Here is a 45,095-nt window from a genome sequence, read left to right on the forward strand (position 1 = left end):
CTGCGGGAGTGGAATTCTACTCAACCGCCTTCTCGAGTCAAGCCTTATTTTCAAAGGCTTTTCGAGGTTATCGACTTAGGCGTTTGCGTTGCCGCTTGCCCTGTCGATGGAGGCGCATTATAGGGAGTTGAATCTTTCTGGCAAGCAGATAATTGCAAAAAGATGGCTTTCATCGCTCGCTTGCTCACAAAGCCACCGATACGCATATTAAGCGAACAAAATCAGCCCGCGACGGGCACTGAAATAGCGAAATCATGCAGGTTGTCATAGATGGCATCAGCCAATGCGATACCTGCATCGGTCACCGGTTTACCCGTTTTGACCAACACTTTATGCCCGACCTTGGCATTGGCAGCGGCTTTCAGATCAGAGGGCTTGTCACCCACCATATAGGAACGGCTCATGTCGATCCCCAGTTCCTGTTGCGCCAACAGCAGCATACCGGGTTCCGGTTTGCGGCAATCACAGGGGGCGCCGTGATCCGGGTGATGGGGGCAGAAGTAGATGCCATCGAGATCCACATCCCGATCAGCCAGTGACCAATCCATCCATTCCGTCAGATTCATGAAGTCATCTTCACTGAAGTAACCGCGGGCGATTCCGGACTGGTTGGTTACAACAACCAACAAATACCCTTTCTTCTTTAACAGCTGCAGGGCGTCGATCACGCCGGGCAGAAAATGGAAATCATCAACCTGACTCACGTAGCCGGTGTCTTCATTGATGACACCGTCACGATCCAGAAAAATGGCGGCTTTGCTCACGGAAACTACCTCTATCAATGGTTTCGCCCAGTATCTCACAGGGCATAAATAGCCCCAAAAATAAAAGGGGTGGCCGAAGCCACCCCTTTTCATGTTTGTATATAACGAATCGATTAGGCGATTACGCTAGCTACAACACCAGCACCTACGGTACGGCCACCTTCACGGATAGCGAAACGCAGGCCGTCATCCATTGCGATCGGGGCAATCAGGGTAACAACCATTTTGATGTTGTCGCCTGGCATTACCATTTCAACGCCTTCCGGCAGTTCGATGGTACCGGTCACGTCGGTAGTACGGAAGTAGAACTGCGGACGGTAGCCTTTGAAGAACGGGGTATGACGACCACCTTCTTCTTTGGACAGGACGTACACTTCAGATTCAAACTTGGTGTGCGGCTTGATTGAACCCGGCTTGGCCAGTACTTGACCACGTTCTACGTCTTCACGCTTCACGCCACGCAGCAGTGCGCCGATGTTCTCGCCTGCACGACCTTCGTCCAGCAGCTTACGGAACATTTCAACACCAGTACAGGTGGTAGAAACGGTATCTTTGATACCAACGATTTCTACAGTCTCACCTACTTTAACGATACCGCGCTCTACACGACCGGTAACTACGGTACCACGGCCAGCGATAGAGAATACGTCTTCGATAGGCATCAGGAACGGCAGGTCAATTGCACGCTCCGGCTCCGGGATGTAGGTATCCAGGTGGTGAGCCAGCTCGATGATCTTCTCTTCCCATGCAGCGTCGCCTTCCAGCGCTTTCAGCGCGGAACCACGAACTACCGGCAGGTCATCACCCGGGAAGTCATATTCGGTCAGCAGTTCACGAACTTCCATCTCGACCAGTTCGAGCAGCTCTTCGTCATCAACCATGTCACACTTGTTCATGAACACGATCATGTACGGGATACCAACCTGACGACCCAGCAGGATGTGCTCACGAGTCTGCGGCATCGGGCCGTCAGTCGCTGCTACTACCAGGATCGCGCCGTCCATCTGGGCAGCACCGGTGATCATGTTTTTAACGTAGTCGGCGTGACCCGGGCAATCTACGTGAGCGTAGTGACGGGTAGCGGTGTCGTATTCTACGTGGGAGGTGTTGATGGTGATACCACGCTCACGCTCTTCCGGTGCCTTGTCGATCTGGTCGAAGGCGAAAGCTTTACCACCGAAGTGCTTGGCCAGCACGTTGGTGATAGCTGCAGTCAGGGTGGTTTTACCGTGGTCAACGTGGCCGATGGTGCCGACGTTTACGTGCGGTTTGTTACGCTCAAATTTTTCTTTAGACACGACGTAGTCCTTCTAGGTTAAACCCGCCTACCGTCGTAGGCGGGGAATCTTAAATTACTTGGATTTGCGCTCTTCGATCACGGCTTGTGCAACGTTGGTCGGTGCATCGTGATACTTGGCGAATTCCATGGCGTAGGAAGCACGACCTTGGGTAGCGGAACGCAGTGCAGTTGCATAACCGAACATTTCGGCCAGCGGCACCAGAGCACGTACGATCTTGCCGGACGGGCCATCTTCCATACCTTCGATCAGGCCACGACGACGGTTCAGGTCACCGATAACGTCGCCCATGTAATCTTCCGGAGTTTCAACTTCTACTTTCATGATCGGTTCAAGCAGAACCGGGTTGGCTTTCATGAAGCCAGCCTTAAAGGCCATGGAAGCAGCGATTTTGAACGCCAGTTCGGAAGAGTCGACATCGTGGTAAGAACCGAAGTGCAGACGCACACCCAGATCCATAACCGGGTAACCAGCCAGCGGACCAGATTTGAGCTGCTCGCGGATACCTTTATCAACACCCGGGATGAATTCACCAGGAATGACACCACCTTTGATGTCGTTGACGAATTCGTAGGCTTTGCCTTCTTCCAGCGGGTACATGTCGATCACAACGTGACCGTACTGACCACGACCACCAGACTGCTTGGCGTGCTTACCTTCGATATCCTTAACGGTGTTACGAATGGTTTCACGGTAGGCAACCTGCGGCTTACCTACGTTCGCTTCAACCTTGAACTCGCGACGCATACGGTCAACGATGATGTCCAGGTGCAGCTCACCCATACCGGCGATGATGGTTTGACCTGACTCTTCGTCAGTCCATACGCGGAAGGACGGATCTTCCTGAGCCAGACGGCCCAGAGCCAGACCCATCTTCTCTTGGTCAGCCTTGGTTTTCGGCTCAACCGCGATAGAAATTACCGGCTCCGGGAATTCCATACGCTCGAGGATGATCGGTGCGTTCTGGTCACACAGGGTGTCACCAGTGGTCACGTCTTTCAGACCGATAGCAGCAGCGATGTCACCAGCGCGTACTTCTTTGATCTCTTCGCGCTTGTTGGCGTGCATCTGAACGATACGGCCAAAACGCTCGCGCTTGTCCTTGACGGAGTTCAGCACGGTGTCACCGGAGTTAACAACACCGGAGTAGACGCGGAAGAAGGTCAGGTTACCAACGAACGGGTCGGTAGCGATCTTGAACGCCAGAGCAGAGAACGGCTCGTCATCAGAAGCGTGACGCTCGTCTTTGGTCTCGCCGTCCATTTTCAGGCCGTCGATAGCAGCTACGTCGGTCGGAGCCGGCAGATAGTCAACAACGGCATCCAGCATTGCCTGTACGCCCTTGTTCTTGAACGCGGAGCCACAGGTTACCAGGATGATTTCGTTGTTCAGCACACGCTGACGCAGAGCTTTCTTGATCTCTTCCTCGGTCAGCTCTTCGCCGCCCAGGTATTTTTCCATCAGGTCTTCAGACGCTTCAGCAGCGGCTTCAACCAGATTCATGCGCATTTCTTGCGCCTGTTCCAGCAGCTCAGCCGGGACGTCTTCGTAATCGAAGGATACGCCCTGGTCAGCTTCGCTCCAGTTGATGGCTTTCATCTTGACCAGGTCAACAACGCCCTTGAAGTTCTCTTCGGCGCCGATGTTCAGCTGAAGGGGAACCGGAACGCCTTTCAGACGGGTCTTGATGTGCTCAACGCAGCGCAGGAAGTTGGCACCGGTACGGTCCATCTTGTTGACGAACGCGATACGGGGAACCTTGTACTTGTTAGCCTGACGCCATACGGTTTCAGACTGTGGCTGTACGCCACCTACGGCACAGTACACCATCACGGCACCGTCCAGAACACGCATTGAACGCTCTACTTCGATAGTAAAGTCAACGTGGCCCGGGGTATCGATGATGTTGATACGGTGCGGTTGGAACTGTTTACCCATACCGGACCAGAAAGCGGTGGTCGCGGCGGAGGTGATGGTAATACCACGCTCTTGTTCCTGTTCCATCCAGTCCATGGTGGCAGCGCCATCGTGAACTTCACCGATTTTGTGACTTACACCGGTATAAAACAGTACGCGCTCGGTAGTAGTAGTCTTACCGGCGTCAATGTGAGCGGAAATACCGATGTTACGATAACGCTCAATGGGGGTTGTACGAGCCATTGTCATCCTCTTACTAAGGCGCTTGTCCCTAGATAATTAAAGGTGCGCAGAGCCAAAAGACCCTGCGCAAGCGGATTACCAGCGGAAGTGAGCGAAGGCTTTGTTCGCTTCAGCCATACGGTGAACGTCTTCACGTTTCTTGACAGACGAACCCTTATTGTCAGCGGCATCCAGCAGCTCGCCAGCCAGACGCTGAGCCATTGATTTTTCACCACGTTTACGAGCGGCATCAACCAACCAGCGCATTGCCAGGGCATTGCGACGTACCGGACGAACTTCTACCGGCACCTGATAGGTTGCACCACCGACGCGACGAGATTTAACCTCGACCGCCGGACGAATGTTATCCAGAGCGACTTCGAACAGGGCCAGGTGCTCTTTGCCAGATTTGGTGGCAATGATGTCCAGGGCGCCATAAACGATGGCTTCTGCAACAGATTTCTTACCGTCAACCATTACTACGTTGACAAATTTAGCCAGCAGCTCTGATCCGAACTTGGGATCTGGCAGGATTTTACGCTGACCAACAACACGACGTCTTGGCATTTCAAATTCTCCGTAACTTCAGGGATTACCCAAAACTAGAAAGCTATCTAACTAGAAACGAATTAACGTTTGGCCTTACTTAACGGAGAACCATTAAGCTTTAGGACGCTTCACGCCATACTTGGAGCGAGCCTGCTTACGGTCTTTAACACCGGCACAGTCCAACGCACCACGAACGGTGTGATAACGAACACCTGGCAAGTCTTTTACACGACCGCCACGGATCAGAACAACAGAGTGCTCTTGCAGGTTGTGACCTTCACCACCGATGTAGGAGGTGACTTCGAAGCCGTTGGTCAGACGTACACGGCATACTTTACGCAGTGCAGAGTTAGGCTTCTTCGGGGTGGTGGTATATACACGGGTGCATACGCCACGCTTCTGAGGGCACGCTTCCAGCGCCGGCACGTTGCTTTTCACAACGAGCTTGATGCGTGGCTTGCGAACCAACTGGTTAATAGTTGCCATCAAAAGGCTCCTGATAATGACTTCATAAACGTGTGGAAAATCCTCCCCGCAGATACGGGGACGCGAAATTTTATGCCCTGTTGTCTGGGGAGTCAAGATTTATACAATTTGCGTCACAAAAGGGCAATTCGGATCCGTTTAGTTTCATGACATCACCTTGAATTCTCTTGAAAATGTGCTTCTCAGCCACCCCAGGTGCGCGGGGAACCTTTTTGCGCAATCAGTGCCACCAGACCCGCCATATCGAGCACATTACCCACCCGATGATGCAAACCGCGAGCTTGCAGGTCTTCCTGCATCACATAAAGCGGGATACCCGCCAACTGCTCGCTCCACTGGGGAGCCGACGCCGCTATCACGGCATCCTGCATCAGTACCAGCTCATCCTCGGGCTGGAGGTATGAAAGCGCCTGTGCCAAAGCCTGACTCTGAAAGGGGGAGTTCAATATCAGATGCAACATGGAGACCTCAAAAGCTGATGTGAGTCGAACATTGTGCCCAGCGCCGAGCCAGCTCCTGGCGCGGCAGATTCTCGACCGGGATCAGCAGATCATCCACTGTCAGGCCACGCTCTGCCAGCGAGTCAGCACAAACATAGACCTCTTCGATGTCGTAGAGTTCCAGCATTTTGAAGGTGGGCGCGTAGTGGCGCTGCAAAATGGCGGCCGGCTGCTGCTCCTTGAGCAGTTGCAGCACACCGTCCCCAATCAGGAACAGCGCCAGCTCATCGGTCATAGCCGAGGTGGCCAACAAGGCATCGAGCCCTTCCCGACCGGCGGCATGGCCATGGGGGCCACGACTGCAGATAAATGCGATTTTCTTGCTCATGACTCCCCCTAGAACTGAACCAGTCGATCGGCGGTGAGTGCCGCCTCGGCCAACTGGCCCAGACCGCTCAGGCAAAACGGCGCTTGCAGATTGAAGTGCGCCTGCCCTGCCCCCTTGGCCTCCTGCTCATCGAGCACACCGCGCCGCATGGCGGCGGCGACACAGACGTCGATACGGATCCCCTGCTCTTCTGCCAGCTCTCGCCACAGACGCACCAGGTCGGTCTCATCGGATGCAGGCAGGTGCAGACCGTTGCCGTTGCAGACCCCATCCTGATAGAAGAACAGGTGGGACAAGGTATGCCCCTGCGCCAACAGTGTGCGGGCAAAGCGATAGGCGGTGCTGGCCGACTGGGTGCCATAAGCAGGCCCCGTGACCAGGATGGCAAAACTCAGACTCATAGCAGGACTCCTGTGCTGACCCGGTCCATTTTACGCCAAAAACAAAAAAGCCCCTGCCAGGAGGGGCTTGCTGCGATCCGTTGATCAGAGATGGGCAATCGCCTCGACCTCGACCAGCACATCTTTCGGCAGACGGGCCACTTCCACGCAGGAGCGGGCTGGCGCGGCATCGCCAAAGTAGCGGGCATAGACCTGGTTGAAGGCAACGAAGTTGTTCATGTCGCTCAGGAAGCAGGTGGTTTTAACCACGTTGCTGGCATCGGCACCGGCAGCGTGCAACACGGCAACCAGATTCTTCATCACCCGTTCGGCCTGCTCTTCGATGCCGCCAGCCACGATTTCCATGGTGGCAGGATCGAGCGGGATCTGCCCGGAGGTGAAGATCATCTCGCCAACCTTGGTAGCCTGAACATACGGACCAATCGCGGCAGGCGCCTTGTCGGTTGCAATCACTTCTTTAGCCATTCATCTATCCCCTTCTGGAATGAGTTACTCGTTTTCGTCTTCACCCTGCTTGCGCTGTCGGATGTAAAGATAAACGGTATGTTTTGAAATATTGAGTTTGTCCGCCACCAGATTGATCGAATCCTTGATGTCGAAAATGCCCTTCTCGAACAGCTGGGTCACGATGAAGCGGTTCTTGGCATTGTTGGCCACGGTGGGATCGCGGTTGATCTCGTCGATGGTGTTATCCACCGTCTGGGCAACCAGCTCTTCCACACTGTTGGCGAAGGTCTCGGGTGACTGACGCGCCGCCTGCTGGGGCGTCGGGAAAAATTCGGCCACGAACTCGTGGAAAGGCGCGTTGATGTGCAGGTTGATGCAGATAAGCCCCACTACTTGCCGCTCGCTGTTGCGAATGGCAATGGTGCTCGACTTCATCAGCGCACCGGTGCGGCTGCGAGCGAAATAGCTCTGGGTGTAATCCTGGCCAGTGCTCTCGATATCCTTGAGCATGCGCAGGGCGAGATCGGTGATGGGCGCCCCGAGGGTGCGTCCGGTATTGAATCCGTTGGCGATCTTGATCACCGACTCGTGCAGATTTTCCAGGGAGTGGAGTACCACTTCACAATGCTTGCCGAACAGCTCGGCCAAGCCATCGATGAGCCCATCGTATGAGCGCAACAATTCCCTGTCTTCATCTGTAAAAGTGCGGCCGATCAGCTGTTCTTCGGGAAGCATCGCTTCCTCGATACCGACAGTCATGTTCTACCCCTGTAATAACCATTCAACTTTCCCGAGTTTTAAATTGCAGGGGAGTAAAGTCAACTTTTTTTGATTTTTTACTCTACAACTTTGCTCTGGATCATCCTGAAACCCGCGCGGTGCCTACCTTTGCCGAGGAATTGGCCAACAAAAAGGGCTCCTTGAAGGAGCCCTTTTTAATCACGGATGACGAGTTACTCTTCGTCGAAGCTACCGGCTGCGTTCAGCAGATCCGCCAGGTTCTGTTGAGCTTCATCAGCGGTCACCTGCGGGGTACCAACAGCACGAGCTGCGGCAGCACGCTGGTTGATCCGGCTATGGTGGTAGGCAAAGCCGGTACCAGCCGGGATCAGACGACCCACAATGACGTTCTCTTTCAGACCACGCAGTTCATCACGCTTACCACCAACGGCGGCTTCGGTCAGAACGCGAGTGGTTTCCTGGAAGGAAGCCGCAGAGATGAAGGACTCGGTGCTCAGAGATGCCTTGGTAATACCCATCAGTACATGACGGAAGGTCGCAGGGGTCTTGCCCTCGGCAACCAGCTTACGGTTGGCAATCTTCACACGAGCAACTTCAACCTGTTCGCCTTCGATCAGATCGGTATCGCCAGCGCTCAGGATCTCGCACTTGCGCAGCATCTGACGAACGATGACTTCGATGTGCTTGTCGTTGATCTTAACGCCTTGCAGACGGTAAACGTCTTGCACTTCGTTGGCGATGTAGTTGGCGACCGGGCTGATACCGCGCAGACGCAGGATGTCGTGAGCAGACTCAGGACCGTCCGCCAGCACTTCACCCTTCTCAACTTTTTCACCTTCGAACACGTTCAGGTTACGCCACTTCGGAATCATCTCTTCGTAGACGTTGCCACCATCAGTCGGGGTGATGACCAGACGGCGTTTGCCCTTGGTCTCTTTCCCGAAGGAGATGGTACCGGAGATCTCGGCCAGAATTGCCGGTTCCTTCGGTTGACGTGCTTCGAACAGATCCGCAACGCGCGGCAGACCACCGGTGATGTCCTTGGTACCGCCGGACTCTTGCGGGATACGCGCTACCGCGTCACCCACGCCCACGTTGGCACCATCTTCCAGGTTCACGATCGCCTTGCCCGGCAGGAAGTACTGGGCGGCTACATCGGTACCCGGGATCATCACGTCTTTGCCGTTCAGGTCGACCAGTTTAACGGTCGGACGCATCTCTTTACCGGCACTCGGACGCTCGTTGACATCCAGTACGACGATAGAAGAGAGACCGGTCAGCTCGTCGGTCTGACGAGTGATGGTCACGCCATCGATCATGTGTTCGAACTGCAGGCGACCTGCCACTTCGGTGATGATCGGGTGGGTGTGCGGATCCCAGTTGGCAACGGTCTCGCCAGCGTTCACAGCCTGGCCGTCCTTCACTTCCAGCACGGAACCGTAAGGCAGCTTGTGGCTTTCCTTGGTACGGCCCATGTCGTCCATGATGGTCAGTTCGGTAGAACGGGAGGTGATAACCAGTTTGTCATCGCTGTTGTGAACGAACTTGGCGTTCTGCAGCTTGATGGTACCGGTGTTCTTGACCTGGATGCTGTTCTCGGCAGCAGCACGGGATGCCGCACCACCGATGTGGAACGTACGCATCGTCAGCTGGGTACCCGGCTCACCGATGGACTGGGCGGCGATAACACCGACAGCCTCACCTTTGTTAACCAGGTGACCACGGGCCAGATCACGGCCGTAGCAGTGAGCACAGTTACCGAAGTCAGTTTCACAGGTGATGGCAGAACGTACCTTCACGCGGTCAACAGAGTTTTGCTCCAGCAGGTCACACAGCTGCTCGTCGAGCAGGGTGTTACGTGCTACCAGCACCTCATCTTCAGTACCCGGCTTGATCACGTCATCGGCAACCACACGGCCCAGCACGCGCTCACGCAGCGGTTCGACAACGTCGCCACCTTCGATCAGCGGAGTCATCCACAGACCTTCGGTAGTGCCGCAATCGTCCTCGGTGATCACCATGTCTTGTGCCACGTCTACCAGACGACGAGTCAGGTAACCGGAGTTAGCCGTCTTCAGTGCGGTATCCGCCAGACCCTTACGAGCACCGTGAGTGGAGATAAAGTACTGCAATACGTTCAGACCTTCGCGGAAGTTCGCGACGATCGGCGTCTCGATGATGGAGCCATCCGGCTTGGCCATCAGGCCACGCATACCGGCCAGCTGACGGATCTGGGCGGCGGAACCACGCGCACCAGAGTCGGCCATCATAAAGATGCTGTTGAACGATGCCTGCTCTTCTTCTTCACCCAGCGAGTTGACGTTACGCTCTTTGGACAAGTTCTCCATCATGGCCTTGGAGACGCGCTCGTTGGCGCTGGCCCAGATATCGATAACCTTGTTGTAACGTTCGCCCGCAGTCACCAGACCGGACAGGAACTGGTCCTGGATCTCGGCAACTTCGGCTTCGGCTGCCGCAATGATGTCTTTCTTGGCATCCGGGATGACCATGTCATCGATACCAACGGAAGCACCGGACAGGGCCGCATAGTGGAAACCGGTATACATCAGCTGGTCAGCGAAGATAACGGTGTCCTTCAGGCCCTGCTTGCGATAGCAGGTGTTCAGCAGACGGGAGATGAGCTTTTTGCCCAGCGCCTTGTTGGATACGGATTTGATCCAGTTCTGCGGATTGGCATCCAGGTCAGCCTGCTCTGCAGCAGTCAGCACCTTCGGCTCGTCGATCAGGGCGTATTCCATGCCTTTCGGCAGGATCAGGCTCAGGATCGCACGACCAACGGTGGTGTTCTTCATCTCGGTGTGTTCACGCAGAGAACCGTCTTCCTGACGCAGGTATTCGGTAATGCGTACTTTCACACGAGCATGCAGATCGGCCAGACCGGCGCGATAAACTTTCTCGGCTTCTTTCGGGCCGGCCAGCACCATACCTTCGCCTTTGGCGTTGATACGGGCACGGGTCATGTAGTACAGACCCAAGACCACGTCCTGAGAAGGAACGATGATCGGCTCACCGGAGGCAGGCGACAGGATGTTGTTGGTAGACATCATCAGCGCACGCGCTTCCAGCTGGGCTTCCAGAGTCAGCGGTACGTGGACCGCCATCTGGTCACCATCGAAGTCCGCGTTATACGCAGCACAAACCAGCGGGTGCAGCTGGATTGCCTTGCCTTCGACCAGAGTCGGTTCGAATGCCTGGATACCCAGACGGTGCAGGGTCGGTGCACGGTTCAGCAGCACCGGGTGCTCGCGGATCACTTCGTCCAGGATATCCCAAACGACAGCTTCCTCGCGCTCCACCATCTTCTTGGCGGCCTTGATAGTGGTCGCCAGACCGCGGGTTTCCAGCTTGCCATAGATGAACGGCTTGAACAGTTCCAGCGCCATTTTCTTCGGCAGACCGCACTGATGCAGGCGCAGGGTCGGGCCTACGGTGATAACGGAACGACCGGAGTAGTCGACCCGTTTACCCAGCAGGTTTTGACGGAAACGACCTTGCTTACCCTTGATCATGTCGGCCAAGGATTTCAGCGGGCGCTTGTTGGAACCGGTGATGGCACGACCGCGACGGCCGTTATCCAGCAGCGCATCGACGGACTCTTGCAGCATACGCTTTTCGTTGCGCACGATGATGTCCGGAGCAGCCAGATCCAGCAGACGCTTCAAGCGGTTGTTACGGTTGATCACGCGACGGTACAGATCGTTCAGATCGGAAGTCGCGAAACGGCCGCCGTCCAGTGGTACCAGCGGACGCAGGTCCGGCGGCAGCACAGGCAGCACTGTCATGATCATCCACTCCGGCTTGTTGCCGGACTGCAGGAAAGCTTCCATCAGCTTCAGACGCTTGGTGGTCTTCTTGCGCTTGGTCTCGGAGTTGGTTTGATCCAGCTCCTCACGCATGGTTTTGACTTCACCTTCCAGATCGATGGCGCGCAGCAATGCCAGGATTGCTTCGGCACCCATCTTGGCGTCAAATTCGTCGCCCCACTCTTCCAGCGCATCCAGGTACTGCTCTTCAGAGAGCATCTGGCTACGTTCGAGGTTGGTCATGCCCGGCTCGATTACCACGAAAGATTCGAAGTAAAGCACGCGCTCGATGTCGCGCAGGGTCATGTCCAGCAGCAGACCGATACGGGACGGCAGGGACTTCAGGAACCAGATGTGGGCAGTCGGGCTGGCCAGCTCGATGTGGCCCATACGCTCACGACGGACCTTGGTCTGGGTCACTTCAACGCCGCACTTCTCACAGATCACACCACGGTGTTTCAGGCGCTTGTACTTGCCGCACAGACACTCGTAGTCCTTCACCGGTCCGAAGATGCGGGCGCAGAACAGACCATCACGTTCCGGCTTGAAAGTCCGGTAGTTGATGGTCTCAGGCTTTTTGACCTCACCGAATGACCAGGAGCGGATCATGTCAGGAGAGGCCAGACCGATCTTGATACTGTCAAACTCTTCGGTCTTGGTCTGAGCCTTCAAAAACTTGAGTAAGTCTTTCACGTGTTTCCCCTGTCAGGAGTCTAACCTCGGCGCCCCGGCTGCCAAAACAGCGGGGCGCCCACGTCAATTCTCGAACAATAAGAGCGAGCTCTTACTCTTCGTCCAGCTCGATGTTGATACCCAGAGAGCGGATTTCCTTCAGCAATACGTTGAAGGATTCGGGCATGCCCGGCTCCATACGGTGGTCGCCATCCACGATGTTCTTATACATCTTGGTACGGCCATTCACATCGTCAGACTTGACGGTCAGCATTTCCTGCAGGGTATATGCCGCACCGTAAGCCTCCAGGGCCCACACTTCCATCTCACCGAAACGCTGACCACCGAACTGAGCCTTACCACCCAGCGGCTGCTGGGTAACCAGGCTGTAAGAACCGGTAGAACGCGCGTGCATCTTGTCGTCGACCAAGTGGTTCAACTTCAGCATGTACATGTAACCAACGGTTACTTTACGCTCGAAGCGGTTACCGGTACGGCCATCGAACAAGTCAATCTGACCGGATTCCGGCAGGTCGGCCAGCTTCAGCAGGGCTTTGATTTCGCGCTCTTTGGCACCATCAAACACTGGAGTAGCAACCGGCAGACCCTTACGCAGGTTACCCACCAGGATACGTACGTCGTCGTCAGACAGTTCGGCGATGTTCACTTGCTGGGTGTCCTTCTCGCCCAGGTCATAGACCTGTTGCAGGAAGTTGCGCATCTCGTGCAGCTCGCGCTGCTCTTTGACCATGCGATCGATCTTCTCGCCGATACCCTTGGCCGCAAGGCCCAGGTGCACTTCGAGGATCTGACCGATGTTCATACGGGATGGTACACCCAACGGGTTCAGTACGATGTCGACCGGACGGCCGAACTCGTCATGGGGCATATCCTCGACCGGACAGATCTTGGAGATAACACCCTTGTTACCGTGACGGCCCGCCATCTTGTCACCCGGCTGGATGCGACGCTTGACTGCCAGATAAACCTTGACGATTTTCAGTACGCCCGGCGCCAGATCATCACCCTGGATAATCTTGCGACGCTTGTTCTCGAATTTCTTGTCGAACTCGGCTTTCAGCTCAACGTGCTGTTCAGCGATCTGTTCCAGTTCGGTCTGCTTGCCTTCGTCTTCGATGGCCAGTTCAAACCACTTGGAGCGATCGAGCTTGTTCAGACGATCTTCGCTGTAACCGGCGGCCAGCAGCAGGTTGCGGGAGCGGCCGAAAATGCCGTCTTCCAGGATCTTGAACTCTTCGGTCAAGTCCTTCTTCGCTTCCTTCAGCTGCATCTCTTCGATTTCTTTGGCACGCTTGTCTTTTTCCACGCCATCGCGGGTAAAGACTTGCACGTCAACCACGGTACCGTACACACCGTTCGGTACACGCAGGGAGGAGTCCTTCACATCGGAGGCCTTCTCACCGAAGATGGCGCGCAGCAGCTTCTCTTCCGGCGTCAGCTGGGTTTCACCTTTCGGCGTTACCTTACCGACCAGAATGTCGCCGCCCTTCACTTCGGCACCCACGTAGACGATACCGGACTCGTCCAGCTTGGACAGAGCGGCTTCACCCACGTTCGGGATGTCAGCAGTGATCTCTTCCGGACCCAGCTTGGTGTCACGGGAGATACAGGCCAGTTCCTGGATATGGATGGTGGTCAGGCGATCTTCCTGAACAACACGCTCGTTCACCAGGATCGAGTCTTCAAAGTTGTAACCGTTCCACGGCATGAACGCGACGCGCATGTTCTGACCCAGTGCCAGTTCACCCAGATCGGTGGACGGGCCGTCAGCCAGTACGTCGCCAGCCATCACCGGCTCACCCAACATCACGCAAGGACGCTGGTTGATACAGGTGTTCTGGTTGGAACGGGTGTATTTGGTCAGGTTGTAGATGTCGATACCGGCTTCGCCTGGCATCAGCTCATCTTCATTGACCTTCAGGACGATACGGGAGGCATCGACATAGTCGATTACGCCGCCACGCTTGGCCACTACGGTTACACCGGAGTCAACGGCCACAGCGCGTTCCATACCGGTACCTACCAGCGGCTTGTCAGCACGCAGAGTCGGTACAGCCTGACGTTGCATGTTTGAACCCATCAATGCGCGGTTCGCGTCATCGTGTTCCAGGAACGGGATCAGAGCCGCTGCCACAGATACGATCTGCTGCGGGCTCACGTCCATATACTGGATCTGGTCGGCGTTCATAAAGGTGGATTCACCTTTATGACGGCACGGGATCAATTCATCTTTCAGACGGCCATCTTCGGTGGTCGCGGCGTTAGCCTGTGCGATCACGTACTTGCCTTCTTCGATAGCAGACAGGTAGTCCACTTCGTCGGTGATCACACCGTCAATGACCTTGCGATACGGGGTCTCGAGGAAACCGTACTCGTTGGTACGAGAGTACACGGACAGCGAGTTGATCAGACCGATGTTCGGACCTTCAGGAGTCTCGATAGGGCACAGACGACCGTAGTGAGTCGGGTGTACGTCTCGGACTTCAAAGCCGGCACGCTCACGAGTCAAACCGCCCGGGCCCAGCGCGGAAATACGACGCTTGTGGGTCACTTCGGAGAGCGGGTTGTTCTGGTCCATAAACTGGGACAGCTGACTGGAACCAAAGAACTCTTTGACTGCGGCGGAGATCGGCTTGGCGTTGATCAGATCCTGCGGCATCAGGGTGTCCAGGTCGCCCAGGGAGAGACGCTCCTTGACCGCACGCTCGACACGCACCAGACCGACGCGGAACTGGTTCTCGGCCATTTCACCGACAGAACGGATACGACGGTTACCCAGGTGGTCGATATCGTCCACTTCGTCGTTGCCGTTACGGATGTCGATCAGGCGCTTCATGACTTCAACGATGTCGTCTTTGGTCAGTACGCCAGCGCCAGTCTCGTCTTCACGACCCAGACGGCGGTTGAACTTCATCCGACCTACGGTAGACAGGTCGTAACGCTCGGCGGAGAAGAACAGGTTTTCGAACAGCTGTTCTGCAGCTTCGCGAGTAGGCGGCTCGCCCGGACGCATCATGCGATAGATCTCGACCAGCGCTTCCAAACGGTTGGAGCTGGAGTCGACACGCAGGGTCTCGGACATGTAGGCACCGTGATCCAGTTCGTTGGTGAACAGAACCTCGAAGTGCTTGAAGCCGGCTTGGGACAGGTTGGCGATCGCTTCCAGGCTCAGTGCCTGGTTGGCGGTCACGACCATCTCGCCAGTTTGCGGATGTGCGTAGTCCTTGGCAGCAACTTTGCCAACAACATACTCAACCGGTACCTCAATCTGGGTAACGGCATCTTTTTCCAACTGACGGATGTGACGCGCAGTCACACGACGACCGGTCTCAACCACCACGGCGCCATTGGCCACGATGTCAAAGGTCGCAGTTTCACCACGCAGACGCTCTGGCACCAAATCCATCATCAACTTGCCATCTTTTACTTCAAAACCGATGGTCTCGAAGAAGGTGGCCAGGATCTGTTCGGAAGTGAAGTCCAGAGCGCGCAGAATAATGGATGCTGGCAGTTTGCGACGACGGTCGATACGGACAAACAGGTTGTCTTTTGCATCGAACTCGAAGTCCAGCCAGGAGCCACGGTAGGGGATAACGCGAGCGTTATACAGTACCTTACCGGATGAATGAGTTTTGCCTTTATCGTGGTCGAAGAAGACGCCCGGGCTGCGGTGCAGCTGGGAGACGATAACCCGCTCGGTACCATTGATAACAAAGGTGCCGTTCTCGGTCATGAGCGGAATTTCGCCCATGTATACTTCTTGTTCCTTGATGTCTTTGACGGTGCCGGCAGCTGCTTCACGATCGTACAGAACCATACGAAGCTTGACACGCAGCGGCGCGGAGTAGGTCACTCCACGGATCTGGCATTCTTTTACGTCAAATACCGGCTCACCCAGGCGATAGCTGACATACTGAAGCTCAGCACTACCGGAGTAACTGGTGATCGGGAAAACGCTACGGAAAGCGGCCTCTAGGCCATATTCACCTTCCGGGTCAGCCTCGATGAACTGCTTGAAGGAGTCCAGCTGAATGGACAACAGATAAGGCGTGTCCAGTACCTGGTCTCGCTTACCGAAGTCCTTACGAATGCGTTTTTTTTCGGTATAAGAGTAAACCATAGGGTTCCTCAGCTCGCTGATAAGTGACCCACTCTGTCCCGCAGGACAGCTCTGTCTCAACACCGTTTTGTGTTGGCCCGGACGAATGGAAACAGTCCGGATTGCTGGTGCACCGAGAGTCGTAAACGGTGTGAAATGCTCTCAGTCTACAGCGCAAAAAGGCTGGTGAACAAATATTCACCAGCCCTAGCCTGTTTTATCAGGCTAATCTACATAAATGCAGATTATTTGATCTCAACAGAAGCACCAGCTTCTTCAAGCTGCTTCTTCAGAGCTTCAGCTTCGTCCTTGGACACGCCTTCTTTCAGGTTAGCCGGGGCAGCTTCAACCAGATCTTTGGCTTCTTTCAGGCCCAGACCGGTAGCGCCACGAACGGCTTTGATGACGGCAACTTTGTTGGCGCCAGCAGCGGTCAGAACTACGTCGAACTCGGTTTTCTCTTCTACTGCTTCAGCAGCCGGACCGGCAGCAACAGCAACAGCGGCAGAAACACCGAACTTCTCTTCCATAGCTTCGATCAGCTCAACAACTTCCATTACAGACATGGAAGCAACGGCTTCGATGATTTGGTCTTTAGTGATAGACATGACAAAAATTCCTGATGTTGAATAAACTCAAACAGCCTAGATAGGCGAGAATCAAGCAGCAGCTTGCTTCTGATCACGCACAGCAGCGATGGTACGAACCAGCTTGCCAGCAGAGGCTTCTTTCATAGTCGCCATCAACTTCGCAATCGCTTCGTCGTAGGTCGGCAGCGTGGCCAGACGATCAATTTGTGCTGCGGCGATAAACTCACCGTTAAAAGCGCCAGCCTTGATTTCGAACTTTTGGTTCGCTTTGGCAAACTCTTTGAACAGACGAGCAGCAGCGCCCGGGTGTTCGTTAGAGAAAGCAATCAAGGTAGGACCGGTAAATGCGTTGTTCAGGCACTCGAATTCGGTACCTTCAACTGCACGACGCAGCAGGGTGTTACGCACAACGCGCATGTACACACCAGCTTCGCGAGCGGTTTTACGCAGGACGGTCATCTTATCTACAGTCACACCGCGAGAATCGGCTACAACTGCAGACAGAGCGCCTTTGGCAGCTTCGTTGACTTCAGCAACAATTGCCTTTTTGTCTTCGAGTCCCAATGCCATTGGCTTAACTCCTGGATTGAATCCGGGTCTATTGACCCAGTACAGACACATCCCCCCTACCTTTACAACAGAGGGGAACGATGCGGTAGCAGGATTCCAGAAGAGAAAGAAACTTTCTCGCTGGGTTTCCGGCACCGTCTACGCAGGAAACATTAAGGCTTTGCAGCCTCCTGCGGTCTTGGACGGAGGTCGAAACCCCCAACCAATCAAGGCGCAAAATTATAGATTAAATTTTGCGCCTTGTAAAACCCATCAATTAGGCCTGAGCTTCCAGAGAAGCTTGGTCTACGGCAACACCGGCACCCATGGTGGTGGAGATGCTGACTTTCTTGATGAAGATACCTTTGGCGGAAGAGGGTTTGCCTTTTTTCAGGGCAACCAGCAGAGCTTCCAAGTTTTCTTTCAGCTGAACTTCGTCGAAAGAAACCTTACCCAGAGTGGTATGGATGATACCATTCTTGTCGTTACGGTAACGAACCTGACCGGCTTTGGCGTTCTTGACCGCTTCAGCAACGTTAGGAGTTACAGTACCAACTTTCGGGTTCGGCATCAGGCCGCGCGGGCCCAGGATTTGACCCAGTTGACCAACAACGCGCATTGCATCAGGGGATGCGATCACGACGTCGAAGTTCATCTCGCCTTTCTTAACCAGATCGGCCAGGTCATCCATACCTACCAGGTCAGCACCGGCAGCTTTAGCTGCTTCGGCGTTGGCACCTTGAGTAAATACGGCAACGCGTACATCACGACCGGTACCGTGCGGCAGTACAGTAGCACCACGTACGTTTTGGTCAGATTTACGAGCGTCGATACCCAGGTTGACAGCAACGTCAACGCTTTCAACGAACTTGGCGGTAGCCAGTTCTTTCAGCAGGGCAATGGCTTCGTTGATGGAGTACTCTTTGGTACCGTCAACTTTTTCGCGAATAACGCGCATACGCTTGGAAAGTTTAGCCATTGTCTTAATCCTCCACTACCAGACCCATGGAACGAGCGGAGCCTGCGATGCAACGTACTTTTGCATCCAGATCGGCACCGGTCATATCCGGTTCTTTGGTCTTGGCGATTTCTTGCAGCTGGGCTACGGTCACCTTACCAACCTTGTCTTTGTTCGGCTTGGCAGAACCAGACTTGATACCAGCAGCTTTCTTCAGCAGGAAGGAAGCAGGCGGAGTCTTGGTTTCGAAGGTGAAGGAACGGTCACTGTAAACGGTGATCACGACCGGAGTCGGTGAACCTTTTTCCAGCTTCTCTGTACGAGCGTTGAACGCCTTACAGAATTCCATGATGTTCACACCGTGTTGACCCAGTGCAGGACCAACGGGAGGAGACGGGTTGGCTGCACCAGCAGCAACCTGCAGCTTGATATAAGCTGTGACTTTCTTAGCCATTAGGAAATTACCTCAAAAATGGGTTCTAGCGCCTCGGAGACTTGCTCCTGCAAACGGCTCCCCAACTAATAAAGGGGCAGCGAATTATAGAGATAATCGCTGCCCCTGACAACCGTTAAACGTACAGAATTCAATCAGCCCTTTTCGACCTGACCAAAATCCAGTTCAACAGGAGTAGAACGACCGAAGATCAGTACAGAGACCTTCACGCGGCTCTTCTCATAATCGACCTCTTCAACGGTACCGTTGAAGTCGGCAAACGGACCATCGGCAACCCGCACCATTTCACCCGGTTCAAACAGGGTTTTCGGACGCGGCTTGTCGTGGGCATCCTGCAGACGGTTCAGGATGGCATCGGCCTCTTTGTCGGAGATCGGTGCCGGACGGTCGGAAGTACCGCCGATGAAGCCCATTACGCGTGGCACGTTACGCACCAGGTGCCATGTGGTTTCATCCATCATCATCTGGACCAGGACATAACCCGGGAAAAACTTGCGCTCACTCTTGCGCTTCTGGCCAGCACGCATCTCGACCACTTCTTCGGTCGGGACCAGTACTTCACCGAACATGTCTTCCATGCCATGCATCTTGATATGCTCGCGCAGGGACTTGGCTACACGGCCTTCATAGCCGGAAAAAGCCTGCACGACATACCATCTCATACGTTGTTCACGTTGTTCAGTCATGGCTTATCCTTACACACCGGTAATCAGGTTGACCAACCAGACCAAGGCACCGTCCAGAACGAACAGCAGCAGCCCCATCACGGCGGTCACCGCCAGCACAATCAGGGTTGTCTGAATGGCTTCCTGACGGGTCGGCCATACGACCTTGCGGACTTCCAGGCGAGACTCACGGGCAAATGCCAGTGTTGCCTTTCCCTTGGTGGTTTGCAGGGCTACTGCACCGGCAGCAGCAATGACAACGACCACACCCAGGGCGCGGACGGCAGCGACAACATCGTTGAGCAGGTAATTACCCACTACAGCGGCCGCCAGGATAATGAAAACCAGGCCCCAAAGCAGGGTATCCTTGCTTCCGCCCTGGCTCTCAGAACTAACACTCATACAACCCACCTGTATCTGACGTAACCAAAGACACAAAAGCCCCGTACGAGACGAGGTATATGGCAGGGGCGGCAGGACTCGAACCCGCAACCATCGGTTTTGGAGACCGCTGTTCTACCAATTCGAACTACGCCCCTACACAAGAAAGCCCCTATTATAGGGGCTTTGCTTTATTTATGTAAGCCAAAGATTAAGCGATTACGCTGGCTACAACACCGGCACCTACGGTACGGCCACCTTCACGGATAGCGAAACGCAGGCCGTCGTCCATTGCGATCGGGGCAATCAGGGTAACAACCATTTTGATGTTGTCGCCTGGCATTACCATTTCAACGCCTTCCGGCAGTTCGATGGTACCGGTCACGTCGGTAGTACGGAAGTAGAACTGCGGACGGTAGCCTTTGAAGAACGGGGTATGACGACCACCTTCTTCTTTGGACAGTACGTACACTTCAGATTCAAACTTGGTGTGCGGCTTGATTGAACCCGGCTTGGCCAGTACTTGACCACGTTCTACGTCTTCACGCTTCACGCCACGCAGCAGTGCGCCGATGTTCTCGCCTGCACGACCTTCGTCCAGCAGCTTACGGAACATTTCAACACCGGTACAGGTGGTAGAAACGGTATCTTTGATACCAACGATTTCTACAGTCTCACCGACTTTAACGATACCGCGCTCTACACGACCGGTAACTACGGTACCACGGCCAGCGATAGAGAATACGTCTTCGATAGGCATCAGGAACGGCAGGTCAATTGCGCGCTCCGGCTCCGGGATGTAGGTATCCAGGTGGTGAGCCAGCTCGATGATCTTCTCTTCCCATGCAGCATCGCCTTCCAGCGCTTTCAGCGCGGAACCACGAACTACCGGCAGGTCATCACCCGGGAAGTCATATTCGGTCAGCAGTTCACGAACTTCCATCTCGACCAGTTCGAGCAGCTCTTCGTCATCAACCATGTCACACTTGTTCATGAACACGATCATGTACGGAATACCAACCTGACGACCCAGCAGGATGTGCTCACGAGTCTGCGGCATCGGGCCGTCAGTCGCTGCTACTACCAGGATCGCGCCATCCATCTGGGCAGCACCGGTGATCATGTTTTTAACGTAGTCGGCGTGACCCGGGCAATCTACGTGAGCGTAGTGACGGGTAGCGGTGTCGTATTCTACGTGGGAGGTGTTGATGGTGATACCACGCTCACGCTCTTCCGGTGCCTTGTCGATCTGGTCGAAGGCGAAAGCTTTACCACCGAAGTGCTTGGCCAGCACGTTGGTGATAGCTGCAGTCAGGGTGGTTTTACCGTGGTCAACGTGGCCGATGGTACCCACGTTAACGTGCGGTTTATTACGCTCAAATTTTTCTTTAGACATGATCGTCCCTCTAAACTAACGCTGAGTACGCGGTGGCAAGCTAACCACAGAACAGTTTATATGATGGATTTGAATCTGGTGGGGAAGAGAGGCTGGTGCTGACAGGCAGATTCGACTGCCGACCTCACCCGAGGGTGTAGCTCTTGGTATCGCTTGAGCCATATCAGCATCTTGGAGCGGGCAGCGGGAATCGAACCCGCATCATCAGCTTGGAAGGCTGAGGTAATAGCCATTATACGATGCCCGCATTTCTCTAACCCAAAGAACTCAAACCGCAGAGAAATATGGTGGAGGGAGAAGGATTCGAACCTTCGAAGGCAGAGCCGTCAGATTTACAGTCTGATCCCTTTGGCCGCTCGGGAACCCCTCCAGACGCCAGATTGTCACAACGGTAATTCTGCTTGCACCCGTTGTTTTTATCGCTTTTGCACGGCAAATAGACGACAGACAGTCAAGCGTCGCGCATTTTATTGTAAGGTTTTGGGGGATGCAACCATTGAACCCGGCAAAATATGCTTTATTGCCGGGAAGTTTGCAAAAAAGCGGGGGCAAACAAGCCAATCCTGCTGCGTCCCTTGTCGCTCCCCCCCCCTTGGTGTATGGTCGCCGTGCCCAAGAAACAGTGATGACACCATGACGACAGAGCATAACCCCTATCTGCAATTCACCCGCGATCAATGGGCGTTATTGCGCGATTCGGTCCCCCTGACCCTGACCGAACACGATCTGCAGACCCTGCGCGGGATCAACGAGAAGGTGTCATTGCGGGAAGTGGAAGAGATCTACCTGCCCCTCTCCCGCCTGCTCAATCTCTATGTCAAAGCCAAGCAACGTCGCAGCCGGGTACTGGAGCAGTTCCTCGGTCAGTCCCGCGGCAAGGGTACCTATATCATCAGCATTGCTGGCAGCGTGGCGGGGGGCAAAAGCACCACGGCCCGTATTCTGCAGGCGCTGCTGGAGCGCTGGCCGGAACATCCGCGGGTAGAGCTGGTCACCACCGATGGCTTCCTCTATCCCAACAAGGTACTGGAAGAGCGCGGCCTGATGCGCCGCAAGGGATTCCCGGAATCCTACGACATCCGCCATCTGGTGGAGTTTGTCGCCAATATCCGCGCCGGTCACGAGAAGGTCGAAGCGCCGGTCTACTCCCACCTCATCTACGACATCATTCCCGATGAGAAGAAGGTGGTGGAGCAGCCGGACATCCTGATCCTGGAAGGACTCAATGTGCTGCAAAGCGGCATGGACTACCCCCAGGAGCCCCATCGGGTCTTTGTCTCCGACTTCGTCGACTTCTCCATCTATGTGGATGCCGATGCCGAACTGCTGCGTACCTGGTATATCGAACGCTTCCTGAAATTCCGCAGCGGTGCCTTCTCGGATCCCGACTCCTACTTCCATAACTACGCCAAGCTGGCGGAGAGTGAGGCGACCCGGATCGCCAGCAATATCTGGCAAGACATCAACTATCTGAATTTGCAGGAAAATATCCTGCCAACTCGTGAGCGTGCCAACCTGATCATGACCAAGGGCCATGAGCACGCCATCGAGCAAATCAAGCTGCGCAAATGATGGCAGCGATTGCCGGATAACGAAGAGGGGGCCCGCAGGCCCCCTCTTCTGTTTGGCATCATCAGCGGCCTTGCTGGCCCTCAGTCGCCCCGGCGCAGGGAGAGCTCGCCCCCCAGATAGAATTTGACCCCTTCACCCGTCTCCAGGCGCAGGGCGCCGCGATCATCGATGCCACGGGCGATGCCGCGGATCTCCTGATCCCCCATCAACAGGCGCACCGGGCGACCGGCAAAGTGATCGAGCCGGTTCCAGTCATCGACAAAACTTGCCAGACCCTGCTGCTCAAAGGTGTGCAGCGCCAGCTGCAGATGGACGATCATCCGGGCCGCCAGCTGATTGCGATCCACCAGTTCCGGATTGATGTGGCGCAGCTCGGCCCAGGCCTGATCGATCTTCTCCCCTTCGCGGGCAGGCATCGCCAGATTGAGACCGATGCCGATCACCAGATGACAGCTGGCGCCAGCGCTACCGCTCATCTCCACCAGTATCCCCGCCAGCTTGCGGCCCTGATAGTAGAGGTCGTTCGGCCACTTGAGCTCGACGCCCTGATAGCCAAGGGATTCCAGCGCCTCGACCACAGCAACACCGACCGCCAGACTCAGCCCCATGGCCGCCGCCATGCCTTGTTCGAGTCGCCAGTACATGCTGAGGATCAGCTGGCAACCGAACGGCGAAATCCAGGGTTTGCCACGGCGACCGCGCCCGGCGGTCTGGCACTCGGCCAGACAACTCTCGCCGGAGCGCAGATCATTGACCCGATCCAGCAGGTGCTGATTGGTCGAGCCAATAACCGGAAAACAGTGCACCGGCGCCATCGGGGCCAGCGCTTGCAAGGTGGCCTGATCATAGAGCGCCATCGGCACCGCCAGCCGGTAGCCCTTGCCGGTCAGGCTGAACAGATCCAGCCCCAGCTCCTTGAGCGCCGCCATGTGTTTGCTCACCGCCGCCCGGCTGATGCCAAGCTGCTCGCCCAACTGTTCGCCGGAGTGAAACTGGCCGTCGCTGAGCAGGGTGATCAGGGTCTGTCTGATGGGAGTCAAGGTCATGAGAGCACCTCGTCGAGCCAGGTTTCGCCCTGCGGCCCCATGAAGCGCACCTCGTGCTCCAGTGCCACGCCAAACTTTTGTTCCACGCTATCGCGAACATGGGCCGCCAGCGCGATCAGCTCCATGGCGCTGGCGCCCCCCAGATTGACCAGCACCAGCGCCTGCTCCTGATGGACGGCGGCGCGGCCGATGGCGAAGCCTTTCAGGCCGCACTGATCGATGAGCCAGCCCGCCGCCAGCTTGGCCTGCCCTTCTCCGGCCGGATAGCAGGGCATCTGCGGATAGCGCGCCTTGAGCGACTTCGCCAGCGCCGCAGGCACCACCGGATTTTTGAAGAAACTGCCCGCATTGCCGAGCACGGCGGGATCCGGCAGTTTGGCCATGCGGGTGGCACAGACGGTATCGAAGATGGCCTGCGCAGAAGGTGTGTCACCGAGCGCCGCCAGCGGGCCATAGCCCAGCACCGGCTGCCACGCCTTGGGCAGTTTGAGCCCGACTGCGGTGATCAGGTGGGAATCCTGATACTCGTGCTTGAAGATGCTGTCGCGATAACCGAAGTGGCACTCTGCCGCCGCGATCCGCTCAATCTCGCCGCTCTGCCAGTTGAACGCCTCGACATAGGCGCAGAAGTCAGCCAGCTCTACGCCATACGCGCCAATGTTCTGCACCGGCGCCGCACCGACCGTACCGGGGATCAGCGCCAGATTCTCCAGCCCATACCAGCCCTGCAGGAGGCAGTGGCGTACCAGCTGATGCCAATCCTCACCCGCCGCCACATGCAGCAACCAGTGATCGCCACCATCTTCAGCGGCAATCCCCTTGAGCCGGTTAAGCACCACCAGACCGAGAAAATCGGTGGTGAAGAGCATGTTGCTGCCGCCGCCCAGATTGAGGCGTGGCAGCTGGTTGAGCTGCGGATCGGCACGCAGGGTCGCCAGATCGGCAACCTGCTCCACCTCGGCCAGCCAGAGGCAATAAGCATCGAGGGCAAGGGTGTTGAGCTTCAACAAGGAGGCGTTGGCATTCAGTTTCATCGGTCTATCCCGGCTTGGTGCAAGGACGCAGTCTACCTCAAGTTACCCCCTGACGAAAAACTCGGGCCCTTTGCGGGGCAATAACAGTGGTTTACAGTAGACGGCTTCAACTGTTGAGGAACAACTCATGAACAACCAGTTTGCCGTCATCGGCCTGGGCCTGTTTGGCAGCGCGTTATGTGAAGAGCTGCAACGGCAAGATGCCGAAGTGCTGGCCATCGATATCGACGAGAGCAAGACCCGTCAAATCGCCGCTCTCTGCAATCACGTCATCGTCGCTGACGCCACTGATGAGGCCACTGTCGCCGAACTGGGACTGGCCCATTTCGATATCGTCTTCGTCGCCATCGGCGACAACCTGGAGACCAGCATCCTAACCACCCTCGTCCTGAAAGAGGCGGGCGTGAAGAAGGTGTGGGTCAAGGCGCGTGACAAGTTCCACGCCAAGATCCTGCAGAAAGTGGGCGCCGACAAGGTGATCAACCCGGAGTGGGACATGGGTCGCCGGGTCGCCCAGAGCATGCTGGACAACCGGCTGTTCGACTATCTGGAGCTGGGCCACAACATGGTGCTGACCGAGTTTGTCATCGGCCTGCCGCAAAATGGCAAGGCGCTCGGGGACCTTCACCTGCTGCAGCAGAGCGATTTCCAGTTGCTCGCCATCAAGCGCGGTGAAGTGCTGCACAACGTGCTGACCGGCAAGATGGAGCTGCAACTTGGCGACATCCTGATCCTCGCGGGCAACAAGCACGCCATCGACCACTGGCTCGAAACCCTATGATCAACTGGCGCAGCAGCTACGCCTTTGCGCTGCATCGGGAGCAGGACTCCCGCTGGAGCGAGGCAAGGCTGATCCTCGGCAGCTTCCTGTTCATCCTGCTGGTTGGCACCATCTTTCTGGTGCAACCCTCCAGCCACAATGGCGAGGTCACCTTCGTCAACGCCCTGTTTACCGCCACCTCGGCCATCAGCGTGACGGGTCTTGGCGTGGTGGACACCGGCAGCGCCTTCACCCTGCAGGGGCAGATTTTCCTGCTGATGCTGATGGAGATCGGCGGACTGGGCCAGATGACAATGACCCTGTTGCTGATCGCCATCTTCAGCAAACGGGTCGGTCTGCGCCAACAGGTATTGGCCAAGGAGGCGCTGGGACAGGAGGGCTCGGTCAACATCATCCAGCTGGTCAAACGTATCGTGCTGTTCGCCTTTATTGCCCAGCTGATCGGCACCGGCATCATGGCGATCCGCTGGGTGCCCGAGATGGGGTGGGTGCACGGCCTCTATGTCAGCTTCTTCCACGCGGTATCGGCCTTTAACAACGCCGGCTTCTCGCTGTTTGCCAACAATCTCATGGACTATAGAGACGACCCCATCATCAGCCTGACCATCGCCGGTCTGCTGATCCTCGGGGGGATCGGCTTTACCGTCATCGTCGATCTGGTGCGCAACCGCCGCTGGCGCAAGCTGAAGCTGCACAGCAAGCTGATGCTGCTGATGACCCCGGCGCTGTTGCTGGCCGGTACCCTGATGTTCTGGCTGCTGGAGCACAACAACCCGGGCACCCTCGGCAAGGCAGGTTTCGGTGGCCAGCTGCTGGCGGCCTTCTTCCACTCTGCCAGTGCCCGTACCGCCGGTTTCAATACCATCGATATCGGGCTGATGACCCCGGCGGCGCTGCTGTTCCTGATGATGCTGATGTTTATCGGTGCCGGTGCGACTTCGACCGGTGGCGGTATCAAGGTGACTACCTTCGCAGTCGTGCTGCTGGCGACCAAGGCGTTTCTGACCAAACGGCCCCATGTCACCGCTTTTGGCCGCACCCTGTCACCCCAGATCGTGACCCGATCGCTGGCCATCATCATCGTCAGCACCATGGTGCTGATGCTGGCGATGTTCCTGCTGATGGTGACCGAGGATCTGCCGTTCGACAAAATCATGTTCGAGACCATCTCGGCATTTGCCACCGTCGGCCTCTCTACCGGCATCACCGCCTCCCTGAGCGAGCCGGGCAAGCTGATCCTGGTGCTGGTGATGATCTGCGGCCGTCTCGGTCCCCTGACCCTGGCCTTTATGCTGGCCCGCCCGGTCGAGACCCGCATCCGTTATCCGGAAGAGAACGTCTACACCGGCTAAGTGGAGCCAAGCCATTACCGCGATAAAAAAGAGAGAGGGGCACATGGCCCCTCTCTCTTTTCCGCTGGCAGCTTTGGCGCATCAGTCAGCAACGTCCCTCACACGGTCAGGCCGCCTTGCTTCTGGCCGTACGCTTGCCCGAACTCTTGCGAGGCGCTGCACCGCCAACCGCTGGACTCTTGCGTTTGGTAAAGCGCCGTTTGCTGGCACCCGGCGCCTCCTTCGGCAGGTCGCTGAAGCTGGCGCCAGAGTCCTGCCGCGCCCCCTCGATCAAGCCGTTGAGCTGTTCGGTGAGCGGCCCCATAAACTGCTGATAGCTGCCGTGGCGCTCGGCGATCTGGCCTAGGCTCTGCTCCCACAGCGCCGTCATATCCGGCGTAGTGGCGGTGGCGGGCAGCGCCTGCACCAGCGCCCGCCCGGTCGGGGTCGCCTTGATGCTCTTGCCCTGACGCACCAGAAAGCGGCGCTTGAACAGCAGGTCGATGATACCGGCCCGGGTCGCCTCGGTGCCGAGGCCGTCGGTATCGCGCAGAGTTTTGCGGATCTCGGGATCCTGCACATAGCGGGCGATGCCGGTCATGGCCGCCAGCAGGGTGGCATCGGTGAACGACTTGGGCGGCTGGGTCATCTTCTCCAGCAGTTCGCCCCGCTCGCACAACAGTTGCTCTCCCTCTTTCAGAGCCGGCAGGGTGCCCGCCTTCTCTTCGTCGTCATCCTCCTCCACCCCGAGCAGTGCCTTCCAACCCGCTTTCAGAATGCGGCGCGCCTTGGCCTGAAACAGACCACCGGCGATGCGCAGCAGCACCTTGCTGTCGTTGTATTCGAACGGGGGATAGAACTGCAGCAGGTACTGGCGGGCAATCAGGCCATAGAGCTTCGCCTCGTCGGCCCCCAACGTGGCGGGATTGCCCTGCTTCTCGGTGGGGATGATGGCGTGGTGGGCATCCACCTTGCTGTCGTTCCACGCCTTGCTGCGGATCTTGCCATCCGCCTCGCTAACCGCCTTGGCCAGCGTGGGCGCTGTGGCGGCGATGGCGCCGCGCACCTGCTCGGCCCGCTTGAAATGATCGGTCGGCAGGTAGCGGCTGTCGGAGCGCGGATAGGTGATGAGCTTGTGGCGTTCGTAGAGGCTCTGGCAGATGTCGAGCACCCGCTTGGCATCCATACCGAACCGTTTGGCGGCATCGATCTGCAGGCTGGAGAGGTTGTAGGGCAGCGGCGCCGCCTGCTTGCGGGCCTGCTCCTCCACCGATTCGACCTGTGCCGGTTGGCCGTTGATCCGGCTCACCACCTTGTCGGCCAGCGCCCGGTTGAGCACCCGCCCCTCCTCGTCCTGCCACGGCAGGCAGGCTTCGGACGGCAACCACTTGGCGGTGAAGCGCTCGTTACCGTCGGTCAGCTGATGGGCCAGCACCTCGTAGAAGGGTTTGGGTACAAAGGCCTCGATCTCGAGATCTCGTCGCACCACCAGCCCGAGCAGCGGGGTCTGCACCCGACCGACCGAGAGCAGCTCGCTGCAACCTGCCTTGCGCCCGAGCAGGGTGTAGGCGCGGGTCATGTTGATGCCATAGAGCCAGTCGGCCCGACTGCGGGCAAGTGCGGAGACCGCCAGCGGCACGAACTCCTTGTTGTCCCGCAGCTTCTCGAGCGCGCGGCGCACCGCGGGCGGGTTGAGATCGCTGATGAGACAACGCTGCACCGGCTTGGTTTTCGGGTAGCCGAGAAAGTCGATTACCTCGTCCACCAGCAGTTGCCCTTCCCGATCCGGGTCACCGGCGTTGACCACGCAGTCGGCCTGCTTGATCAGCCGCTTGATAACGGTGAGCTGGGCTTTGGTCTTGGGCTTGGCCACCAGCTGCCACTGGGCGGGGATGATGGGGAGGTGCTCCATCCGCCACTGCTTGAAGGCGGCGTCATAGGCATCGGGCTCAGCCTGCTCCAGCAGATGGCCGATACACCAGGTGACCACATCCCCCTGGGCTGTTTCGATAAAACCGTCGCCCTTCTTGTGGGGCTTGGGCAGGGCATCGGCAATGGCGCGGCCCAGCGTGGGCTTCTCGGCGATAAAGAGTCGCATCGGTGGCTACCTGCAATACTGTATATGCAGACAGTATACAACTGCCACCGCGAAAGCCCAACTGCCCCTATTCGTCGAACGGGTGATCGTGGATGGCGGCAAACAGCCGCGCCTGATTGAGCAGCGGCGCATAGTGGAAGGCATTTTCGCCATCTTCCGCCAGCAGGTAGTCGGTCAGCTGTTCGCGCACCGCCTCTTGCAGGGTCTCCAGCTTCCACGGCTTGGCAAGGTAGTAGTGCAGTCCGCCACGATTGACCGCCTCGACGGTCGCTTCCAGCCCCGCTTGCCCGGTCAACAGCAATTTGCGACTGGCACGGGTGGTGGCACGCCGGTTCAGCTCCACCAGAAAATCGACCCCCAGGGTTCCCGGCATGATGTGGTCACAGAGGATCAGCGCCAGCTTGTTGCCGTCGCCCTCCCACTCCTCCACCACCGCTCGCGCCTCATCGACACTCTCGGCCGCCTCCAGCTCGAAGTGGGAACGGAACGGGGCGAGATCGTGGATCACCGCATCCAGCACCTCCCGCTCATCGTCCACACACAGGATCAGATAGTGTTTGTTCATTACTCCTCCTTGGCGACATGGTTTGGCACGTCGCACGATTGATGCTGGCGACGGCTCAGGCCGCATGCTCCTTGTTGTTTTGAGGTTCGCCCCCGTAACCGGCCTGCCCCATGCCGTCCAGCGGCAGACAGACCCGCATCCGGGTGTAGCGGCCCGGTTCGGAGGCCACCTCGATCCGGCCGTGGTGCTGCTGAACTATCTGCAGCGAAACGCTCAGACCGATACCAAGACCGAAATGGCCCTCCCGCTTGGTGGTGAAGTTGAGATCGAAGATCCGCTGCCACAGCTCGGGCTCGATGCCGCAACCGCTATCCTCGATCTCTACCATAACCCACTCGGGCTCCAGCAACCCGGTGCGGATGGTGAGTCGCCCCGGGCCGCTCATGGCATCCAGACTGTTGGCGATGAGGTTGGTCCACACCTGTTGCAGGGCGATGGGGTGACAGCGCACCAGCGGCAGCGGCTGGTACTCCTTGCAGATCTCATGGTGCTTGAGGCGGTTTTCGAAAATCATCAGGGTATCTTCCAGCCCCTCGTGCAGATCCACCAGCAAGGGTTCGAGCCGATCCTGCCGCGCATACTGCTTGAGGCTCTTGACCAGATCGCCGATGCGGCGGGCACACACCTCGATATTGCGCAGGAAGCTGCCGGTCTGCTGGAACAACTCCAGCCGGGATAGCAGCGCCTCCCGCTCTGCGGCGGTGCGGCTGGCAAACCAGCGCTGCCAGTTCAGCTCGTCATCCAGATTCATCTGCACCGCCAGCCGCGCCTGCTGGCGATCGCCAAAGCGCCCCTCAGCCTGCCGGGTCTTGTCACGGATCTCGCTGGTCGAGACCGGCTGGGCAGTCAGTGCCTGACAGAGGGTCTGGTTGCCCAGCCCTTTGATGGGGGGTGGCAGCTCGAGATTGACCAGATCGGGGATGGCGGCCCGCAGGGTCTCGCTGCCACGGATGATGGCCGCCACCGGGTTGTTCAGCTCGTGGGCAACGCCTGCCACCAGCTGACCCAGCATCGCCATCTTTTCGCTCTCCACCAGCTGGGCGTGAGCGGCATCGAGGGAGTTGAGGGTCTGTTGCAGCCGCATCTCGGTGCGGATGCTGTTTTGCAGGCGGCGGTTGAAGTGGCGCAGCAGCAGGTTGGTAAAGGAGGGGAGCAGTTCGCTGCGCGCCTGCATCACCCGGGAGAATTGCAGCTTGTCGAGCTTGATCACCTCGGCGCCGGTCAGGGTCACCCCGGTGGTGAAGGCGGGTTCGCCGGTGACGAAGGACATGCCCCCCACCAAGGAACCGGTGCGGTAGTGCACCACCTCCTGATCGATGCCCTGCTCGTCCCGCTTGCGCAGCACCACCTCCCCCTTGGCGATAAACCAGAGAAAGCTGTTGGGCTCCCCCTCGCGGGTCAGCACATGGCCCGGACTGTAGTGGCGGCAGACCCGCGCCTCGTCGTTGCCATCGAAAAACTGGTAGAGGCCGTCGATCACCACCCGCGACAGTTCTTCATCGCTGCAGTGGGTGTAATCCATAAAACCCTGCCGATAGGCCGCCAGCTGGCGATCGACATGGACCCGCAGCAACTTCTGGTTGTCGAGCACGGCGGCATAGCTCAGCAGGTCAGCCTCGGGCTGGAGCAGCACAAAGTGGCTGGCCTGCTCGATCACCGCCCGGCGCAGGCTGCCATCGCGCCAGGGGCGCTGCAGGTAGTAGTCGAGACGACCGAGGTTGACCGCCTCGATGATCGATTTCATCTCCGGCTGGCTGCCCAACAGGATCTTGCGGCACGCCTCGTGGCGGCTGCCGAGGCGGATCAGAAAATCGGCCCCTCGCCCATCCCCCAGATCGCTGTCACACACCACCACGGCGGGCGGCTGCCCCTTACGATCCAGCTCGTCCAAGGCCAGCTCAGCCGACTCCTGCCCGACCACCACCACCAGCGCAAAATGGCCGAGTAGCGGGGCCAGCTCCTGTTCGAATTCGGTCAGCAGCTGCACGTTGGCGGCGACACACAGCAGTGAGAAAGGGCTCATCGGCGACACTCCGTTGTGGCTCACTGTTCACTATATCAACGAATCTTGTGGGGTTTTGCGAGGGGGCTAACAGCTGTCGTGGAAAGTGAATAAATTGCTCAATCGACGATTAATTGAATTTAATTCCACCAAGCTGTCAATATCAAAATAAAAGACAAAGTGTGACAGCCATCAAAAAATATAAACCATGATGAAGGTCAACGCCTTATCCCTGTCATTACTACTACTATTGGACTACTACTATGTTGGTAAAAATTGACCGTAGGAAAACGCCGCCATGATTGGAAAACTGATAAGAAAAACCTGGTTCTGGCTCCTGCTGCTCGGGGCCCTGCTGGGTGTCGCGGCACTGGGTGTCACCGTGACCGTGCTGCACAAGACCAGCTCCACCGAATTCTGCGTCTCCTGCCACTCCATGCAGACTCCGCTCGCCGAGTATCAGGGCAGTGTCCACTTCCAGAACACCAAGGGGATCCGCGCCGAGTGTGCCGACTGCCACATTCCGGGCGATCCCACCTCCTACCTGTGGACCAAGGTGCGCGCCGTGAAGGATATCTATCACGAAGCGATCGGCACGCTCGACACGCCTGAGAAATATGAAGCCCACAAGCTGCGGATGGCCCAATCTGTCTGGGACGAGCTGAAAGCCAACGACTCCGCCACCTGCCGCAGCTGCCACAGCTACGAGGCGATGGACATACTGGCCCAACGCCCCAATGCCCGTGCCGAACACCCGGTCGCCATCAAGGAAGGACAAACCTGTATCGACTGCCACCGCGGTGTCGCCCACATCATGCCTGACATGAGCGGCCTGGCTGCCGCCGGTGCCAGCGAGCTGGCGCAGGCTGCGGCCCAGACTCCGGCCAACGTCACCACCCGTTATGCCATCGCTACCACCCCGCTGTTCCTCGATGCCGCCGCCAAGACTGACGAAGGCACCCTGATGCCCTCCACCAAGGTGGAAGTACTGGCCAACGAAAACGGCCGCGCCAAGGTGCAGATCGAAGGCTGGCAACAGGATGGCGTGAGCGAAGTGTTCTACGCCGCACCGGGCAAGCGGATCCTCAGCGTACTGGTCGGCGATGCCGCCAAGAAAGCGCTGGTCACCGGCCAGAGCGAAACCGACAGCGCCACCAACCTCACCTGGCATCAGGTCAAGCTGACCGCCTGGGTCGACCAGACCCAGCTCATCGGCGATCAGGGCAAGCTGTGGCAATACGCCTCCACCCTGATGTCCAACAACTGTACCGGCTGCCACGGCCTCACCGCGCTGGATCACTTCAATGCCAACCAGTGGATCGGCGTCATCAAGGGGATGGAATCTCGTACCTCCCTGACCCCGGAACAGGCTCGCATGCTGACCCAGTATGTCCAAAAACATGCCAGTGACATGAGCGCGGCCCACTAAGGCTGGAACAGAGGAAAACCGTTATGACTTTTTTCAACGACAAGAAGACCAATCTGTCCCGCCGCAACCTGCTCAAGGGGCTCGGCGCCTGCGCAGCCCTGCCCCTGCTCGGCGGTATTTTTCCCAAGAGTGCACTGGCGCAAGCCATCAGCACCGCATTGAGCCAGTTCCCGACTCTGGTGCCCGCCCAGAAGGGCATTCTGACCGGCGCCCACTGGGGTGCGTTTGAAGCTGTCGTCGAAGATGGCCGCATGGTGCGCGTCCAGCCGGTGGCCGATGATCCGGCGCCGAACGATCTCATCGACATGGCACCGTTCCAGGTGCACGCCAAAAACCGCATCAAGTACCCCATGGTACGCAAGAGCTGGCTGGAACACGGCCCGGGCGCCAAACCCGAGCTGCGCGGCGCCGACGAGTGGGTGCGAGTGAGCTGGGACAAGGCGATCGAACTGGTGGCCGGTGAAATCCAGCGCGTGCAGAGCGACTTCGGCCCGCAGGCGATCCACGCCGGTTCCTACGGCTGGAAGAGTGTCGGCATGTTCCACAACAGCCGCACCCTGCTGCACCGCCTGATGAACCTCTCCGGCGGTTTCACCGGTTATGCCGGTGACTACTCCACCGGTGCGGCTCAGGTGATCATGTCCCACGTGATGGGCTCCATCGAGGTGTACGAGCAGCAGACCGCCTGGCCCAACGTGGTGGAGAACGCCGAACTGGTGGTGCTGTGGGGGGTCAACGCTCAGGTCACCCTGAAGAACAGCTGGAACATGCCGGATCACGAGGGTCAGGCCGGCTTCAAGGCGCTGAAAGAGAAAGGCACCCGCGTCATCAGCATCGACCCCATCTACAACGAGACCGCCAAGCTGGTCGGTGCCGAGTGGATTGCCCCGAACGCCTACACCGACGTGGCCATGATGCTGGGTGTCGCTCACACCCTCTACAGCGAGAAGAAGCACGATCAGGCCTTCCTCGATCGCTACACCGTCGGCTTCGACAAGTTCCTCGCCTACCTGCTCGGCAAGGATGACGGTCAGCCGAAGAGCGCCGAGTGGGCGAGCACCGTCTGCGGCGTCGATGCCAAGGTAATTCGCCAGCTGGCCCTCGACATGGCCGCCAAACGCACCATGATCATGGCCGGTTGGGGCATGCAGCGTCAGCAGCACGGCGAACAGCCGAACTGGATGCTGGTGACCCTGGCCGCCATGCTGGGCCAGATCGGCCTGCCGGGCGGCGGCTACGGCTTCAGCTACCACTACTCCTCCGGTGGCAGCCCCACCGCCAAGGGCGGCATTCTGGCGGGTATCTCCGCCGGCAACGCACCGAAGAACAGCCCGGCACCGATCCCGGTGGCCCGTATCGCCGACTGTCTCGCCAACCCGGGCAAGACCATCGACTTCAACGGCCGCAAGGTGACCTATCCGGACATCAAGCTGGTCTACGTGGCGGGCGGCAACCCCTTCCACCACCATCAGGACACCAACAACCTGCTGCAGGCGTGGCGCAAGCCGCAGACCGTGATCGTTCACGAACCCTACTGGACCGCCACCGCCAAGCACGCCGATATCGTGCTGCCGGTCACCACCAGCTACGAGCGCAACGATCTGGAGATGGGGGGCGACTACTCCCAGCGCTATGTGTTCCCGATGCACCAGTGCGTGCCGCCCCAGTTTGAAGCCCGCAACGACTTCGACATCTTCAGCGCCATCGCCGCCAAGCTGGGTGTGCAGGAGCAGTACACCGAAGGGAAGGACGAGATGCTGTGGCTCAAGCAGATGTACGACGGCATGGCGGCGCAGGCCCGTGGTGCCCGCGTGGCGCTGCCGCCGTTCAACATGTTCTGGGAGTCCAACAACTACATCCGCTTCCCGATCCCCGAGGCCAACCGCCAGTGGATCCGTCACGCCGATTTTCGCGAGAGCCCGCTACTCAACCCGCTCGGTACCCCGTCCGGCAAGATCGAGATCTTCTCCAACACGGTGGCGGGGATGGGTTATGCCGACTGCGCCGGCCATCCCAAGTGGTATGAGCCCAAGGAGTGGGTGAAGAGCGAGGTGGCGGCGCGCTATCCGCTGTCGCTCAACACCTCCCACCCGACCCAACGGCTGCACTCCCAGCTCGACAACACCCCGCTGCGGGACAAGTTCGCCATCGCCGACCGCGAAGCGATCATGATCCATCCGCTGGACGCCAAGGCCCGCGGCATTGCCCAGGGGGATCTGGTGCGCGCCTTCAACGAGCGCGGCCAGATTTTGGTGGGCGCCCTGCTCTCCGAAGATGTGCGTCAGGGGGTGGTGCGGATCTGCGAAGGGGCCTGGTTTGATCCGGCCAAGCCGGGCGAAGCGGGCAGCATCTGCAAGAACGGCAACGTCAACTGCCTCACCTTCGACGAAGGCTCGTCCAGTCTGGCGCAAGGCAACTGCGGCCACATGGCCCAGCTGCAGATCGAGAAGTACACCGGCCCAGTGCTGGTCAACACCGCCCACGCGGTGCCGGCCAACGGCTAAGGCTGTAGCACCCCAATAAAAACGGCGCCATCAAGGCGCCGTTTCTGTATCTGTCTGCCATCTGTCTACCAAAGCGCAGGCATGGTCGGGATGGGTTTAGAACTCCCCTTCCTCCATATACTCCTGCGCGCACTCCACCAGCTGCGGCCACAGCTCTTCCGGCACCCAGGCGTCCGGGTCATCTTCATCCCCGTCGTACTGGCTCCAGAAGTAGCGGCGCAGGCCGGAGGCGAACTCGTCGCTGATCTCAGCCAGCTCCGAGAGCGGCCCCAACCAGGCGATGCGACGCAGGCCGGAGGCGAGATCGTTGATGGCATCCATCAGGGTGCGATCGTCGAAGCTCTGCTCCACCAGCAGGGTGAAGCGCTCGCGCGCCTGTTCGGTCTGATCTTCCTCCAGCTCGCCCACATCGGCCAGCAGGTCGACAAAATCTTCCAGAAGGAACGCGATCAGGCCATCCCTGTCTTCAAACCACTGGATCTGGGCGCCCTTGACCCCCAGCACAGAGGCATCAAACGAATCGTCAAGGTGACACAGTGCCCACGGATCGTCGGTCATGCTTCTCTTCCTCAGGCTAAAACAAATGCCATATGTTATGCCTAGCTCTCGACTCTTGCCACCTTGGGCAACGAGAGAGAGGCGGCCAGACCGCCCAGTTCGGCGCGGCCCATGATGAAACTGCCCCGATAGGCTTCCGCCAGATCGGAGACGATGTTGAGACCCAGGCCCGAGCCCGGCACCTTCTCGTCGAGCCGCACTCCGCGCAGCACAGCTTTGGCGATCTGATCCTCGCTCATGCCGGGGCCGTCATCCTCGATGCGCAGGGTGATCCAGCCCCCCAGCTCGGCGCTGGAGATGCGCAGCTCGCTGGCGGACCACTTGAAGGCGTTCTCCAACAGGTTGCCCACCATCTCGTCGAAGTCCTGCTCCTCCACCCCGACCGCCAGATTGGCGGGCACTTGCAGATCCACCGTCTTGCCCGGATAGAGGCGGGAGAAGGCGCGGCAGATGTACTCCACCCGCGCCCGCACCGGCGTCGAGACCCCGAGGATCTTGGCGGCGCCGGTCACCCGCGCCTTGCCGAGGTGGTAATCAATGTGGCGCTGGATCTGGTCGAGCTGCTCACCGATGGCGGCTTGATCCTCCGGCGGCAACTGGGCCACCTGATTGCGCATGATGCTGAGCGGCGTCTTGAGGGCATGAGCCAGATTACCGGTGTGGGAACGCGCCCGCTGCAGCAACTCGCCGTAGTGGTGCAGCAGCCGGTTGATATCCTCCACCAGCGGCTGGATCTCCAGCGGATAGCGCAGCCGGAATCCCTCCTGATGGCCCTCATGAACCCTTCCCAGTTCACGGCGCAGCAAGTGCAGCGGCCGCAAACCATAGACGATCTGGAACATGAAGCCGAGCACCAGACCGGCGGCGGCAAAGCCGAGGCCGAGGAACAGGCTGATGCGGGTCTTGTTGAGGGTCTGGGTCAGGGCGCTGCTGTCCTTGGCCATCACCAGAGTGAACACCCGATCGGAACCGGGCAGCAGCACGGTGCGGGTCATGATCAGCAAGGGCTCACGATTTGGCCCCTTGCCGACGAACAGGTCGGGATCGCCAAACGCCGACTTGAGCCCGTCGCTCTTCAGGGTGGTATCCCACAGAGAGCGGGAGCGCCCCACCACATCGTGGCCCAGCTCCAGCTGCCAGTAGTAGCCGGAGTAAGGCTGGCTGAAACGGGGATCCGACATCGGCTCGACCACCACCGGCAGGCCGGTTTTGGCCACCTCCAGCCGGGAGAGCAGATCGTAGAGCTGCAGACGCAGACCGTCGGCCTCCGCCTCCTGCCAGTAGTTGCGCATCATGGTCTGCAGGCTGAAGCCGGTAGCGAACAGAAACAGCCCGCACCACACCAGCGCGATGGCGAGCAGTCGCCCCCGCAGGGTTCTGACCAGCCTCATTCGTTGATCCGGTACCCGAGGCCGCGCACTGTTTCAATCAGGTCAGGGTTGGTTTTCTTGCGGATCCGGCCGATGAACACCTCGACGGTGTTGGAGTCGCGGTCGAAATCCTGAGCGTAGATGTGGTCGATCAGCTCGCTGCGCGACACCACCTTGCCCCGGTGCTGCATCAGATAACCGAGCACCCGGAACTCGTGGGCGGTCAGCTTGATGGGGGTCCCTTCATACCACACCTGGGACGCCGCCATGTCGAGCCGCACTCCGCCAATCTCCAGAATGGAGCTGGCGTTGCCTGCCGCCCGGCGCACCAGCGCATGGACCCGCGCTACCAGCTCGGCCACCTGGAACGGCTTGGTGAGGTAGTCATCGGCACCGGCGTTGAGCCCTTCGATCTTCTCGTGCAGCTGACCACGGGCGGTCAGTACCAGCACCGGGGTATCGATCCCCTTGCTGCGCCACTCTTTCAGCACGCTCAGGCCATCGCGCCCCGGCAGGCCGAGGTCGAGAATGATGGCGTCGTAGGGTTCGGTCTCGCCGAGAAAACCGGCCTCGTTGCCGTCGTGGCAGAGATCGGTGACAAAGCCGGAGAGGCGTAGCTGTTCGGCCAGCTGGCCGGCCAGGATTTTTTCGTCTTCAACAATCAGAATTCGCATGAACAGGCTTCCACACAGGGGTTATTCATCATCCTCGACCGGGGGCTTGGGCGGTTCGAACAGCCGCTCCAGATGGTGGCCCTTGGCCCACACCAGCTCAAGGTTGTCGGCCCGATAGGCCACCTTGATCACGCTGTTCTCCCGATCGATGACTCGCAGTTCATAGAGCCAGATACCATCCTCTTCCCCCAGATCCACCCGCAACACCCGTACCGGCAATCTGGCCGCCACCTCCATCATTTCATGGAAGGGCCGAACCCGTCCCTCATGGACAGCTTGCTGCAGTTGGGCTTCATCAGGCGTGACCGCCTGTGCCAGCACCGGCAGCAATAACCCGAGCAGAGGGAGCGCTCTATTCATGGATGATTCATCTCCAAAAACCTAACATAATGGCGTTTATAGTCTGCCAGCCATGAATCCGGAATGAATATGATCCCGCGCAGTGTCCTGCTGATCCTTTGTCTGTTGAGTGCCACAAGCTGGGCGGCCCAGAGCCGTCTCGACATGGCCGGGCTGGTCAAACTCCTGCTGGCGCAAGGGTATCACGACATTCGGGAAGTGGAGCTGGAAGGGGACAAATTCGAGGTCAAAACCCTCAATCGCCAGGATCAGAAGGTGCATCTCATCGTCGATGCCTACACTGGCGAGATCAAACAACAAGAGGCCGATTAGGCCTCTTTTGCATTCCAGCGTCCCCGCCAGGCGCGCAGTAGCTTATCTTTCCTCGGCCAGAGCAGGGCGCAAGCCAGCAACAGGTAGACGAGAGGCTCCCCCCAACCACTCTTGAGCGACCACCAGTAGTGCACCGGCACCAACAGGGCGATGGCATAGACCCAGTTGTGCAGCTTCTGCCATGCGGCGCCCATTCTGCGCTGCAATGCGGGCAGCGAGGTGATGCTGAGGGCGGCCAGCAGCAGCAATGCCACCATCCCCACCACTATGTAGCTGCGCTTGACCAGCTCGCCGCCAATCAGCCCCCAGTCAAACTGCAGATCCAGCCCCAGCCACGCCATGAAGTGGAGCAGCGCCCAGGTAAAACACCAGAGCCCGAGGGGGCGGCGCAGCTTGATAAGCTGCCCCTGCCGCCAGCGCCTAGCCAGCGGCGACACCAGCAGGGTGAGCAGCAGCAGGTTGAGCGCCCCCTTGCCGAGGTAGTGGATCAGCTCCGGCACCGGATCGCCCCCCAACAAGCCTGCCGGAATGGCAAAACCCAGCCAGAGCAGAAAGCCGAGGGAGCCCAGATGCACCAGCGCCCGCAAGCCGCTGATATGGGCCGGTTTCAATCTCAGTACCATTGGCGCAGATCCATCCCCTGATAGAGCGAGGCGACTTCGTCACCATAGCCGTTGAACATCAGGGTCGGCTGACGCTTGGCGCCAAACACGCCACCCTCGCCGATGAAACGCTCGCTGGCCTGACTCCAGCGCGGGTGATCCACCTGCGGATTGACGTTGGCGTAGAAGCCATATTCGTTGGGCGCCAGCAGGTTCCAGGTGGTCGGCGGCATCTCCTCCACCAACCGGATCGAGACGATGCTCTTGATGCTCTTGAAGCCATACTTCCACGGCACCACCAGCCGGATCGGCGCGCCATTCTGAGCGGGCAGGGTCTTGCCATAGAGCCCCATCGCAAGGAAGGAGAGCGGGTGCATCGCCTCGTCGATACGCAGCCCCTCCACGTAAGGATACTCGATGCCGCCCCCCAGACTGGAGGCCTGCCCCGGCAGCTGTTTCGGGTCAAACAGGGTTTCGAAGGCGACAAACTTGGCGCGACTGGTGGGCTCGGCACGGCGGATAATCTCCGCCAGTGAGATACCGTTCCAGGGCAGCACCATGGACCAGGCTTCGACGCAGCGCAGCCGGTAGATCCGCTCCTCCAGCTCGCTCTTGTTGATGAGATCCCACACATCGAGGGTAAAGGGCTTGGCCACCTCTCCCTCTACCTTGAGGGTCCAGGGTTCGGGTTTGAGGTAATGGGCATTGCGGGCCGGGTCGGACTTGTCGGTGCCCAGCTCATAGAAGTTGTTGTAACTGGTGGCCTTCTCCTCCGGTGTCAGCACCAGATTGGCCGGGCGCTCGGCAGGCTTGCTGTTGAGCGGCCTGGTGGCTAACTGGGGGGCATCCTCTTTACCGCGCAGCAGGTCGAGCACACCGGCCTGAGTGGGGAAAGCGAGGGTGGCGGCGCCCAGACCCAGCCCCTTGAGAATAAGGCGGCGATCCTGATAGACGGCTTCCGGAGTGACATCCTGTTCGGTGAGGGGGTGAGCGGCACGACGCTTGATCAACATGAAAAACTCCCGGGGCTACATAAGGCGATATGGATAAGACCCGCCCCGGCAGATTTTTATTTCACACAAATTTACATCATGTGGTGCAGGGGCAGTGCCTTGGCCATGGTGCCGACCAGAAACAGGACTACGAACACCAGCAGGGGAACGATCACATTGGGCGCCATCAGACTCACTCCATGAGCAGGACAGGGCCTCTAACTATGGCCGACTGTCAGGCCGGTCTCCAATGAATTTTTTTCGCGAGCGCAAGCGTATTCCTGAGTTGAAAAGGGTGATGAAGATCACACACAATTCGGCCCCCGCTTGCCGCCCCGATTGCCGGGGGTAGGCTGCCCATTTTGCGAAGCCAACTAAAGAGTCGCCCCATGAGCCCACTGATCGCCATCGCCATCACTACTGGAATTCTCTCCGCCGTCTGGGGCTGGATTGCCGTCGCGTTCGGCCTTATCTCCTGGGTCGGCTTTCTCGGCTGCACCAGCTATTTCGCGTCAAGCGGCGGCTACAAGGCGCTGCTGCAGACCATCTTCTGCAACACCAGCGGCATGCTGTGGGCGCTGCTGCTGATCCATGGTGGTGACCTGTGGGGTGCTGGCGTGGCTGGCTATGTGATGACGGGGGTGGTGGCAACCCTGATGTGCGTGCAGGCCAAGCAGCAGTGGCTCGGCTACATTCCCGGCACCTTTGCCGGTTGCTGTGCCACCTTCGGGGCGGCTGGCGAGTGGCGGCTGATCCTGCCTTCCCTCATCATTGGCGCCTTGTTCGGTTACCTGATGAAGGCGAGCGGCCTCTGGCTCTCCCATAAAACCCAGAAAGCCGACGCCGCTCCGGCGGTGATTGATCCCGCCTGATTTATCCCTTCGATTTGAAGTTTGCTGCTTCGATACCGTGCCGATTCAATAACTTGTAAAAATCGGTACGGTTTCTGCCCGCCATGTTGGCCGCCAGAGTCACGTTGCCCTCGGTGGTGCGCAGCAAACGGATCAGATACTCCTTCTCGAATTCGGCACGCGCCTCGTTGAACGAGGGGATACCGCCACCGCCGCCGCTCAGGGCAGACTCCACCATGGATACCCCGATCACCGGGCTGCAACAGAGGCTGGCGAGCTGTTCCACCACGTTGCAGAGCTGGCGCACGTTACCGGGCCAGGCCGCGGCCGCCAGCATCGCCAGCGATTCGGGCGAAAAACCCATGGCGGCGCAGTCGCTGTGGCGGCTGCGGTAATCGTCGAGCGCCTGACGGGCCAGCAGGGGAATATCCTCACTGCGGGCACTGAGAGACGGCAGGGTGATATTGGCGACGTTGAGGCGATAGAAGAGATCTTCCCGAAAGCGCCCCTCCTCCATCGCCTTGACCAGATCCTGATGGCTGGAGCTGAGCACCCGCACCTCCGGCGTGCCCTGACCATACTCCTCCATCACCTGCAGCAGCTTGGCCTGCAAGGATTCGGAGAGGCTGCCAATCTCGTCGAGAAACAGGGTCGCTCCCTTGGCCTGCTCGAACAGCCCGGATTGGCCATCTTCGCCAAACAGCTGCAAGTCGAGTGACGCCCACGGAATGGCGGCGCAGTTGATGGTGTAGATCGGCTTGTCACGGCGCTGGCTGGCCTGATGCAGTGCCTGCGCCATCGCCCCCTTGCCGGAACCGGACGGCCCCATGATCAGCACCGGCACCTCCATGGTGGCGATGCTGTGGGCCTGAATCAGCAGCTGCTCCAGCTGGGGGTTGCGGGTCAGGATCAGCGACTGCCACTCCTGCTGCTGTTTCGGCCGCGTCAGGCTCAGCGCATGTTCGATGGTGGCGAACAGCTCATCCTTGTTGATGGGTTTGGTCAGAAAGCTGAACACGCCGGAGCGGGTCGCCTGAATGGCGTCCGGGATGGTGCCGTGGGCGGTCATAATGATCACCGGCAAACCCAGCCACTGGGCCTGGATCCGCTCGAACAGCGCCAGACCGTCCATGCCGGCCATCCGCAGATCGCTCAGCACCAGATCGGCCCGTTGCTGACGCAACCGGTCGAGGGCCCCTTCCGCACTGTCGGCGGTATCCACTTCATAACCCTGACTGCGCAGCCGCATGCTCATCAGTTTGAGCAGGCTGACGTCGTCATCCACCAACAGGATCCGGCTCATGGTATGACCTCACGATTCTCGTTCAGCTTGCGCTGGTTGAGCTGGTCGTCGATGGCGGTCAGCTGTTCGATCTGGCGGCGCAACCGCTGGATCTCCTGACTCTGGTCATCGCGACGGCTGTCGCGAGCCAGCAGCTGCTCGCCGAGGGCGATCCAGCTGCGTAAAAAGGCCTGCGCATCGAGCCCCAGCTCGGGCAGCATCTTCTTCAGGCGCGCCAGCCCGGCGGTGCGATTGGCCACCGATTCGGCGGGGTGGGAATCGACCATCGCCAGACTGACCCGGCTCTCCAGATCGTCGGCCCCTTTCAGCCGCTGACGCTCCTGCACCCGTTGCTGGGGGTGACTGGCCAGCAGCCAGTCGGAGTATTGCAGACGCACCTGCATCTCCTTGTTGGCAAACTCCATCCGCTTGGCAAAAGCGATATCGGAGGAGTCCCGCTGTGGCTGTTGCGGCAGCAAGGCGCAACCCGCGAGCAGCCCGACCATCAGCGCTGGAAATACGCGTTGTATCTTCATAGTCCTCATTTCAACGTCAACCTGAAGCAGACATCCGCCTGTTCATCCTCTACCAGAACCAGTTCTCCCCCCAGGCTGGTGGCAGACTCGCGGGCGATGGAGAGGCCCATGCCAGAGCCTTTCAAGAGACCTTGCCGCACTGTGCTGCCCTGCTCGAAGGGTTCAAAAATTCGTTGCTGATCGGCCACGGGGATCTCGGGTCCCTCGTTGGCCACCTCCAGCCAGCTTGTCTGTTCGTCCTGCCCTGCCCTGATCCAGATATTGCCCCCGCTGGCGCCGTAACTGACGGCGTTGGAGAAGAGGTTATCGAGGATCAGTCGCAGCCGGTAGGGCTCCGCCCACAGGGTAACCGGCACGGTCGGCAAGTGTACACGGATCTGCTTGGACTCCAATGCCAGCCGGTACTCTGCAGAAAGTTCCGACAACATCGGCAGCAGGGGAACGGGCTCCAGTTCGAAGGCCTCCTGCTGACTGAGCCGGTTGAAGTCGAGCAGCCGCTCGATCAGGGTCTGCAGGCGGCGACTGTTCTCGTCGAGCATCTGGCAGATCTCCAGCTGATCCGGGGTCAACGGCCCCACCAGCTGTTCGCAGAGCAGATCCGTGCCCTCTCGCAGCACCGCCAGCGGCGTCTTGAGCTCGTGGGAGACATGGCGAAGGAACTGGTACTTCTGCAGCTCCAGCTCCTTGAGTTTGTCGTGCAGCCAGACGATCCGCTCCCCCAGCAACACCAGCTCGGCGGGGCCATCAACCGGGCTGGGATCGGGTTCGACCCCGGCCCCCAGACTCAAGATGCGCGACTCAATCTGTCGTACCGGGTGGATGATGAGGTAGGTGAAGATAAAGACCAGCAGCAGGCTGATGGCCGCCACAACACCGCTCACCCACCAGAGTTCGCGGGTCAGCTCCGCGATGGTCAGTTGTACCCGATCGATGTGTTCATCAACCCGGCTGCGGGTGACCACTTCGAGCTGCTTGTTGGCATCGTTGAACTGTTCGAGCTTGTCGCCCGCCACCGCCGTCCGGGCCAGCGCGGCATCCTGCAAACTGTCGAGCCATGCCAGCCCCTGATCGAGCCCGCGGTAGAGCTGGCCATCGGAGATGGAGCTGCGATGTTCCGCCAGCAACACCCGATACCCGTCGAGTTGCTGCTGGTAGCTGGTGAGGCTGCGCCTGTCCCCCAGCACCGCGAAGCGGCGCAAGGTGCGTTCGATATCGATGGCTTGCGCCGTCAGCAGGGTGGCACGGCGGGTATCCTTGACCGCCCGCACCATCTCGTCGTTGGTGAGCTGGCTGAGGTGGGCAAGGGCGGTGCTGTTGTGCCAGATCATCCCGCCCAGCGGCATCAACACCAGCGCGAATCCCATCAATACCACCTGCAGCAGGGAGCGTGGGCGAACCTTGGTCATCATCTCTTCTCTTGCATTCTCACCGGTGCGCCAGCATAGCCGCACCGTCCCAAAAAACAAAACCGGCCAACGGGCCGGTTTGGATTATCTGAATTGTGGTGATTCACGCCAGCGCGACAGAGGCCAGACAGATAATCAGGATCATCGCCAGCGCGCCCGAGGCGGTCAACAGCGCCCATTTCAGCTCCACACTCATGCAAACCTCCTTTCTGCCAATCAGTGCCGGATCACAATAGATAAAACAATGTTAAGCCATAGTTAATCCGATAACCGTGAGCTGCGTATACATTTCAGATGAGCCCAACCCCGGGAAGGTGAGCATGTTCTATCTGTGTAGCATTGGTTCCAATCTTGACCCGCATACCCATGTCAGCCGCGCGCTGGCCGAGCTGCTTGCGCACGTCGGCCCCCTGCAGCTGAGTTCGGTGATCCGCACCAAGCCGGTGGGAATGCAGGGCGGGAGCACACTTTGTTGATATTTTAACCAAAGAATAACTGAGCCCGATAGTCGTCATTCCAGCCGGCTCT

41 protein-coding genes, 3 tRNA genes and 1 pseudogene are annotated in these 45,095 nt (G+C 58.5%); 8 read left to right on the forward strand and 37 right to left on the reverse strand.

The window, feature by feature from the left end; genetic code table 11:
- Positions 1-221 precede the first annotated feature (221 nt).
- The 22 genes from gmhB to PG888_RS16515 form a co-directional block, all read right to left on the reverse strand.
- Entirely contained in the window at positions 222-764 is a 543-nt protein-coding gene (gene gmhB / locus PG888_RS16410) for a D-glycero-beta-D-manno-heptose 1,7-bisphosphate 7-phosphatase (protein ID WP_182938706.1), read from the reverse strand.
- 113 nt (positions 765-877) lie between these two features.
- Entirely contained in the window at positions 878-2,062 is a 1,185-nt protein-coding gene (tuf, locus tag PG888_RS16415) for an elongation factor Tu (protein WP_042657281.1), read from the reverse strand.
- A 54-nt stretch (positions 2,063-2,116) separates the two neighbouring features.
- Positions 2,117-4,222: an elongation factor G gene (fusA, locus tag PG888_RS16420; protein ID WP_042058265.1), complete on the reverse strand. Its 2,106-nt coding sequence runs from the start codon at positions 4,220-4,222 to the stop codon at positions 2,117-2,119.
- 75 nt (positions 4,223-4,297) lie between these two features.
- Positions 4,298-4,768, reverse strand: a complete 471-nt coding sequence (gene rpsG / locus PG888_RS16425; protein WP_010675949.1) for a 30S ribosomal protein S7 — start codon at positions 4,766-4,768, stop codon at positions 4,298-4,300.
- A 93-nt stretch (positions 4,769-4,861) separates the two neighbouring features.
- Positions 4,862-5,236 carry a 30S ribosomal protein S12 gene (gene rpsL, locus PG888_RS16430; protein WP_005306278.1) on the reverse strand — a complete coding sequence of 125 codons (375 nt, stop codon included), beginning with the start codon at positions 5,234-5,236 and terminating at the stop codon, positions 4,862-4,864.
- A gap of 182 nt (positions 5,237-5,418) precedes the next feature.
- Positions 5,419-5,697 (reverse strand): sulfurtransferase complex subunit TusB, encoded by a 279-nt coding sequence (tusB, locus tag PG888_RS16435; protein WP_042657282.1) that lies wholly within the window; start codon positions 5,695-5,697, stop codon positions 5,419-5,421.
- Between the two features lie 7 nt (positions 5,698-5,704).
- Positions 5,705-6,064, reverse strand: coding sequence for a sulfurtransferase complex subunit TusC (tusC, locus tag PG888_RS16440; RefSeq protein ID WP_182938705.1), 360 nt, complete (start codon positions 6,062-6,064; stop codon positions 5,705-5,707).
- An 8-nt stretch (positions 6,065-6,072) separates the two neighbouring features.
- Positions 6,073-6,465 carry a sulfurtransferase complex subunit TusD gene (tusD, locus tag PG888_RS16445; protein WP_075112885.1) on the reverse strand — a complete coding sequence of 131 codons (393 nt, stop codon included), beginning with the start codon at positions 6,463-6,465 and terminating at the stop codon, positions 6,073-6,075.
- An 84-nt stretch (positions 6,466-6,549) separates the two neighbouring features.
- Positions 6,550-6,930, reverse strand: coding sequence for a RidA family protein (locus PG888_RS16450; RefSeq protein ID WP_042019309.1), 381 nt, complete (start codon positions 6,928-6,930; stop codon positions 6,550-6,552).
- 24 nt (positions 6,931-6,954) lie between these two features.
- Positions 6,955-7,671 carry a helix-turn-helix transcriptional regulator gene (locus PG888_RS16455; protein WP_058053596.1) on the reverse strand — a complete coding sequence of 239 codons (717 nt, stop codon included), beginning with the start codon at positions 7,669-7,671 and terminating at the stop codon, positions 6,955-6,957.
- A 194-nt stretch (positions 7,672-7,865) separates the two neighbouring features.
- Complete coding sequence (gene rpoC, locus PG888_RS16460; protein ID WP_042058256.1) at positions 7,866-12,170, reverse strand: DNA-directed RNA polymerase subunit beta'; 4,305 nt, start codon at positions 12,168-12,170, stop codon at positions 7,866-7,868.
- A gap of 91 nt (positions 12,171-12,261) precedes the next feature.
- Positions 12,262-16,290: a DNA-directed RNA polymerase subunit beta gene (rpoB, locus tag PG888_RS16465; protein WP_075112886.1), complete on the reverse strand. Its 4,029-nt coding sequence runs from the start codon at positions 16,288-16,290 to the stop codon at positions 12,262-12,264.
- 224 nt (positions 16,291-16,514) lie between these two features.
- Positions 16,515-16,877, reverse strand: a complete 363-nt coding sequence (gene rplL / locus PG888_RS16470) for a 50S ribosomal protein L7/L12 (RefSeq protein ID WP_033135318.1) — start codon at positions 16,875-16,877, stop codon at positions 16,515-16,517.
- 51 nt (positions 16,878-16,928) lie between these two features.
- Positions 16,929-17,429 (reverse strand): 50S ribosomal protein L10, encoded by a 501-nt coding sequence (rplJ, locus tag PG888_RS16475; RefSeq protein ID WP_033135317.1) that lies wholly within the window; start codon positions 17,427-17,429, stop codon positions 16,929-16,931.
- Between the two features lie 256 nt (positions 17,430-17,685).
- Positions 17,686-18,387, reverse strand: a complete 702-nt coding sequence (gene rplA / locus PG888_RS16480; RefSeq protein ID WP_042058253.1) for a 50S ribosomal protein L1 — start codon at positions 18,385-18,387, stop codon at positions 17,686-17,688.
- 4 nt (positions 18,388-18,391) lie between these two features.
- Positions 18,392-18,820, reverse strand: coding sequence for a 50S ribosomal protein L11 (rplK, locus tag PG888_RS16485; protein ID WP_026456244.1), 429 nt, complete (start codon positions 18,818-18,820; stop codon positions 18,392-18,394).
- 134 nt (positions 18,821-18,954) lie between these two features.
- On the reverse strand, positions 18,955-19,506 hold the full coding sequence (gene nusG, locus PG888_RS16490) for a transcription termination/antitermination protein NusG (protein ID WP_042058251.1): 552 nt from the start codon (positions 19,504-19,506) through the stop codon (positions 18,955-18,957).
- Positions 19,507-19,515: 9 nt separating this feature from the next.
- A complete protein-coding gene (gene secE / locus PG888_RS16495) occupies positions 19,516-19,887 on the reverse strand; it encodes a preprotein translocase subunit SecE (protein ID WP_005306322.1) in 372 nt (123 codons plus the stop codon).
- 60 nt (positions 19,888-19,947) lie between these two features.
- Positions 19,948-20,024 (reverse strand) — tRNA-Trp (locus PG888_RS16500).
- Positions 20,025-20,077: 53 nt separating this feature from the next.
- The gene (tuf, locus tag PG888_RS16505; protein ID WP_042657281.1) at positions 20,078-21,262 is read right to left on the reverse strand and encodes an elongation factor Tu; all 1,185 of its coding nucleotides are present in this window, start codon (positions 21,260-21,262) and stop codon (positions 20,078-20,080) included.
- Between the two features lie 172 nt (positions 21,263-21,434).
- Positions 21,435-21,509: transfer RNA gene (locus tag PG888_RS16510), tRNA-Gly, on the reverse strand.
- 38 nt (positions 21,510-21,547) lie between these two features.
- Positions 21,548-21,632 (reverse strand) — tRNA-Tyr (locus PG888_RS16515).
- Positions 21,633-21,895: 263 nt separating this feature from the next.
- On the opposite strand from PG888_RS16515, the gene coaA reads away from it, so the two are divergent.
- Positions 21,896-22,834 (forward strand): type I pantothenate kinase, encoded by a 939-nt coding sequence (gene coaA / locus PG888_RS16520; RefSeq protein WP_042063823.1) that lies wholly within the window; start codon positions 21,896-21,898, stop codon positions 22,832-22,834.
- Positions 22,835-22,914: 80 nt separating this feature from the next.
- Here the strand turns inward: coaA and birA are convergent, their stop codons facing one another.
- Complete coding sequence (gene birA / locus PG888_RS16525; RefSeq protein WP_182938704.1) at positions 22,915-23,880, reverse strand: bifunctional biotin--[acetyl-CoA-carboxylase] ligase/biotin operon repressor BirA; 966 nt, start codon at positions 23,878-23,880, stop codon at positions 22,915-22,917.
- A complete protein-coding gene (gene murB, locus PG888_RS16530; protein WP_182938703.1) occupies positions 23,877-24,914 on the reverse strand; it encodes a UDP-N-acetylmuramate dehydrogenase in 1,038 nt (345 codons plus the stop codon). Before murB ends, birA begins: the two co-directional genes overlap by 4 nt.
- 127 nt (positions 24,915-25,041) lie before the next feature.
- On the opposite strand from murB, the gene PG888_RS16535 reads away from it, so the two are divergent.
- Positions 25,042-25,695, forward strand: coding sequence for a potassium channel family protein (locus tag PG888_RS16535; protein ID WP_042063820.1), 654 nt, complete (start codon positions 25,042-25,044; stop codon positions 25,693-25,695).
- Positions 25,692-27,047, forward strand: a complete 1,356-nt coding sequence (locus tag PG888_RS16540) for a TrkH family potassium uptake protein (RefSeq protein WP_182938702.1) — start codon at positions 25,692-25,694, stop codon at positions 27,045-27,047. The genes PG888_RS16535 and PG888_RS16540 overlap by 4 nt, the downstream gene beginning before the upstream one ends.
- 106 nt (positions 27,048-27,153) lie before the next feature.
- Here PG888_RS16540 and PG888_RS16545 read toward each other — a convergent pair whose 3' ends face one another.
- From PG888_RS16545 to PG888_RS16555, 3 genes are all read right to left on the reverse strand, one after another.
- A complete protein-coding gene (locus PG888_RS16545) occupies positions 27,154-29,124 on the reverse strand; it encodes a DNA topoisomerase III (protein WP_182938701.1) in 1,971 nt (656 codons plus the stop codon).
- 67 nt (positions 29,125-29,191) lie between these two features.
- The gene (locus PG888_RS16550) at positions 29,192-29,689 is read right to left on the reverse strand and encodes a response regulator (protein WP_182938700.1); all 498 of its coding nucleotides are present in this window, start codon (positions 29,687-29,689) and stop codon (positions 29,192-29,194) included.
- 55 nt (positions 29,690-29,744) lie between these two features.
- Positions 29,745-31,712, reverse strand: a complete 1,968-nt coding sequence (locus PG888_RS16555; RefSeq protein WP_182938699.1) for an ATP-binding protein — start codon at positions 31,710-31,712, stop codon at positions 29,745-29,747.
- 277 nt (positions 31,713-31,989) lie between these two features.
- On the opposite strand from PG888_RS16555, the gene PG888_RS16560 reads away from it, so the two are divergent.
- Together PG888_RS16560 and torA are read left to right on the forward strand one after the other, a co-directional pair.
- Positions 31,990-33,120 (forward strand): NapC/NirT family cytochrome c, encoded by a 1,131-nt coding sequence (locus PG888_RS16560; protein WP_182938698.1) that lies wholly within the window; start codon positions 31,990-31,992, stop codon positions 33,118-33,120.
- A 23-nt stretch (positions 33,121-33,143) separates the two neighbouring features.
- Positions 33,144-35,624: a trimethylamine-N-oxide reductase TorA gene (gene torA, locus PG888_RS16565; protein WP_182938697.1), complete on the forward strand. Its 2,481-nt coding sequence runs from the start codon at positions 33,144-33,146 to the stop codon at positions 35,622-35,624.
- Between the two features lie 96 nt (positions 35,625-35,720).
- Here torA and PG888_RS16570 read toward each other — a convergent pair whose 3' ends face one another.
- The 4 genes from PG888_RS16570 to PG888_RS16585 are packed head-to-tail and all read right to left on the reverse strand — an operon-like array spanning position 35,721 to position 38,586.
- Positions 35,721-36,182, reverse strand: coding sequence for a hypothetical protein (locus PG888_RS16570; RefSeq protein WP_033114845.1), 462 nt, complete (start codon positions 36,180-36,182; stop codon positions 35,721-35,723).
- A gap of 41 nt (positions 36,183-36,223) precedes the next feature.
- Complete coding sequence (locus tag PG888_RS16575) at positions 36,224-37,573, reverse strand: sensor histidine kinase (RefSeq protein WP_042063812.1); 1,350 nt, start codon at positions 37,571-37,573, stop codon at positions 36,224-36,226.
- On the reverse strand, positions 37,570-38,226 hold the full coding sequence (locus tag PG888_RS16580) for a response regulator transcription factor (RefSeq protein ID WP_005339826.1): 657 nt from the start codon (positions 38,224-38,226) through the stop codon (positions 37,570-37,572). Before PG888_RS16580 ends, PG888_RS16575 begins: the two co-directional genes overlap by 4 nt.
- Before the next feature lie 21 nt (positions 38,227-38,247).
- Entirely contained in the window at positions 38,248-38,586 is a 339-nt protein-coding gene (locus PG888_RS16585) for a PepSY domain-containing protein (RefSeq protein ID WP_042063810.1), read from the reverse strand.
- Positions 38,587-38,649: 63 nt separating this feature from the next.
- Between PG888_RS16585 and PG888_RS16590 the strand changes: the two genes are divergently transcribed.
- On the forward strand, positions 38,650-38,898 hold the full coding sequence (locus PG888_RS16590) for a PepSY domain-containing protein (RefSeq protein ID WP_058051998.1): 249 nt from the start codon (positions 38,650-38,652) through the stop codon (positions 38,896-38,898).
- Here the strand turns inward: PG888_RS16590 and msrQ are convergent.
- Both msrQ and msrP read right to left on the reverse strand, forming a co-directional pair.
- Complete coding sequence (gene msrQ, locus PG888_RS16595) at positions 38,895-39,521, reverse strand: protein-methionine-sulfoxide reductase heme-binding subunit MsrQ (protein ID WP_182938696.1); 627 nt, start codon at positions 39,519-39,521, stop codon at positions 38,895-38,897. The genes PG888_RS16590 and msrQ overlap by 4 nt on opposite strands.
- Positions 39,512-40,513: a protein-methionine-sulfoxide reductase catalytic subunit MsrP gene (gene msrP, locus PG888_RS16600; RefSeq protein WP_058052000.1), complete on the reverse strand. Its 1,002-nt coding sequence runs from the start codon at positions 40,511-40,513 to the stop codon at positions 39,512-39,514. Before msrP ends, msrQ begins: the two co-directional genes overlap by 10 nt.
- A 368-nt stretch (positions 40,514-40,881) precedes the next feature.
- Here msrP and PG888_RS16605 point away from each other — a divergent pair, with 368 nt between their 5' ends.
- A complete protein-coding gene (locus tag PG888_RS16605) occupies positions 40,882-41,364 on the forward strand; it encodes a DUF1097 domain-containing protein (protein WP_042063807.1) in 483 nt (160 codons plus the stop codon).
- 1 nt (position 41,365) lies between these two features.
- Here PG888_RS16605 and PG888_RS16610 read toward each other — a convergent pair whose 3' ends face one another.
- From PG888_RS16610 to cydH, 4 genes are all read right to left on the reverse strand, one after another.
- A complete protein-coding gene (locus PG888_RS16610; protein ID WP_042063806.1) occupies positions 41,366-42,646 on the reverse strand; it encodes a sigma 54-interacting transcriptional regulator in 1,281 nt (426 codons plus the stop codon).
- On the reverse strand, positions 42,643-43,170 hold the full coding sequence (locus PG888_RS16615) for a hypothetical protein (RefSeq protein WP_420000831.1): 528 nt from the start codon (positions 43,168-43,170) through the stop codon (positions 42,643-42,645). Before PG888_RS16615 ends, PG888_RS16610 begins: the two co-directional genes overlap by 4 nt.
- Positions 43,167-44,567 carry a sensor histidine kinase gene (locus PG888_RS16620; RefSeq protein ID WP_042063826.1) on the reverse strand — a complete coding sequence of 467 codons (1,401 nt, stop codon included), beginning with the start codon at positions 44,565-44,567 and terminating at the stop codon, positions 43,167-43,169. The genes PG888_RS16615 and PG888_RS16620 overlap by 4 nt, the downstream gene beginning before the upstream one ends.
- Before the next feature lie 103 nt (positions 44,568-44,670).
- The gene (cydH, locus tag PG888_RS16625) at positions 44,671-44,763 is read right to left on the reverse strand and encodes a cytochrome bd-I oxidase subunit CydH (RefSeq protein WP_111807323.1); all 93 of its coding nucleotides are present in this window, start codon (positions 44,761-44,763) and stop codon (positions 44,671-44,673) included.
- A gap of 124 nt (positions 44,764-44,887) precedes the next feature.
- On the opposite strand from cydH, the pseudogene PG888_RS16630 reads away from it, so the two are divergent.
- Positions 44,888-45,019, forward strand: a pseudogene (locus PG888_RS16630) (2-amino-4-hydroxy-6-hydroxymethyldihydropteridine diphosphokinase); the annotation flags it as partial.
- Between the last annotated feature and the right edge of the window lie 76 nt (positions 45,020-45,095).

The organism is Aeromonas sp. QDB23, from assembly GCF_027707745.1.
GTDB classification, from domain to species: Bacteria; Pseudomonadota; Gammaproteobacteria; order Enterobacterales; family Aeromonadaceae; genus Aeromonas; species Aeromonas allosaccharophila.

Bases quoted from the DNA above. Each gene is read 5' to 3' on its own strand.
- fusA (WP_042058265.1), bottom strand. From the start codon at position 4,222: ATGGCTCGTACAACCCCCATTGAGCGTTATCGTAACATCGGTATTTCC.
- rpsG (WP_010675949.1), bottom strand. From the start codon at position 4,768: ATGCCAAGACGTCGTGTTGTTGGTCAGCGTAAAATCCTGCCAGATCCC.
- rpsL (WP_005306278.1), bottom strand. From the start codon at position 5,236: ATGGCAACTATTAACCAGTTGGTTCGCAAGCCACGCATCAAGCTCGTT.
- tusB (WP_042657282.1), bottom strand. From the start codon at position 5,697: ATGTTGCATCTGATATTGAACTCCCCCTTTCAGAGTCAGGCTTTGGCA.
- tusC (WP_182938705.1), bottom strand. From the start codon at position 6,064: ATGAGCAAGAAAATCGCATTTATCTGCAGTCGTGGCCCCCATGGCCAT.
- tusD (WP_075112885.1), bottom strand. From the start codon at position 6,465: ATGAGTCTGAGTTTTGCCATCCTGGTCACGGGGCCTGCTTATGGCACC.
- PG888_RS16450 (WP_042019309.1), bottom strand. From the start codon at position 6,930: ATGGCTAAAGAAGTGATTGCAACCGACAAGGCGCCTGCCGCGATTGGT.
- PG888_RS16455 (WP_058053596.1), bottom strand. From the start codon at position 7,671: ATGACTGTCGGTATCGAGGAAGCGATGCTTCCCGAAGAACAGCTGATC.
- rpoB (WP_075112886.1), bottom strand. From the start codon at position 16,290: ATGGTTTACTCTTATACCGAAAAAAAACGCATTCGTAAGGACTTCGGT.
- rplL (WP_033135318.1), bottom strand. From the start codon at position 16,877: ATGTCTATCACTAAAGACCAAATCATCGAAGCCGTTGCTTCCATGTCT.
- rplJ (WP_033135317.1), bottom strand. From the start codon at position 17,429: ATGGCATTGGGACTCGAAGACAAAAAGGCAATTGTTGCTGAAGTCAAC.
- rplA (WP_042058253.1), bottom strand. From the start codon at position 18,387: ATGGCTAAACTTTCCAAGCGTATGCGCGTTATTCGCGAAAAAGTTGAC.
- rplK (WP_026456244.1), bottom strand. From the start codon at position 18,820: ATGGCTAAGAAAGTCACAGCTTATATCAAGCTGCAGGTTGCTGCTGGT.
- nusG (WP_042058251.1), bottom strand. From the start codon at position 19,506: ATGACTGAACAACGTGAACAACGTATGAGATGGTATGTCGTGCAGGCT.
- secE (WP_005306322.1), bottom strand. From the start codon at position 19,887: ATGAGTGTTAGTTCTGAGAGCCAGGGCGGAAGCAAGGATACCCTGCTT.
- tuf (WP_042657281.1), bottom strand. From the start codon at position 21,262: ATGTCTAAAGAAAAATTTGAGCGTAATAAACCGCACGTTAACGTGGGT.
- coaA (WP_042063823.1), top strand. From the start codon at position 21,896: ATGACGACAGAGCATAACCCCTATCTGCAATTCACCCGCGATCAATGG.
- birA (WP_182938704.1), bottom strand. From the start codon at position 23,880: ATGACCTTGACTCCCATCAGACAGACCCTGATCACCCTGCTCAGCGAC.
- murB (WP_182938703.1), bottom strand. From the start codon at position 24,914: ATGAAACTGAATGCCAACGCCTCCTTGTTGAAGCTCAACACCCTTGCC.
- PG888_RS16535 (WP_042063820.1), top strand. From the start codon at position 25,042: ATGAACAACCAGTTTGCCGTCATCGGCCTGGGCCTGTTTGGCAGCGCG.
- PG888_RS16540 (WP_182938702.1), top strand. From the start codon at position 25,692: ATGATCAACTGGCGCAGCAGCTACGCCTTTGCGCTGCATCGGGAGCAG.
- PG888_RS16545 (WP_182938701.1), bottom strand. From the start codon at position 29,124: ATGCGACTCTTTATCGCCGAGAAGCCCACGCTGGGCCGCGCCATTGCC.
- PG888_RS16550 (WP_182938700.1), bottom strand. From the start codon at position 29,689: ATGAACAAACACTATCTGATCCTGTGTGTGGACGATGAGCGGGAGGTG.
- PG888_RS16555 (WP_182938699.1), bottom strand. From the start codon at position 31,712: ATGAGCCCTTTCTCACTGCTGTGTGTCGCCGCCAACGTGCAGCTGCTG.
- PG888_RS16560 (WP_182938698.1), top strand. From the start codon at position 31,990: ATGATTGGAAAACTGATAAGAAAAACCTGGTTCTGGCTCCTGCTGCTC.
- torA (WP_182938697.1), top strand. From the start codon at position 33,144: ATGACTTTTTTCAACGACAAGAAGACCAATCTGTCCCGCCGCAACCTG.
- PG888_RS16570 (WP_033114845.1), bottom strand. From the start codon at position 36,182: ATGACCGACGATCCGTGGGCACTGTGTCACCTTGACGATTCGTTTGAT.
- PG888_RS16575 (WP_042063812.1), bottom strand. From the start codon at position 37,573: ATGAGGCTGGTCAGAACCCTGCGGGGGCGACTGCTCGCCATCGCGCTG.
- PG888_RS16580 (WP_005339826.1), bottom strand. From the start codon at position 38,226: ATGCGAATTCTGATTGTTGAAGACGAAAAAATCCTGGCCGGCCAGCTG.
- PG888_RS16585 (WP_042063810.1), bottom strand. From the start codon at position 38,586: ATGAATAGAGCGCTCCCTCTGCTCGGGTTATTGCTGCCGGTGCTGGCA.
- PG888_RS16590 (WP_058051998.1), top strand. From the start codon at position 38,650: ATGAATATGATCCCGCGCAGTGTCCTGCTGATCCTTTGTCTGTTGAGT.
- msrQ (WP_182938696.1), bottom strand. From the start codon at position 39,521: ATGGTACTGAGATTGAAACCGGCCCATATCAGCGGCTTGCGGGCGCTG.
- msrP (WP_058052000.1), bottom strand. From the start codon at position 40,513: ATGTTGATCAAGCGTCGTGCCGCTCACCCCCTCACCGAACAGGATGTC.
- PG888_RS16605 (WP_042063807.1), top strand. From the start codon at position 40,882: ATGAGCCCACTGATCGCCATCGCCATCACTACTGGAATTCTCTCCGCC.
- PG888_RS16610 (WP_042063806.1), bottom strand. From the start codon at position 42,646: ATGAGCCGGATCCTGTTGGTGGATGACGACGTCAGCCTGCTCAAACTG.
- PG888_RS16615 (WP_420000831.1), bottom strand. From the start codon at position 43,170: ATGAGGACTATGAAGATACAACGCGTATTTCCAGCGCTGATGGTCGGG.
- PG888_RS16620 (WP_042063826.1), bottom strand. From the start codon at position 44,567: ATGACCAAGGTTCGCCCACGCTCCCTGCTGCAGGTGGTATTGATGGGA.
- cydH (WP_111807323.1), bottom strand. From the start codon at position 44,763: ATGAGTGTGGAGCTGAAATGGGCGCTGTTGACCGCCTCGGGCGCGCTG.